The sequence below is a fragment of the Microcoleus sp. FACHB-831 genome (assembly GCF_014695585.1).
Taxonomy (GTDB): Bacteria; Cyanobacteriota; Cyanobacteriia; order Cyanobacteriales; family FACHB-T130; genus FACHB-831.
In genome coordinates this window covers 115343-173013 of sequence record NZ_JACJON010000073.1, presented here as the reverse complement: position 1 = coordinate 173013, position 57671 = coordinate 115343, and the positions used below count along the sequence as shown (strand labels likewise).

General features: G+C 46.3%; 52 protein-coding genes and 1 tRNA gene (2 of these 53 running past the window's edge). 20 read left to right on the top strand and 33 right to left on the bottom strand.

The window, feature by feature from the left end:
- Positions 1 to 419, top strand: partial view of a sensor histidine kinase gene (locus tag H6F77_RS23045; protein WP_190491239.1) — the 3' end only. The gene continues 2551 nt to the left of window position 1, outside the view; only the last 419 of its 2970 coding nucleotides appear in the window; its start codon lies off the left edge, out of view; it ends in the stop codon at positions 417 to 419.
- A 204-nt stretch (positions 420 to 623) separates the two neighbouring features.
- Here the strand turns inward: H6F77_RS23045 and secA are convergent, their stop codons facing one another.
- The 6 genes from secA to H6F77_RS23020 form a co-directional block, all read right to left on the bottom strand.
- The gene (gene secA / locus H6F77_RS23040) at positions 624 to 3407 is read right to left on the bottom strand and encodes a preprotein translocase subunit SecA (protein ID WP_190491238.1); all 2784 of its coding nucleotides are present in this window, start codon (positions 3405 to 3407) and stop codon (positions 624 to 626) included.
- A gap of 310 nt (positions 3408 to 3717) precedes the next feature.
- Positions 3718 to 3846: a hypothetical protein gene (locus H6F77_RS28575; RefSeq protein WP_255515848.1), complete on the bottom strand. Its 129-nt coding sequence runs from the start codon at positions 3844 to 3846 to the stop codon at positions 3718 to 3720.
- Between the two features lie 37 nt (positions 3847 to 3883).
- On the bottom strand, positions 3884 to 4405 hold the full coding sequence (locus tag H6F77_RS23035; protein ID WP_190491283.1) for a diheme cytochrome C: 522 nt from the start codon (positions 4403 to 4405) through the stop codon (positions 3884 to 3886).
- Positions 4406 to 4586: 181 nt separating this feature from the next.
- Entirely contained in the window at positions 4587 to 5492 is a 906-nt protein-coding gene (locus H6F77_RS23030) for an AAA family ATPase (RefSeq protein ID WP_190491237.1), read from the bottom strand.
- 56 nt (positions 5493 to 5548) lie between these two features.
- Positions 5549 to 6688: a bifunctional riboflavin kinase/FAD synthetase gene (locus H6F77_RS23025; RefSeq protein ID WP_190491236.1), complete on the bottom strand. Its 1140-nt coding sequence runs from the start codon at positions 6686 to 6688 to the stop codon at positions 5549 to 5551.
- A 109-nt stretch (positions 6689 to 6797) separates the two neighbouring features.
- Complete coding sequence (locus tag H6F77_RS23020; protein WP_190491282.1) at positions 6798 to 7700, bottom strand: MBL fold metallo-hydrolase; 903 nt, start codon at positions 7698 to 7700, stop codon at positions 6798 to 6800.
- Positions 7701 to 8609: 909 nt separating this feature from the next.
- On the opposite strand from H6F77_RS23020, the gene grxC reads away from it, so the two are divergent.
- The 4 genes from grxC (at position 8610) to H6F77_RS28765 (ending at position 12677) form a co-directional block, all read left to right on the top strand.
- Positions 8610 to 8873 carry a glutaredoxin 3 gene (gene grxC / locus H6F77_RS23015; RefSeq protein WP_190491235.1) on the top strand — a complete coding sequence of 88 codons (264 nt, stop codon included), beginning with the start codon at positions 8610 to 8612 and terminating at the stop codon, positions 8871 to 8873.
- A gap of 196 nt (positions 8874 to 9069) precedes the next feature.
- On the top strand, positions 9070 to 10035 hold the full coding sequence (gene gshB / locus H6F77_RS23010; RefSeq protein ID WP_190491234.1) for a glutathione synthase: 966 nt from the start codon (positions 9070 to 9072) through the stop codon (positions 10033 to 10035).
- Between the two features lie 126 nt (positions 10036 to 10161).
- On the top strand, positions 10162 to 11292 hold the full coding sequence (locus H6F77_RS23005) for a Gfo/Idh/MocA family protein (RefSeq protein WP_190491233.1): 1131 nt from the start codon (positions 10162 to 10164) through the stop codon (positions 11290 to 11292).
- Between the two features lie 77 nt (positions 11293 to 11369).
- The gene (locus tag H6F77_RS28765) at positions 11370 to 12677 is read left to right on the top strand and encodes a tetratricopeptide repeat protein (protein WP_190491232.1); all 1308 of its coding nucleotides are present in this window, start codon (positions 11370 to 11372) and stop codon (positions 12675 to 12677) included.
- Positions 12678 to 12746: 69 nt separating this feature from the next.
- Here H6F77_RS28765 and H6F77_RS22995 read toward each other — a convergent pair whose 3' ends face one another.
- The 6 genes from H6F77_RS22995 to H6F77_RS22970 form a co-directional block, all read right to left on the bottom strand.
- Positions 12747 to 13550, bottom strand: a complete 804-nt coding sequence (locus H6F77_RS22995; RefSeq protein ID WP_190491231.1) for a hypothetical protein — start codon at positions 13548 to 13550, stop codon at positions 12747 to 12749.
- A gap of 263 nt (positions 13551 to 13813) precedes the next feature.
- The gene (gene dprA / locus H6F77_RS22990; protein WP_190491281.1) at positions 13814 to 14929 is read right to left on the bottom strand and encodes a DNA-processing protein DprA; all 1116 of its coding nucleotides are present in this window, start codon (positions 14927 to 14929) and stop codon (positions 13814 to 13816) included.
- A gap of 25 nt (positions 14930 to 14954) precedes the next feature.
- Complete coding sequence (locus tag H6F77_RS22985; RefSeq protein ID WP_190491230.1) at positions 14955 to 15623, bottom strand: ElyC/SanA/YdcF family protein; 669 nt, start codon at positions 15621 to 15623, stop codon at positions 14955 to 14957.
- Between the two features lie 61 nt (positions 15624 to 15684).
- The gene (locus H6F77_RS22980; RefSeq protein WP_199321494.1) at positions 15685 to 16296 is read right to left on the bottom strand and encodes a hypothetical protein; all 612 of its coding nucleotides are present in this window, start codon (positions 16294 to 16296) and stop codon (positions 15685 to 15687) included.
- A gap of 14 nt (positions 16297 to 16310) precedes the next feature.
- Entirely contained in the window at positions 16311 to 16970 is a 660-nt protein-coding gene (locus H6F77_RS22975) for a DUF2301 domain-containing membrane protein (RefSeq protein ID WP_190491229.1), read from the bottom strand.
- Positions 16971 to 17170: 200 nt separating this feature from the next.
- Positions 17171 to 17962 (bottom strand): SAM hydrolase/SAM-dependent halogenase family protein, encoded by a 792-nt coding sequence (locus H6F77_RS22970; protein WP_190491228.1) that lies wholly within the window; start codon positions 17960 to 17962, stop codon positions 17171 to 17173.
- Between the two features lie 357 nt (positions 17963 to 18319).
- Between H6F77_RS22970 and pirA the strand changes: the two genes are divergently transcribed.
- The 3 genes from pirA (at position 18320) to H6F77_RS27500 (ending at position 20427) form a co-directional block, all read left to right on the top strand.
- Positions 18320 to 18475 carry an arginine synthesis PII-interacting regulator PirA gene (gene pirA / locus H6F77_RS22965; RefSeq protein ID WP_190491227.1) on the top strand — a complete coding sequence of 52 codons (156 nt, stop codon included), beginning with the start codon at positions 18320 to 18322 and terminating at the stop codon, positions 18473 to 18475.
- 677 nt (positions 18476 to 19152) lie between these two features.
- Positions 19153 to 20004 carry a DUF1361 domain-containing protein gene (locus H6F77_RS22960; RefSeq protein WP_190491226.1) on the top strand — a complete coding sequence of 284 codons (852 nt, stop codon included), beginning with the start codon at positions 19153 to 19155 and terminating at the stop codon, positions 20002 to 20004.
- A gap of 273 nt (positions 20005 to 20277) precedes the next feature.
- Entirely contained in the window at positions 20278 to 20427 is a 150-nt protein-coding gene (locus H6F77_RS27500; RefSeq protein ID WP_199321493.1) for a hypothetical protein, read from the top strand.
- A gap of 301 nt (positions 20428 to 20728) precedes the next feature.
- Here H6F77_RS27500 and H6F77_RS28070 read toward each other — a convergent pair whose 3' ends face one another.
- Entirely contained in the window at positions 20729 to 20866 is a 138-nt protein-coding gene (locus H6F77_RS28070) for a hypothetical protein (RefSeq protein WP_242022481.1), read from the bottom strand.
- Between H6F77_RS28070 and H6F77_RS22950 the strand changes: the two genes are divergently transcribed.
- Positions 20866 to 21765, top strand: a complete 900-nt coding sequence (locus tag H6F77_RS22950) for a baeRF3 domain-containing protein (RefSeq protein WP_242022478.1) — start codon at positions 20866 to 20868, stop codon at positions 21763 to 21765. The genes H6F77_RS28070 and H6F77_RS22950 overlap by 1 nt on opposite strands.
- Before the next feature lie 122 nt (positions 21766 to 21887).
- Here H6F77_RS22950 and H6F77_RS27630 read toward each other — a convergent pair whose 3' ends face one another.
- Positions 21888 to 22028 carry a hypothetical protein gene (locus H6F77_RS27630; RefSeq protein ID WP_206753492.1) on the bottom strand — a complete coding sequence of 47 codons (141 nt, stop codon included), beginning with the start codon at positions 22026 to 22028 and terminating at the stop codon, positions 21888 to 21890.
- The gene (locus H6F77_RS27495) at positions 22029 to 22253 is read right to left on the bottom strand and encodes a hypothetical protein (protein WP_199321492.1); all 225 of its coding nucleotides are present in this window, start codon (positions 22251 to 22253) and stop codon (positions 22029 to 22031) included.
- Between the two features lie 220 nt (positions 22254 to 22473).
- Between H6F77_RS27495 and H6F77_RS22940 the strand changes: the two genes are divergently transcribed.
- The gene (locus H6F77_RS22940; RefSeq protein ID WP_190491279.1) at positions 22474 to 23001 is read left to right on the top strand and encodes a baeRF3 domain-containing protein; all 528 of its coding nucleotides are present in this window, start codon (positions 22474 to 22476) and stop codon (positions 22999 to 23001) included.
- 136 nt (positions 23002 to 23137) lie between these two features.
- On the opposite strand, the gene H6F77_RS28760 is transcribed toward H6F77_RS22940, so the two are convergent.
- The 3 genes from H6F77_RS28760 to H6F77_RS22925 form a co-directional block, all read right to left on the bottom strand.
- Positions 23138 to 25777 (bottom strand): putative PEP-binding protein, encoded by a 2640-nt coding sequence (locus H6F77_RS28760; RefSeq protein ID WP_190491224.1) that lies wholly within the window; start codon positions 25775 to 25777, stop codon positions 23138 to 23140.
- Positions 25778 to 26284: 507 nt separating this feature from the next.
- A complete protein-coding gene (locus H6F77_RS22930) occupies positions 26285 to 28261 on the bottom strand; it encodes a sensor histidine kinase (RefSeq protein ID WP_190491223.1) in 1977 nt (658 codons plus the stop codon).
- Between the two features lie 241 nt (positions 28262 to 28502).
- A complete protein-coding gene (locus H6F77_RS22925) occupies positions 28503 to 32642 on the bottom strand; it encodes a PAS domain S-box protein (protein ID WP_190491222.1) in 4140 nt (1379 codons plus the stop codon).
- Positions 32643 to 32794: 152 nt separating this feature from the next.
- Between H6F77_RS22925 and H6F77_RS22920 the strand changes: the two genes are divergently transcribed.
- Complete coding sequence (locus H6F77_RS22920) at positions 32795 to 33460, top strand: ComF family protein (protein ID WP_242022474.1); 666 nt, start codon at positions 32795 to 32797, stop codon at positions 33458 to 33460.
- Between the two features lie 92 nt (positions 33461 to 33552).
- Here H6F77_RS22920 and H6F77_RS22915 read toward each other — a convergent pair whose 3' ends face one another.
- The 5 genes from H6F77_RS22915 to H6F77_RS22895 form a co-directional block, all read right to left on the bottom strand.
- Positions 33553 to 34296 (bottom strand): Stp1/IreP family PP2C-type Ser/Thr phosphatase, encoded by a 744-nt coding sequence (locus tag H6F77_RS22915; RefSeq protein WP_190491220.1) that lies wholly within the window; start codon positions 34294 to 34296, stop codon positions 33553 to 33555.
- A 34-nt stretch (positions 34297 to 34330) separates the two neighbouring features.
- Entirely contained in the window at positions 34331 to 36046 is a 1716-nt protein-coding gene (locus H6F77_RS22910; RefSeq protein ID WP_199321504.1) for an ABC1 kinase family protein, read from the bottom strand.
- A gap of 180 nt (positions 36047 to 36226) precedes the next feature.
- Entirely contained in the window at positions 36227 to 36553 is a 327-nt protein-coding gene (locus tag H6F77_RS22905; protein WP_190491218.1) for a DUF6825 family protein, read from the bottom strand.
- A 180-nt stretch (positions 36554 to 36733) separates the two neighbouring features.
- Positions 36734 to 38536, bottom strand: a complete 1803-nt coding sequence (locus H6F77_RS22900; protein WP_190491217.1) for a serine/threonine protein kinase — start codon at positions 38534 to 38536, stop codon at positions 36734 to 36736.
- Between the two features lie 139 nt (positions 38537 to 38675).
- The gene (locus tag H6F77_RS22895; RefSeq protein WP_190491216.1) at positions 38676 to 41456 is read right to left on the bottom strand and encodes a CBS domain-containing protein; all 2781 of its coding nucleotides are present in this window, start codon (positions 41454 to 41456) and stop codon (positions 38676 to 38678) included.
- Positions 41457 to 41644: 188 nt separating this feature from the next.
- Here H6F77_RS22895 and psbZ point away from each other — a divergent pair, with 188 nt between their 5' ends.
- The 5 genes from psbZ to H6F77_RS22870 all read left to right on the top strand — a co-directional run bounded on the left by psbZ (position 41645) and on the right by H6F77_RS22870 (position 44825).
- A complete protein-coding gene (gene psbZ / locus H6F77_RS22890) occupies positions 41645 to 41833 on the top strand; it encodes a photosystem II reaction center protein PsbZ (protein ID WP_190491215.1) in 189 nt (62 codons plus the stop codon).
- 195 nt (positions 41834 to 42028) lie between these two features.
- A complete protein-coding gene (gene ribH, locus H6F77_RS22885; RefSeq protein WP_190491214.1) occupies positions 42029 to 42619 on the top strand; it encodes a 6,7-dimethyl-8-ribityllumazine synthase in 591 nt (196 codons plus the stop codon).
- A gap of 90 nt (positions 42620 to 42709) precedes the next feature.
- Positions 42710 to 42781, top strand: a tRNA-Gly gene (locus H6F77_RS22880).
- 363 nt (positions 42782 to 43144) lie between these two features.
- Positions 43145 to 43552: a hypothetical protein gene (locus H6F77_RS22875; protein WP_190491213.1), complete on the top strand. Its 408-nt coding sequence runs from the start codon at positions 43145 to 43147 to the stop codon at positions 43550 to 43552.
- A 4-nt stretch (positions 43553 to 43556) separates the two neighbouring features.
- A complete protein-coding gene (locus tag H6F77_RS22870) occupies positions 43557 to 44825 on the top strand; it encodes a glutamate-5-semialdehyde dehydrogenase (protein WP_190491212.1) in 1269 nt (422 codons plus the stop codon).
- Between the two features lie 55 nt (positions 44826 to 44880).
- Here the strand turns inward: H6F77_RS22870 and H6F77_RS22865 are convergent, their stop codons facing one another.
- The gene (locus tag H6F77_RS22865; protein WP_190491211.1) at positions 44881 to 45711 is read right to left on the bottom strand and encodes an acyl-CoA desaturase; all 831 of its coding nucleotides are present in this window, start codon (positions 45709 to 45711) and stop codon (positions 44881 to 44883) included.
- 80 nt (positions 45712 to 45791) lie between these two features.
- On the opposite strand from H6F77_RS22865, the gene H6F77_RS22860 reads away from it, so the two are divergent.
- Positions 45792 to 47021, top strand: coding sequence for a methionine gamma-lyase family protein (locus H6F77_RS22860; protein ID WP_190491210.1), 1230 nt, complete (start codon positions 45792 to 45794; stop codon positions 47019 to 47021).
- A 572-nt stretch (positions 47022 to 47593) separates the two neighbouring features.
- Here the strand turns inward: H6F77_RS22860 and H6F77_RS22855 are convergent.
- A complete protein-coding gene (locus tag H6F77_RS22855) occupies positions 47594 to 47743 on the bottom strand; it encodes a hypothetical protein (RefSeq protein ID WP_190491209.1) in 150 nt (49 codons plus the stop codon).
- 210 nt (positions 47744 to 47953) lie between these two features.
- On the opposite strand from H6F77_RS22855, the gene H6F77_RS28065 reads away from it, so the two are divergent.
- Entirely contained in the window at positions 47954 to 48892 is a 939-nt protein-coding gene (locus tag H6F77_RS28065; RefSeq protein WP_190491208.1) for an ATP-grasp domain-containing protein, read from the top strand.
- Here the strand turns inward: H6F77_RS28065 and H6F77_RS22845 are convergent.
- The 6 genes from H6F77_RS22845 to H6F77_RS22820 all read right to left on the bottom strand — a co-directional run bounded on the left by H6F77_RS22845 (position 48889) and on the right by H6F77_RS22820 (position 53715).
- On the bottom strand, positions 48889 to 49620 hold the full coding sequence (locus tag H6F77_RS22845) for a hypothetical protein (protein ID WP_190491207.1): 732 nt from the start codon (positions 49618 to 49620) through the stop codon (positions 48889 to 48891). The genes H6F77_RS28065 and H6F77_RS22845 overlap by 4 nt on opposite strands.
- A gap of 84 nt (positions 49621 to 49704) precedes the next feature.
- On the bottom strand, positions 49705 to 50673 hold the full coding sequence (locus tag H6F77_RS22840; RefSeq protein WP_190491206.1) for an ATP-grasp domain-containing protein: 969 nt from the start codon (positions 50671 to 50673) through the stop codon (positions 49705 to 49707).
- A 116-nt stretch (positions 50674 to 50789) separates the two neighbouring features.
- On the bottom strand, positions 50790 to 50942 hold the full coding sequence (locus H6F77_RS22835) for a hypothetical protein (RefSeq protein WP_190491205.1): 153 nt from the start codon (positions 50940 to 50942) through the stop codon (positions 50790 to 50792).
- Positions 50943 to 51038: 96 nt separating this feature from the next.
- Complete coding sequence (gene rimK, locus H6F77_RS22830; protein ID WP_190491204.1) at positions 51039 to 51944, bottom strand: 30S ribosomal protein S6--L-glutamate ligase; 906 nt, start codon at positions 51942 to 51944, stop codon at positions 51039 to 51041.
- Positions 51941 to 52423, bottom strand: coding sequence for an ATP-dependent zinc protease family protein (locus H6F77_RS22825; RefSeq protein WP_190491203.1), 483 nt, complete (start codon positions 52421 to 52423; stop codon positions 51941 to 51943). The genes rimK and H6F77_RS22825 overlap by 4 nt, the downstream gene beginning before the upstream one ends.
- 95 nt (positions 52424 to 52518) lie before the next feature.
- Positions 52519 to 53715 carry a Coenzyme F420 hydrogenase/dehydrogenase, beta subunit C-terminal domain gene (locus H6F77_RS22820; RefSeq protein WP_190491202.1) on the bottom strand — a complete coding sequence of 399 codons (1197 nt, stop codon included), beginning with the start codon at positions 53713 to 53715 and terminating at the stop codon, positions 52519 to 52521.
- A 158-nt stretch (positions 53716 to 53873) separates the two neighbouring features.
- On the opposite strand from H6F77_RS22820, the gene H6F77_RS22815 reads away from it, so the two are divergent.
- Positions 53874 to 54092: a hypothetical protein gene (locus tag H6F77_RS22815; protein ID WP_190491201.1), complete on the top strand. Its 219-nt coding sequence runs from the start codon at positions 53874 to 53876 to the stop codon at positions 54090 to 54092.
- Between the two features lie 394 nt (positions 54093 to 54486).
- Here H6F77_RS22815 and H6F77_RS22810 read toward each other — a convergent pair whose 3' ends face one another.
- Positions 54487 to 55170, bottom strand: coding sequence for a GerMN domain-containing protein (locus H6F77_RS22810; RefSeq protein WP_190491200.1), 684 nt, complete (start codon positions 55168 to 55170; stop codon positions 54487 to 54489).
- Positions 55171 to 55243: 73 nt separating this feature from the next.
- Entirely contained in the window at positions 55244 to 56407 is a 1164-nt protein-coding gene (locus H6F77_RS28060; protein WP_242022472.1) for a hypothetical protein, read from the bottom strand.
- A gap of 316 nt (positions 56408 to 56723) precedes the next feature.
- On the opposite strand from H6F77_RS28060, the gene H6F77_RS22800 reads away from it, so the two are divergent.
- Positions 56724 to 57671 carry the 5' portion of a 16S rRNA (cytosine(967)-C(5))-methyltransferase gene (locus H6F77_RS22800; RefSeq protein WP_190491199.1) on the top strand. It continues 453 nt past the right edge of the window, so the window shows 948 of its 1401 coding nt (coding positions 1–948); its start codon is at positions 56724 to 56726; the stop codon falls past the right edge of the window.

Here is a 57671-nt window from a genome sequence, read left to right as displayed (position 1 = left end):
AACTAGCTAGAATTCATAATCCAGGCAATTTTAGCGTTTATGGCGATCGCCTTAAACTCGAATGTGTCTTCTTTGAACTGCTGTTATTTTCTTGCACAAATACTAAGCCCGGAGGTCGGATTGATATATGGTGTCTGGAGAACCGAACTCCCGAGGCTGCAAGTCAGCAAGTCGGTAAGTCACGATTAGAACTGTTAATTACTGACAACGGACTTATTGACCTTAACCTCCTCACTGCTCTCCAACGGGGAGACATCCGCGAGGCTCTACCTTCTTCACCCCTTCTCGAGCCGCCAAGTCTGCACCTGAAGATCTGCCAACGAGTGTTGCGGTCTTGGGGAGGCGAAGTTCAGTTCTACCATTTAGAAAATGGCCACCTTATCACTCGCTTGTTGCTACTTACCACGAAAAGCGAATAGAAGCGTTACAGTTTAGTCCACTTAAGGCTTAATGCTTCTGCGACACCGGGAATTTCTCAGCGTCAACAAAATTAAATCGATTTTTGAGTTTTAAGTTGTTTGTTGTTAGCTCGATTCGCGCTAATGCCAACCTACAACTCGAAGATTGTTGAATAGTGAGTGTTGGGCAATTTAACACAACACTCACCATTATTCCGAAGCGGTTTAGACAGTTTGCGGTTGCATCTGTGGCTGGAACTGGAACAGCGAGTACACCACATTGCGGCGGATGTCTGTCATCATATCCAGAAACATCTCATAACCTTCCTGCTTATACTCGATCAGCGGGTCTTTTTGCCCGTAGCCGCGCAGCCCGACGGACTCGCGCAGGCCATCCATCCCTTGCAAATGTTCGCGCCAAAGCGTGTCAATTTGCTGCAAAATAAAGAACCGCTCTGCTTGTCGCATCAAACCTGGCTTGATCTGATCGACCAAATTTTCCTTGATGTCGTAGGCTTTACGCACCTCTTCGTGCAAAAAGGTTTTGATTTCCCCTACTGTCATATCCTCTAAGTGGGCTGGCTCCAAATCTGCCAATAACACGACAAATTCCTTCACCTTCTCCACCACCTTGTCCAATCCCCACTCTTCGGGTGGCAAGTCTGGGTTGACGTAGGCATCTACGATGTCATCCATCGTCTTTTCCGCGTAGGCAATTACCTGCTCCTTCAAGTCCTGACCTTCGAGGACCCGCCGCCGTTCGGCGTAAATTGCGCGACGCTGGTTGTTCATCACCTCGTCATATTCAAACACCTGTTTGCGGATGTCGTAGTAGTAGGTTTCTACCTTTTTCTGTGCGCCTTCGAGGGAGCGGGTGAGCATGCCGGATTCAATGGGCATATCTTCTTCGACTTTGAACATCTCCATCAAACCCTTGACGCGATCGCCCCCAAATATCCGCAACAAGTTATCTTCTAAACTCAAGAAAAACTTGGTTGAACCTGGGTCTCCCTGCCGTCCCGCACGCCCCCGGAGTTGGTTGTCAATACGTCGCGACTCGTGACGCTCTGTACCGATGACGTGCAGCCCGCCAAGACTTACTACTTCTTCATGTTCTTTGTCTGTAAATTCTTCGTATTTACTCTTTACTGCCCGGAGTACCTGCCGCAGGTTTTGAATCGTTTCGTCATCCGTCGGGGCATTTTCGGCAGCGATCGCTAATATCTCCTCTGCCTCCAATTCTGGCAAGCTCTGCAAACCCCAACGCTGCACGGATAAATCTACCACCGCCTTCAGTTGTTGTTCCAACTCGCGAGGTAACTCCGTCGGAAAAATTCCCGGCGTCACCCTCCAGCTTTTCCCTTTCTTGCCTGGAACAAATCCCTGCGCTGGTGCCCGGTCTGGAACCTTCACGCTGACCAGGCTTTCTTGCTCCTCTGGCTGAACGATCTTGGGCATAAAAAACTCGCGCACTTTCAGCCGCGCCATGTAGTCTCCATTTCCGCCCAAAATAATATCCGTACCGCGACCAGCCATGTTTGTCGCGATCGTCACCGCACCTTTGCGACCAGCCTGAGCGACAATTTCTGACTCGCGCTCTACATTTTCCGGACGAGCATTAAGCAAATTGTGGGGAATGTTGCGATCGCTCAACAGCCTCGACAACAATTCCGACTTTTCCACACTCGTAGTCCCCACCAAGACTGGTCTCCCAACACCGTGCATCTCGGCACACTCTTCCGCCACCGCCTGCCACTTTGCAGCCTCGGTCTTGTAAACCACATCCGGCAAATCTACCCGCGCCCTGCGCTTATTCGTCGGCGCGACCGTCACCTCAACCTTATATATCTTTTCGAGTTCCACCTCTTCCGTCTTTGCCGTCCCGGTCATTCCTCCCAACTTCGGATACAGCAAAAAGAAATTTTGGTAAGTAATAGTTGCTAGCGTCTGCGTCTCGTTTTGGATTTCGACGTGTTCTTTTGCTTCAATCGCCTGATGCAGACCATCACTCCAGCGACGACCGGGTAGCACCCGACCTGTAAACTCATCCACAATTACCACTTCATCATTGCGGACGATATACGTTACATCTTTAACAAACAATTCTTTAGCCTTAATCGCATTAAAAATATAATGCGCCCAAGGATCTTCTGGGTTATATAAATCTCGCACCCCAAGCAACTCTTCTGCATAAGCAAACCCCTCATCTGTCATCAGAACATTTCGAGCCTTTTCATCCACCTCGTAATGTTCCTCAGCTTTCAGAGAAAGCGCTATCTCTGCCGCCTGCATATACTTCTCTGTTGGGCGCTCCAACTGTCCAGAGATAATTAGAGGCGTCCGCGCTTCATCAATCAATACCGAGTCTACCTCGTCAATGATGCAGTAATTAAAAGGCCGTTGCACCACTTCGTCCATCGAAGTGGCCATGTTGTCGCGCAGATAGTCAAACCCTAACTCGCTATTCGTACAGTAGGTTATATCGCAGTCATAATTTTTCTTGCGCTCGTTTGGCCCCATTCCTTGCTGTAGCAGTCCGACGCTCAAGCCTAAGAAGCGATGCACTTGACCCATCCATTCGGCATCGCGTCTTGCTAGGTAATCGTTAACCGTAACAACATGCACTCCCCTGCCTTTGAGAGCATTTAGATATGACGGTAGAGTTGCCACAAGGGTTTTTCCTTCACCCGTTTTCATCTCGGCAATTTGTCCTTTGTGCAGGATTATTCCACCCAACAACTGGACATCAAAGTGGCGCATTCCCAAAACTCGCCGTCCCGCTTCCCGCACTGTGGCGAAGGCTTCTGGAAGGATATCATCCAAAATCTCCGCTATTTCTCTATCGTTGGTGGCTTTGTCCAGCCGCTGTTTAAATTCTGCTGTCTTGCCCTTGAGCTGCTCGTCAGACAGCGCCCGGATCTCATCCTCCAGGACGTTAATATCTGCAACATAAGGCTGGAATTTTTTTAGCTTGCGCGCGTTGGGGTCGCCCAGTAAATTTTTCAACATAACAGTTATGGACTAGGGACTAGGTGGTGTCAAATGCATTCCCAGACATAGGGGCGATGCCCCTGTGCGTCTGAGGAACGAGAGCAAAAAGCAAAATGTAAAAAAAAGAATTTTTTAGCTTTTTCTCTTTCTTTTTACTTTTTACTTTTTACTTTATTACTTCTTGTAGGGTCTATAGGGCTGCTGAGACTAGAAAATTGTAAAAACTGGAATGTAACCAGAAGAAAAATTGTTTTAAGGGTGAAGCATTACGTTAAAAAAATTTGCAGTTTTTAGGCAGAAATATTAGCCCGCAATGCTTCTCCCCTAACTAGCTTCTAGCATAGTTGCCTTTTGACTTGTTAATTATCGTATCATTTCCACTCAGACCGAGCGGTACGGGCATCACGCCAATTAGTTTGTAGTTGGCGTGATGCCCTTGTTCTATCTTTGTTCTCAATAACCAATTGCCAGTTGCTAATTACCAAACGCATTAGTTAGGGAGCATTCTCCCATTCCGAGGCGAGGCGCCGGAAATTATACGCTGCTGCACCAGGGTGACAGGTAACGCAGGAGGCAATATTGGCAGGTTGGGACAGTTTGACTTTAGGATGCAGCGCTTTGAAATTGCGAGAACTGCTAACGCGATAAGGGATTGGTTCTTTTTCAGCTTGCGGACGGGAGAAAGTCCGCAGGTAATCCCACATGATTAGTAAAGACGGACCCGTGATTAGCGGTAACTGCTTGCCATAATGCTCCTGATCTTGCAGTAGATTCCGCCAAGTTTCAGTAGGAAAAACAGCTGGGGGTATAGCAAAGTGGCAGCTGCTACAGTTTTCCAAATAAAGTTGTTCCCCCAGTTGGTACCGACTGGCAACTGGATCGACCGTCCCAGAAGTTGGGGATTGAGCATTAGCGATTAGCGATTGGGTATTGGCACTTGGTTGGTTCGTTGCCCCCGTCCCTAATCCCAAGTTCGTTTTAGCCGAGAGTTCCCCGGTTGTCAAGGCCAGGGCCATGCCCCATCCCAGGACAATACTCCAGACTAAAAGTAACAAAGACAAAACTAGCAGTTTGCGCCCTCGTTTAGTGAACTTTAGATTTGATAAAAGCAATTTTAGATTCAAGGCTGACTGGCTAACTCCCTTCGATTCTCAACTCTGACAAACAAATCCCGATTCTTCAAGCTAAAACCTAAAACTATACGGGAATCGAGCGAAGCAGCCGCTCAACAATAGTTTTAGAGCGACGCCCACCCGATGGAATAAGACGATGAGAAAGCACAGATGGTGCCAGGAACTTCACATCGTCCGGAATCGCATAATCCCGCCCTTCCAGAAAAGCTAACGCCTGGGTAGCTTTTTGCAAAGCGACGGCACCGCGAGGGCTGACCCCAAGCGAGATTTCTTCATCTTCCCGCGTTGCCCGCACCAAGTTCAGTATGTACTGTTGCAGAGATGTCTCAACTTTGACCTTGCCACAAAACTGGCGGAGTTCCTGCACCTGTGAGGTAGAAATACAAGGCTTTAGATCGTCCACTGTCGCCCCATCTTGAAGCCGTTGGAGCATCTGGAGTTCTTCCGCTTCGGTAGGATAGCCCAGGCTCAAGGATATGGTAAAACGATCCATTTGTGCCTCTGGCAAAGGAAACGTGCCCTGATACTCAATTGGGTTCTGAGTGGCGATGACGAAAAAAGGATTGGGAACGTTGCGAGAAACCCCATCAACTGTGACTTGCCGTTCTTCCATCACTTCAAGTAAAGCAGACTGGGCGCGGGGGGTGGCGCGGTTAATTTCATCAGCTAGCAGGACGTTAGCAAAAACGGGGCCTGGGAGAAATTCAAATTCGCGTTTGCCCTGATGCCAAAAATTCACACCTGTAAAATCTGTTGGCAACAGGTCGGGCGTGCATTGTATGCGTCTAAACTCACCGTCAATAGAGCGTGCTAAGGATTTAGCAAGTAAGGTTTTGCCGACACCCGGTACATCTTCGAGCAGGGCGTGACCGCCAGAAAGGAGAGCTACTAGCACTAGCCGGATTGCCTCGGCTTTACCAACAATAGTACGACTCAGATTTTGTGTCAGTTGATCTATAGTTTCTCTCATAATATGCCTCCCTAATGCTTAGCCGTACTACCCTTGAGATCGCCTGTAACGCCGCCTCAAACCTGCCGCAAGTTCTGTAAAAAGGCTCTGGCTGCGGTGCAGTCTGCCTGAATTTGCGCGATTAGGGCGTCTAGAGAAGAAAATTTTTGTTCGGGTCGCAAAAATTCTTCTAGGGTGACTGTTATGGTTTTTCCATATAAATCCCCAGACCAATCTAACAGGTGAACCTCTACTGTGGAAGTGGTACCGTCTACTGTTGGGCGATAGCCAATGTTCATAACGCCCGATATGGGACAAAGGCGCGGAGATTTCACTTCTAGGGGGGATATGTTGATGGCTGGGTCAATTTCTGCATTCACGAAAGAATCTTCGCTTTGGCAGTCATTTTTCTCCAGACTATCTTCTATGAAAGCTCGAACGCAGTAGACCCCCTGCCTGGGCAAAAATTTTTCTTTTGGCAGCTGGAGGTTGGCGGTGGGAAAGCCTAACTTTGTGCCTAGTTGTTGACCCTTAACGACCATTCCAGTTAGGGAGTAGGGTCGTCCTAGCAGGCGGTTGGCTTTTTGTATGTCTCCGTGTAAGAGGTGCTGACGGATGGAAGAGCTGCTGATGCGTTCGTCTTCACACAGTAGCGGGGGTATGATGAGTACTTCGACGCCATAAGAGGCAGCGATCGCTTGCAGATCTGCTGAAGAGCCAGCTCGTCCCTTCCCGAAGCGAAAATCGTCTCCCACGCTGATAAGAGTGCATCGTAGCTGCTGTACCAGAATCTTTTCCACAAACTCATTAGGACTCAGGCAAGCCAGTTCTCGGGTAAACGGCAGTAGCACCAACTGCTCTACCCCTAGCGATCGCAATTGCACCACCTTTTCCTCTAGCGGTGTCAATAGCGTCCGACGCATACCTGTAAAAAATTCGCGTGGATGCGGATCAAACGTCACCACCGTAGCATAGGCGTTTCCTTTTCCGACACCCGACCTTAGTGCCAATCCTTCCCCTTTCGAGGGCAATACTTCACCCTCAATATTCCCACCCCACGAATAAACATCAGGCGGCAATAAGAGCGGCTTTTGGTTTGCCAATACATTTAATACGGGTTGTACAACCCGTTGATGCCCGCGATGTACGCCATCAAAGTTCCCCAGAGCAACAGCAGTTGGCGTTAGAGCAGTTTCAAGAGACGATGTTACCCGCACGCTTTACAATTTGACACATTTAGCTAATCATAATTCAGCTTTCTGTCCTTTGTGCTCCATTTGCCGGGGCAGCTTTTTTACTATTGAGCTTGAAAAGACAATTATCGCTTCACAGGGCAGACACACCAGCTTCTGGCAATACTTCGGGAATTGGTGTAAGGGGTGGTACTAGCTGAATGGATAGCCCTTCCCTCGCCATAATTGTATCGGGGAATTTTTTAACTGCATCTGTGCCGACGCGATCGAGAAAATCATCATTGTGCAGGGGGTCGTGGTGGAAAATCACCAGTTTTTTCACATTCGCTGCCTTGGCGACTTTTACAGCTTCCTCCCAGGTCGAATGTCCCCAGCCCACCTTGCTAGACCGCGCTGAATGGTATTCTTCATCGGTGTAGGCGGAATCTATAATCAGAACGTCAGCATTGCGAGCGAGCCACAGAACATTTTCATCCAACTTATCGGGGTAGTGTTCTGTATCCGTGACATAAGCAGCCGAACAGCCGCGCCAGTTGATGCGGTAGCCTACGGCTTCACCAGGATGGTTCAGCAAAGCGTTTTCGATTATAACCTCTCCAATTTGCACTTTTTCCCCAACTTGCAGGTCACAGAAGTTTAGATCTGCTCCCATAACCTGTAAAGGAACTGGAAAATTTGGATGGAGCATCTGGTCGCGCAGGCGTTCCTCGATCGTCGCGCCGTTGGGAGAAACGACTCCGTAGATATTAAAGCGATTTCCTTTGATAAAAGCAGGGACAAAGAAGGGGAACCCCTGAATGTGGTCCCAATGCGAGTGGGTAAAGAACATATTAGCTTCCACGGGCATTTGCGACAGCAAGGATTGCCCCAAGACCCGCAGGCCGGTGCCGCCATCGAAAATCAGGCGTTCACCACCCACACGCATCTCAACACAAGGTGTATTGCCACCATACCGGACTGTTTCCGGTCCTGGAGAGGCGATACTTCCTCTGACGCCCCAGAAGTGAATCGTAAATAGGTTTTGCATGCTATACATGGGTGTTGCCTGTAGGATTCCGGGCTGCGGTTGTTCGGTTAGTTTTGATTGGTTCTTGATAGATTTTGTGCCATTCAAGGCTTGACGGTCGCTTTGAGTAGCGAAGCCTCTGGCGACCCGTTTTCGGCATGGACGGGTATCGGGGCGATCGCTCTCCAGCCACACGACGTATCCTGAATCTGGCAAGATAGCGTATGTTGCTTTCTTGCCTTATTGTTGCGATCCACTGTATACGAAAGTTGAGCTTGTTGACCAACGCGGAAAGATGTCTTAAGCAACAACCCCCCTTATGTGACACTTGAGCATTCCTCGCTAGGGATCGCAACGCCTGGTTGTAGATGCCTCACAGGTTGGGAAGCGTTCGCGTATGGAAGTTTTCAACCCTGGTTCCTGTCTCTTACAAGACACGTATCCGCGCCTAGAAGGACCGTCAATATTTCTATTAATTTAAAAAGGTTAGCAGTTTCATCTCACAATCGTCTGGCATCTGGAACAACGTTGACCTGTGATTTGGCTCACTTTCAGCACCTAATACAGACGTAGCAGTAATAAACTGCGTTGTCTTTTAAGGTGAATAACCGCTAAATTGCTTCCGAGTGCGCCGCGAAACGCAACACAGCCAGCAAGAAGAATTGCCTGATAATTTAATATAGGCGTTCTTTATACTCTTCACTGCAATAGAAGGCGTTCTTCAGGGAATATGCATGAAAATCGTAACTTAAGGCTAACGCACAAAAGCCGCAAACCTTATTCATCATCAGGAATTTAATTAATCACACCTAGAGCGATCGCATTGCTTCGGCACTCTCTTACAGACTACTGCGATCGCCTCGCCACTCCGCTACCCGTTTTTTCCCACCTAGAGCATTCTAGAATTTAAGAAAGATTACTTAATATTAAGAGTGCCCTATGTCCGCAAAAGTTGAAATTTACACCTGGAGAACTTGCCCCTTCTGCATCAGAGCCAAGGATTTACTAGACAGCAAGGGAGTTGACTACACCGAATACAGCATTGATGGTGATGAGGCGGCGAGGGCAAAAATGGCTCAACGCTCCAACGGACGCCGCTCTGTGCCACAAATTTTCATTGACGATAGCCACGTCGGCGGCTGCGATGACATCCATGCTCTGGACGCTAAAGGGCAGCTAGATTTACTCCTGCAAGGCAGCTAGAAGCTCGGTGGGAGCAGGGGAGTACGGGAGTAGAGGAGAGTGGGACAATTACCACCAATTCCAGATTACTTATTCCCAATGACCAATGCTCAATGCTCAATTACCTATTAGCTAATACTCAGCTGGCGCGCGTGTTGAGAGAATGGGTAAGGAAACGCGCATAGGCGATCGCCGCAAGATATAGAGGAAAATACCCGTGAAACTGGCGTTTATCATTGACCCCATCGAACAGCTGGACCCCACTCACGATAGCAGCGTAGCTATGATGGAAGCCGCGCAAAATATGGGTTGCGAGGTTTGGATAACTCAAGCTAACAAGTTGAGTGTAGTGAACGGTCAAGCTTGGGCTATTTTGGAGCCTGTTCGCTTGACACCTGTGGAACTGGATAACGGGCGGTGGATGGCAGCAGCTCAGTGGTATCAAGTGGGCGATCGCGTCTTGCAACCGCTTGAGTACATGGATGCTGTATTCATGCGGACAGATCCCCCCGTAACGGTTCCATACCTTTACGCAACCTACATCCTAGACTATATTAATCCTGCAAAAACGCTGGTCGTTAACGCGCCTAAAGGACTGCGGGCAGCCAATGAAAAAATGTATGCGCTCCAGTTTAAGGAAGCGATTCCAGAAACAATTGTCAGCGCAGATAAATTGGTAATCAGGCAGTTTTTGGAGGAAAAAGGGGCGGCAGTTCTGAAGCCGTTGGGCGGCAAAGCTGGGGAAGGAATTTTATTTCTAGATCCGAGCGATCGCAACTTTAATTCTCTAATAGAAATCAGTACGTTTCAAGGTAAGTTTCCCGTCATGGTTCAAACTTATTTACCAGCCGCAAAAGAAGGAGATAAACGCATTATCTTGCTTAATGGCGAACCGATTGGCGCTGTGAATCGCATCCCCACAGGCAAAGAATTTCGGGGCAATATGGCCGTCGGTGGCAGAGTCGCTCAAACTGAAATTACCCAACGAGAGCGCGAGATTTGCGCTCAATTAGCCCCGACATTGCAACAGGATGGCTTAATATTTGTAGGCATTGATGTTATCGGCGGCTACCTTACCGAAGTTAACGTTACCAGTCCTACTGGAATTCGTGAAATTGATAGGCTAGAAGGCACAAAGTTGGGCGAACAAGTAGTTGAATTGGTGGCACGGTTGAAACACTGAGGTACAAAGTCCGGAGTCCGGAGTCCGGAGTCCGGAGTCTGGACTGAATCCCTGCGGTGACAACCGCTTAAGAATTTTAAGTTAATGCTATTAGCGATTTTTCAGGGCGATTTTTGAGTTAAATCTATGCCTTCTTCATCACAGATAAATCAGCCGAAAATTGGGATCGCAGTTGTAGGTACTGGATTTGGTCAAAAAGTCCATATTCCAGGTTTTGAATATTACCCACGCACTCAGGTAGTTGCTGTTTATAATCAAGATTTAGATAAAGCTAAATCTATCGCTGAAGACCATAAGATTCCGAATGCTTGCGATAGTATAAAAGCAATATTATCCTTGCCGGAGGTACAGGCGGTTAGCATATCTACACCGCCGTTTTTGCACTATGACATGGCAAAGGCAGTGGTGCAAGCTGGGAAACATTTGTTATTAGAAAAACCAACGGCTCTCTCGGCATCAGAAGCGCGATTGCTGTACCAGCTAGCACAAGATAAAGGCATCGTGGCGGCGATGGATTTTGAATTTCGCTTTGTCCCCGCATGGCAGCTATTTGCAGAATATTTGGCAGAAGGATATGTAGGACAAAAGCGCCTAATTAAAATTGATTGGTTAGTGCCGTCTCGTGCAGATGCATCGCGCCCTTGGAACTGGTATTCTCGAAAAGATCAAGGAGGCGGGGCGCTAGGTGCAGTGGCTTCTCATACTTTTGATTATATTAGCTGGTTGTTTGGCGACGTGCGGCGATTGTGCGCGAGGTTGACGACAGCAATTCCCACTCGTCCAGATCCAAAAACAGGTGAAATGAAGCCTGTCGATGCTGATGATACTTGTATGTTGATGCTACAGTTGGCAGATGGAACGCCTTGTCAGATTTGCATCAGTTCGGTTGTGCATGGGGGCGGCCATTTTGTAGAAGTATATGGCGATCGCGGCACTTTAGTTTTGGGTAGCGACAATCAAAAAGATTACGTTCATGGTTTTCGTCTAAGCGCAGCACCCGCAGGTAAACCCCTAGCTGAAATAGAAATCCCCAATCGTCTAATTTTTCCTCAAAGTTACGCTGACGGTCGCATTGCTCCGTTTATTAGATTAGTAGACAAGTGGGTACAAAGTATCGATAGTGGTGTTGCAATGACACCATCGCTGCGCGAGGGAGTTTACTCACAGCTATTGATGGATTTAGCGCATCAATCGCATGAAACAGACAGTTGGGTAGATGTGCCAGAATTGAATAAGTATTTGGCTAGTGGTTCGTAAAATCGAGGCTGAGCCTGGAAACAAGTGCTTGAACATTTGGTGGGCAGTGCCCACCCTACTGAAACTGGAGTAAAGCAGTGTTAACTGTTGCATTCGTATGTGTTGGCTGGATTCTATCAGTTTGCCTGCACGAGTTTGGTCATGCAGTTGTTGCTTATTGGGGGGGCGATACTTCAGTTAAAGATAAGGGGTATTTAACTTTAAATCCGTTAAAGTATATAGACCCAATGGGGAGTATTGTTCTGCCCGTTATCTTTCTCGCTATCGGTGGAATTGCGCTACCTGGGGCAGCAGTTTATATTGATAAGAGAAGATTGCGCGATCGCTGGTGGAACAGTGCAGTCTCAGCAGCAGGCCCGATTGCTAGTATTCTTGTTACTTTATTGCTGGCAATACCCTTTTTGTTTGGTTTTGCCCCCCAGGATAGCGATGGCTGGATATGGCCTGCTTTAGCATTTCTGATTTTGCTAGAAATCGCTGCTATAATTTTGAATTTGCTGCCAATTCCACCCCTAGATGGTTATGGCATTATCGAGCCTTGGTTGCCCGAAAAAACTCAACTTCAATTAAGAAAGTTTGGTCAATATGGAATATTTTTCCTGTTCGGGCTGCTGTGGTTTGTAGAGGATTTGAATCGCATTTTCTGGCTGGGAGCTTATAGGAGCATTGCCAATCTAGATATTCCACTGGATATGGTAGCTAAGGGAGCCGAGTCGTTCACCGCATCGTCTAAATTTTTGCTACTAGGAGTTATTGTTGTTAGTTTGCTGGCGCGTAGGGTGGTTAATCCCCATCTGGGTTGGTACGATAAAGCGCAGAAGTTAGCAAGTTCGCAAAAATACGAAGAAGCGATCGCGGCTTACGATAAAGCGATTCACCTCAAGCCAGACTATTATGAAGCTTGGCACGCTCGCGGGTGGGCGTTATATAGTTTGGGACGCGGGGAAGATGCGATCGCTTCTTATAAAAGAGCTATTGAAATTAAGCCAGACTTTTCTCTAAGCTGGCATAATATTGGTTGGGTTTTAACTCAATCAAAACGTTACGAAGAAGCGATCGCCGCTTACGATAAAGCAATTGAAATCGAGCCTAATGACGCTAGCATTTGGACTAATCGGAGCTTGGCGCTAGGCAATTTGAAGCGATATGCAGATGCGATCGCCTCTTGTGACAAAGCCATTGAAATTAATTCTGAATACGCTTACGCTTGGTATACCAAAGCTGGTTGCTATGCCGAACAAGGCAAGGTTGATTTAGCAATCGAAAGCCTACAGCGGGCACTCGCTCTCGAAAGGAAAACATTTAGAGAATATGCAAAAACTGACTTAAGTTTTGATGCAATTCGAGACGATGAGCGTTTTCAGAAGTTAATTATAGATAGGTAATTTAAAGAAATTTCAATACTAGCCAGTCTGTTTTTACGAACAGACTGGCTCCGCCTTTATTGCCTATTTTTACCCTTGTGGTGAGGCTGAAGGTGAAGGTGATGGCGATGGACTAGGTGAAGGTGAAGGTGAGGGTGATGGACTAGGTGAAGGTGAAGGTGATGGACTAGGTGAAGGTGAAGGTGATGGACTATCTGAAGGCGATGGACTGGGTGAAGGTGATGGCGATGGACTAGGTGATGGTGATGGCGATGGAGTGGTTGACCGACTAGGCTGCTGGGGCGAAGTCCTCGGCTGAGTCGAGCCATTGGATTGCGCCTGCTGATAGAAATTGAAAACTCTTTGAGTATAAGAAGCAGTCCCGCCGTTGTTGTAACGCCCCGCGTCGCCAGTAAACCACCACGAGGCGACGCGACGCACTGCTAGGGGTTCATTGTTGCCACTAGCGCCATACTGCTTCTGCAACTCGCGCCGTGCGATGCAGGTAACAGTTTGTCGCGCTGCTGCGGCGTTGGCTTCAAATTCCTGCGGTGTCAGCGATCGCCCCACACATTGTTTAGACCAACTGGGAATAATTTGCGGCGTCACTTGCCATTCGCTATATAGCCCATCGTTGGCTTTGCCCGTCTTGGGTGCTGCCCGCCGCAGTGCTTCTACGAGTGCGGCAACCTGTGCGTCAGAGACTCGGGCGCTGGATGATGTGGAACGCGGGCGTTGGGTAGATGCTGGACGCCCAGTTGATGGATTTGAGCGCTGCTGCTTGGATAAGTTGAGATCTTTGAGCGCCTGGATGTGGAGATTATGAACCTCACCTTGAGCTGGCAGTACACACAGCGTAATACTGGCAATTATTCCGCCAAGTAGCGATCGCATGGTTTACTTCCTCCTGGACTGATTTCGTTCTTAAGACCAAATTGCAATCTCACAACTACAATTGTTGAGATTGAATAAGATCTGTGTCAGAGTTTTGCAGGTAGTCTTCAGTAGGAAACCTATCTTAGGATTAGTTTTTTCTCTCATCAAATGATTAATTATCATACAGTTACTTAACTTTTATCTGCCCAAAGTATGATCTGCTGCTTTAATCCGCATTGCCAGAATCGTCGAAGGCAAAAGAGAATGAATTGCGATCGCTCTCAACATTTCTGGTATCGCATTCCCGGCAATTGAGATACTAGCCCCATTAATTCTAATTGCAACAACGCGCTCGATACCGAACTAGCTGCTAACTCAGATTGCTGCACAATTAAATCAAACGGTGTCGGTTCTGAGGAAATAGCTTGTAACACCCGTTTTAATTCTGGTTCCAGATCCGGCGCGGGAGATGAGGGAAATAACGACAACTGCTGTACTGAATCGAGTTGAGGAATTTCTCCTAGCATTTCTAACAGATGATCTTCACCCATAATCACCTGCGCTCCTTTACTCAATAATCCCAAACAACCAAGCGAATTCTGATTATCCAAAGATCCAGGCAAAACGTAGACATCCCGACAGAATTCATTGGCATAATAAGCTGTAATCAACGCTCCAGATTTAGCAGGAGCTTCCATCACTAATATGGCACGACTCAAGCCAGCAATAATGCGGTTGCGTGGGGGAAAATGTTCTTTTGTTGGTTGGCTACCTGCTGGATACTCGCTGACAGCTAAACCCTTATCGATAATATGTTTGTAAAGTTCCCGATTCTGATAAGGATAAATAACATCTACCCCAGTTCCAAAGACGGCAATTGTCCTTCCACCAGCTTCAAGACAGCCGCGATGAGCTTCCGTGTCGATTCCTTTTGCCATTCCAGAAACAATTGTGAAGCCTTTCTTTGCCAGCGTCGCACTAATTTTGCGAGTCCATCTTTTGCCGTATTCTGTTGGGTAGCGAGTACCTACAATACCTATAGCTGGTGTAATGCCTTGATTCTCTTCCGGTTGAACTTTGCCTCGGTAGTATAAGACTGGTGGGGGTGTAGGAATTTCTAACAGCAAGCGGGGATATTCGGCGTCTGCGGGAGTCCAGAAATGAGGATTTTTGGAGATATGTTGCTGGAGTATTTTTTCAGGGTTAAGACGCGATCGCTCTTGCAGCACTAAATTAACTGTCTGATAGCCAAACCCTTCTACTTCCCCCAAATCAATTGCATTTGCCTCCCACGCCGCCGACAGAGAACCAAAGTGCTGCTGCATTCGCTTTAGCAAAACCGGGCCAAGTCTAGGAATTTGCGACCAAGCCACCCAAAAGGCGCGTTCTTCTACCAAGTTATTCACCTCAGATGCACCGAATTTAGATTTGCCAATTGACTAAACGTGCGTAAATATAAGCGATAGTTTCATCAATAACTGACCGAACACCAGCGCTATAATTCCACCACTTTTTAGGATCGTAATCTATTGGTTTGGCGGCAATAACACCGACTTCGATAGGAGCTAGCACTTGTTTGAAAATAAGCCAACTCCTGCGTGCATGGACGCCCAGCGTATAAATATTAATCGATTTTCCTTTTAAATCTGATTTTTCTAGCCACTGACGAAGTGCGGCTGCACCTGCATAGGTACGATACTTGATAACGTCAGTTGCGGGAACCGCTACTAGGTTCTGTTGGTCAAACCCCAGTGCTATCAAAGTTGCTGCTGCCAGTTCTGCAAAGTTGTTGTATTCAGCCAGATAAGAACCCTTGAGTAAGGGCAATCCCGTAGTAATTAGCTTTTTATAAGAATGGCTGTTAAATTCAGCGATCGCACCTTTTAGCGCCTCATCCGGCAACCATCCTTCAACAGCCAATATATCAGCTTGTACAGGGGAACTTACTGATAAAAATGAGTGTAAATTAGTAACTATACCAAGACTTAACGCCGCTATACAAAGCAGGGTAACAATCCACCCTTGAAATGTAAGCGTCCACATTTCTTTACGATGTATTAGGCGAATATTTTTTATTTTATTTACATTCATTTTATTTTTTAGATAAAATTTCCCCTAACAACTGAAGCACTGATTTTGCCTTTTAATTTTTTCAGTGTAAATCTGACTGCCAGATACCTATATAGATGCGATCGCGCTTATCGCGCTCAATCACACCCTTGAGAGAATTCATTCTAAACGAGTATCGGCGCGACTGTCGCTGTCGTACCTTTTCTAACCCCTGCTCAATTTTGTTATTGAGTTTGCAACCTAACATTCCATTCAACGTCACTAAAATAACCTTCAAATCTACCCTTGAAGTAAAAGATGCCTCTGTTTGGCGAATTTGTTCAGAGCTTATATCAAATAAAAAGCCCAAACTAACCTCATCTGGTATTAAGTCATAAGACACAGCATTCGTGTTAGGCCAATACCCTGACGAACTTTCACTGGGTACCCCCAGCATATTGAGAACATCATTTTTATTTAGCCCCGGTTGAAAGCCTGGAATACCTAAGCCGCTGGGGACGTTACTACAGCTATTTTCGATAATTTCCCCAAACGGCGGCGGTATAATTTCCCACAAGTTTGTAGGGCTAGCCGTAGGCTTGGCGGAGATAACATAATTTCCTTCTACAACTATCTGGTTTGATAACGGCGGGTGAGGTACAGATAGTTGAGGAAATCCACTGAGCAAGAAACTGATAATGATTGCGGCTGCCATCGAAAGCTGTAATATTAAGCCCTAGCTGAACGCTGTTCTTTAAGATAGGAAAAAACGGATTTATCACCAATGTCAGGTGGAATTGGTTGCACCACTTTGCGGAGTGCAAACACCACAAACAGAACCGCCCACATTCCTAGCAAAACCTTTTCCCCATCGACTGGCAAAACGCCTGCAAGGTTCCCCAGCAGCAGTGAGGGCACTAGGGGCGTAAGAATTTTGGTCTCAAGTCGGTTAAAGCAGAAGGCTTCTTTGAAATAAATCCCCGTCAAAGCCGCAAAAGTAAAACCTATCCCCAGAAGGCTAGCTGGGTGGTTGTAAACGAATAAGGCAAGAGGCTCGCTGCTTTGTATGGTCAGTACGGCTGCGGTGACAACGCCGATTGCCCAAAAAAGTTGTAGCAGTCGGTGCAGCGGTGCTAGATAGATATGAATTGTAACCAGACTAACGCCCAGCGCAGCGCAGAAACACGCATAGATGGGAGTGAGTGCAGCTATAGCAGCTGGGTTGTTGCTAGAGAATAGAACCAGTCCGCTCCCCAGCGCAAAGGTAAGCGCTGCGATCGCCAAGCCAGTTCGGTAAATCCTGACACCAGCGCGATCGCTCTGTGTTATCGTAAACTCGCCAAACTGACCTTGATAAACTTCCGGTTCCTGCTGCTTCACAGTTGTCATGCTTTCTTAACCTTCATTGCTGAAATGATGTTGACTCTCTAAATAAAACGCTAAAGTATCCTGCTCTTTTATGCCAGTTAGATTATATTCAAATATAATATTTCAATAAAATAGCGAAGTAGTTGGTGTAATCTTTGCGCGGGTAAAGGAAACTATAACCCCACAATTTTTCTGAATTCCGTCTTGCAAAGTTGTGGCTTTTAATTAACCATAACCTGCACTGCATCTCCCCAATTTAGTTGCAACTTGGTGTGAGCATTACCGCTGTTAATGGCAATTTCTACCCAACCCCCGCTGCTAACTAAAGCTAGGGGAACACCAACTTGGCTATTACTATAGCTAGTATCGCTGGGTATGCTTATCCCAGCAGCCGCAACAGTCCAAGTTTTTTCCTTAACTAAAATACCGGGGATATTGGTAATTAAGTTGCCGAACTTGTCAATGTATTGGATGCAACCTATAATACCAGCCTCGGTTTGGGTGCATTCAGGTATGGGAAGCTGCACTAAAGTTGAGGGGTCGATTGTTCGCCCAAGTTTTTCTAGGGGAACGCCGCCTGCTAGATGCGCTCCTACTGGCGCAAATATATCTCGACCGTGAAAGGTTGTGCTGGGTTGGGTTGTGCGCCAGTAGTCGGTGTTTGTCAATTCTACAGCGGCAATAATGGCTTGAGCGTGACTGAGGACACCGCTGAACAAGCCGTTATCTGGGCCAACTAAGAAACAGTTGGATAATTGAACTGCGATCGCTCGTCTGTGACTTCCCACACCCGGATCGACAACAGCAACATGCACCGTTCCGTCAGGGAAATACGGGTAAGCATTCATCAGACAAAACCGACCAGCAGCAATATTCTGAGGCGGGATCTCATGGGTAATATCCACTATAGTCAGTGTCGGGTTAATTCTGGCGATGACGCCCTTCATCACCCCTACATACACATCACTCAGACCGAAATCGCTTAAAAGAGTCAGCAGTCTATTTTGAGCCATCTTTATAGATTAATTGGGCGGTGCGATCGCGATCGCAGCCAATCCTCACACCCGAAGACTATTTTTTTTTAAGTGGACGGTTATCCGCCTCAGCCCCCGCATCAGTTTACAACGAGTATTTTTATAGCTGCTCTAGTCCATGTTCCTCATACCTTTCGGCTCCAGACGCGATTTATTGCGTCTCTACAATATGCTCCCCTGTGGGGGCATTACGATAACCACGCTTTTCTTTACATAAACTTTTTATAAAATTCTGTATCTTTAAGCACAGTTTTTTCGCATATAGCCAACGCCCGTGTTATCTTAAAAATAAGAACAAAAGATGATAACTCAAAGCAATCGGAAGGGATGTCCATAATGAACACTATACGCCAAGAAACCTTGAAACAAGTGGCTGCCGCTCATCGGGCCAATCTGCAAAAGAACTTGCAACATCGCCTAGAAGTAGCTAGATCTAAAGGCGATGAAAAGCTGATTCGTATGCTGGAAGCAGAAGCCAGCTATCTTTCCTAAAAGGCAGACGCTACAGCCTTACAGTTAAATCAAAATAATTAACTAGAAATTACGGGGATGCTACCCAACGCAGCATCCCCGTTGGCGTGTCAGAAACCCGTTTTCAAGGAAGAAAACGGGTTTCTTATTAATAAAATTTCGACGAGGGCGCGGCTACAGCTTGTAGCGTTTGTACGTTGGAGCGATTGCATTCGATACATAGCCCCAACGCACATCTAAGAGAGTGTTCCTAAACAACATATTAAAGTCGGCTGCGTGACGGCATCAGGACTAGGGCAGTCCTAATTATTATCAATTTTTGCCGTTACTGGCTTACAAGGTATTACTAGATTTGCATTTATTGGAATAGCATCAGGAATTTTATGTAAAATTTCCTAAAAAATGACATTTACTCTAGTAGTAGGGTAATGGTGGAAGCTTTACCAGTAGTTAGCTTCATAACTTAAACCCCGCAATCCTAAACTTAAATTATGTGAGTCGAGTTAATCTTATTAGAGCGATTCTTCCGGATGGGAGATTACAATTTTAGCGACTAGGGAATGCGAAAGCATTTCGGGGGCGATCGCTTGCGAAGTAGGGCATAGAGGATGCGATCGCCGCTCTCCAACAAAATTGAGAGTTAGTAATGTAGTAGTAGTTACGATCGTTTTAATCCTCTTTACTCTGTGAGGCAGCCTATGAAAACTGAACTGATTGACTTTAGTGCTGAGATGTTGCGTGCTTGGTCAAGCAATAATTCTTGGATGGCTTGGAATCTATTTTTGGCTTTAGTACCTTTGGCTCTAAGTGTTTGGCTGTTTCGCAGCAGGCGAGCGTACATTCACTTTTGGTGGATTGGACTGCTGCTTGTTGCCACATTTTTGCCCAAAGCACCGTTTGTTGCGAGCTATGCTATTCGTTTCCTCAGAGATAATCGCACGAACTATGTTGTCTGGGCGATAACTTTAGTTCTGATCGCCTTGGATGTTTGGATAGTGCGCCAGGGCAGATCGCGATCGCTCTTTTGGTGGCTCGGATTCCTCGTTTTTATCGCCTTCTTGCCCAACGCTCCCTATGTTTTGACCGATGTCATTCACCTGGTCGAAGATATTCGTAGCAACTACTCAATATGGGCAATTTCTCTCTTTGTCATCCCTCTGTATTTGTTGTTTATTTTGACTGGGTTTGAAGCTTACGTGCTGTCTCTAATTAACCTGGGCGAATACATGAAACGCCAAGGCTGGGGCAAATTCATCCTTTGGGTAGAGTTATGCATTCATGCTCTTAGCGCAGTTGGTATCTATCTAGGGCGATTTCTACGCTTTAATAGCTGGGACTTTGTTACTAACCTACACACCTTGGCTGACAGCATCTTGGATGATTTGGCTGGCAAACGCCCCGCGTTGGTGATGTTTGTAACCTTAGTCGTAATTGCTGGTTTGTACTGGCTGATGAAGCAGGTAAGTTTGGGGATTATTTGGCGTATAGAATCGGCTCAAGCTCCCCACAAAAAACTATCCCATACAGGCTCGCCAACAGCTCAGTCTTAAGTGATGCTCTATACACTCCTCACCCGCCTTATTCTCCATCTAAAGAAGGGGTATAAGGCAAAGAATTTCTAATCAAAAGAAAGATGAAAGTGAACCAGTCTCGACATCAAATGAATTTAGATTAGGTCAGCTTTTGATAACATTGATTAGGAGTTAAACAATATGTCCCTATTGTCTGTCGATGAACTAAAAATTTTAATAGAAACCCCCTCTACTCCGTGCGTCTCAATTTATATGCCCATACAAAAGGGGGCAGATCTTTGACCTAAAAATATGGATGAAGCCCTCGACTATGACGAGATTGCCAAAGAGGGTCAGCACCGTATCGCCACATCAAAAGGGGGAACTAACAATTCTTTCCAAGAGCTTGGTAGTTTTCACGGGCAGGGAAGTGCAGACCAGGATGATATAGAACCCATTTGACATCCTTACAATTTTGGACAGTTCTGGATTAACGTCCTTACCCCTTTTGAATCTAGTTTTCCTGGCGTATTGCAGCGACCTCTGAGCTTCTTTTCTACCATTCGGCAGGGGCTTCGTTTTGGAAAAGTTTTTATAGTATGAGGATTCTCTTGCACATCTCTTTAATCCTGTCTTAATAATATGAGCTTCCTTTCGATCGAAGAACTGAAAGAACTCGTCGAACAGCCGCAAGGACTGTGTGTATCAATTTATATGCCGACCGTGCAGCTTAGTTCAGAAACTCAGCAAAACTCTGTCCGCTTTAAAAATCTACTTCGGCAGGCGAAAGTGGAGTTAGAAAAATATGAATTGCACCCGACTGATCCGAGCCAATTTCTTCAGCCTGCGAGTGAACTGGATGAAGATGAATTCTGGCAGCAACAGAACGCAGGTTTAGCATTGTTCATCTCAGAAGGGTTCTTCCGTTTCTATCGTGTACCGATCAACCTGATTGAACTGGTAGTCGTAAGCGATCGCTTTCATCTCAAGCCACTAATTCCGCTGTTGAGTGGAGATGACCGCTTCTATATTCTCACGCTCGGTCAACGTGATGTGCGCCTTGTGGAATGCAACCGCTACGGCATCACCCGTGAAGTCGAAATCGAAGGCTTGCCGAAGAGCATGGATGACGCCTTGCAGTATGACGAAACGGCGAAAGATGAACAGCGACGTCAGGGCGCGGGCGCAGGTCGTTCAGCTTTGCAAGCAGGTGGTTCCTATCACGGACAGGGCGGCGAACGCGAAAATGTTAAGGAAGATTTGCTGCAATATTTCCTGTTAGTTGATAAAAGCTTGCACGACTTCTTCCGCAATCGTCGATCGCCGCTTGTGCTAGCTGGGGTTAACTATTTGCTGCCGATTTACCAAGAGGCGAATACCTACAATTTCATTGTGGAAGAAGGAATTCAACACAACACAAAGGAGCGAACAGCGGAAGAGCTTCATGCAGAAGCGTGGGCGATCGTAGAGCCACAGTTTAAGGCAGACCAGGAAAAAGCGATCGATTATTATCATGAGTCAATTGCGGCTGGCAAAGGCTCAAATGATTTGAATGAAGTCATTCAAGGGGCATTTTATGGTCGTGTAGAACAGCTTTTTGTTCCGGTTGGCGTACAAAGATGGGGACATTTTGACCCAGACTCAATGGAGCTTGAGATACACAATGAGGCTCAGCTTGGTGATGAAGATTTGCTCAATGCAGCAGCGATTCAAACGATCTTTCACGGAGGAACGGTATATGCTGTTGAACCGGAAAAAGTACCGGACAATACCCCTGTTGCGGCAGTATTTCGCTACTAATTGGTAAGGAAAGCGAGGATGTGGAAGAATCTATTTAGGGGTAAAGGTAGCGAAGCTGCAACGAAGTAGACACGCCATGTCTAGAAGTTCTGCTACTAGCTCATCCTAGAAAAATTCTGTCTTTAAACAGCATCCAATTTTAGCCGCTGATGTATGTCTAACTGAAGCGTGCCATAGGGATTGGCACGCTTCCATATCAACAGAGTCAACGCCCGTAAGTCCTCTTGAAAGAGCCGCTTCATCGCATTGGAACGTTCAATCACCTATCGTGCGATGGCTGGGACAAATCCAGATTTTCCTTGCACCTCCTTCTCGTGTTTCGAGGGTTTCGTCGAACGCTCAAACGTGATTTTTGTCATGATCTGAGGATAAACCTGCTCTAACTTCTCAATCAAATAATCAAGGTGATAACCGTGGTCTAGCAGAATAGCGATCTTGGGAATATTGACCGGTTTCGATTTGAAATAGTCGATGTTGAGCGTCAACATTTCAACCAACCCGGCATCATCGGTGAAATTCGCTGGGGTGCAATAAGTGAAGAATGGGAATCCAAGCGTATCAACGGCTAGATTCCTTTTAATCCCATTGGTTGATTTGTAGAAACAAAAGCATGAACGAGTTCACACCCGCATTGCAGGTATTTTTCACCGCTTGCGAGTCAATGATGATCAATGTTGTCCACTTCAGTTTTTTTAACTGTAATTCTATCTGATTGATGGTGCCTTGCACGACTTCCTGCGGAATAAGAAATCGCCTTTAGTGTTGGCGGGAGTTGAGTATCTTTTCCCGGTTTACAAAGAAGCGAATACTTATCAACATTTAGTGGAAGAAGGTATTACTGGAAATCCGGAAATTCTCAAGCCAGAAGAATTGCAGCAACAAGCTTGGCCAATTGTTGAGCCTATCTTTCAGCAGAGCATTGAGCGGGCAGTAGAGCAGTATAAGGAACTAGCTGGCTCTGATACTGGCAAAGCTTCTCACGATCTAAAAGAAGTCATCCAATCTGCTTATTATCAACGGGTTGATGCTTTATTTGTGGCGTTAGGTCAGCATCAATGGGGGCGCTTTGACCCAGATTCGATGACTGTAGATTTACACCCGGAACCACAGCCGGACGATGAGGATATGTTGGATTTTGCTGCTATTCATACGTTGTTGAATGGTGGCACTGTCTATGCTGTCGATCCTGAGAAAGTACCGGATGAAGCTCCTGTAGCGGCTATTTACCGCTATTAATTAGCGCTTGTAACTTTCTTGTTTTAAGGGGGGAAATGGGTAATCTTCTGTTATTGAAGTGATATTTTGTTCCCCCCTTGCCCCCACATTCCCAGACAGAGCATGGGAACGTGGGGAGCTAAGAAAAAGGAAATGGCTAATTCTCTAACTGACGACGGGCTGCTTCTAAAATTAGGCGTTGTTCAGCTCTGGCGATCGCGCTGTATGTTCGCTCAACCGCATCCACTTCGACCGAAATTGAGGTAATGCCCCAGCGCACTAAGGCATCAATCACTTCTGGATACCTCGCTGGTGCTACCCCGCAAATCGAGCAGGGTATGCCTGCTTGTTTGGCTCCCCCAATTAGTTGAGCGATCGCGCTCATCACTGCTGGATGACGCTCATTAAACGCCGCTACCATATGCGCTTGATCGCGAGAGACTCCCAACAATAACTGTGTTAGATCGTTCGTCCCTATCGCTATCCCCTGCACCCCAGCTTTTACATACTCTGGTAGTAAAAACAGCACAGAAGGCACCTCAGCCATAATCCAAAGCTGGAACTGGGAATGCCCAGTCAGCCCAGCTAGCTCAACTTTTTGCCGACAAAAGGAAAACTCCTCAACAGTGCGAACAAAAGGCAAAATTAAATTGACATTTGTATACCTTTCCCATACCTGAGCTAAAGCAGCCAGTTCAATCTCGAATAAAGTTGGGTCTGCTATATAACTTAATGTCCCCCTCATACCCAGCATCGGATCGACTTCGGTAGATCCGAACGATGCCGAAGATGGAAATTTCTCATTTAGCGCAGCGACTGCTAACGAGTCTCGCATATCCAAAGAGCGGTAAAATACGGGACGCGGTTCAAAGGCACGGGCAAACTGCCATATTTTCTCCGTCAGCTTTTGCACCAACTCGCGCTTGCGCCCTTGTTCGAGCCACCACAAGGGGGTGCGCTCCTCCAGCACTTCCAGAACTATCAGTTCCGAGCGCAATAACCCCACCCCATCCACTGGTAAATTAGCAGCACGCTGAATCGAGTTTGGCTGATTCAGGTTGACGAGTAGTTGAGTAGCAATCGGAATTGGGTAATCGCGATTGCTGATTGAGGATTGGGCGTCCGGAGCCGGAAGTTGCCATTCTCCATTGCCCCCAATCCCTATAGCAGTCTCCGGGTTCCCCATTGCCTCTAATTCCCAAAGGGGGTCGTCAGTTCCCCAGTCACCTATATGAACTTCTCCCTTATCTCCATCCACCCTCAGATCCTCGCCACTTTGAATTAGTCGGGTGGCATCCGCAGCACCAACTACGGCTGGGATGCCCAATTCTCTAGCAATAATTGCAGCATGGCAAGTCATTCCTCCCTGTTCGGCAACAACACCCGCAGCGTGTCTTAGCAGCACCAGCCAGTCCGGGTGAACGTTTTTAGCAACTATGATCGTCCCTGGTGGAATACTTGACCAATTATGGCTTACGCCACGAATCACTTGTGCTTTGGCAACTACCCGTCCTGACGCCGCCGCCACTCCTGTTATCAAATTCGTGGCTTCTAGAGACTGAGCTGAAAATACTTCATGCTTAACAGAATTCAGTGTTGCGAAAGCATCCACTAATGGACTGGCTGCTTTTTCGGTTGTTAACTTTTCACTAAGAGCAACTTCTAAGTGATGGTGCTGTGGTGGAAACATACCCGCCGACGCTTGTGCAACAGACGCAGGTTCGTGACTGACAAAGCTGGGAGCTGCTCTGGGGAGTAGGGGCAATGGGTGCTGGGGAAGAATTCTGCCAATCCCCAATCTGCCATCCTTAATCCCCTCGTCCCCCGTACTAATACTGGTGATATACAGTTGCGCTGCGGAACTATCTTCTAGTTTGCAGAGCGTCCACTCTAAGTAAAAAGGTTTGTTCAGGTTCGCGTTGAGCCGCATTGCCAACTCGATTAGCTGGCATCGGTAGGTTTCTTCTAGGGCGTATTGTTTTTGTTGCTCGTCGTCGAGTAGATAAGCTTGCAGAACACTCTTGCTTTTCACTGCTTGCGCGTGTTCGAGAGATAAACGATAAGCCTTTGTTTTTGTACCTATTTCCCTCGATAGCACCTCCCCGGTTTCTGGGTGTATCAGGTAAAAGTCTGGAATCACTTCACCCTTGACAAGGGCAATATTAGCTCCCCATGTTGCCTGGATAGCAAAACCCGTGGGTATGAGTTCTAGAGTCCCGCTGGCGATCGCTCTAGCTGCTGGTTGCACTAAAACAGCTAAGGAAAGCTGAAGAATCTCGATACCTCTACGCTGCCAGTAAAATAGACTGCGCGAACGAAAGACCTCTGCCCATGTTTGCTTGAGGCTAATAGCCAGTGCTTCCGGTTCTCGCAAACAGATGTGCGATTCATATAGTCCAGAAGTTTCTGGGGGTAATAGTCCGTTATGCAGCGCCAAAGAGGGGGCGCATTCTAAAGATGGGGCTGATGCTACGCAATTCCACCCTACCTCCAATGTTGATACGCACGACTGGGGTAGAGCAGCATTCTTAATTTCGCAGCGAATCTGTCTGGCTACCCGCTGCAACTGCTGGGGATTATCGACATCCAGATGCAGTGAAGAATGCGGCAGATCGAAGCCCAACGGCTCTGTCCAATTAATACTTTCTAGAAATTCCCGAAAGTTTGGCGCCGGAACCACAAAACCAGGTTGGACGGGAAAGCCTGCCTGCAACAACCCAGCTAGAGTAAAAGCTTTCTCACCTACTAGGGGACGGTCAGCCGATTGTATCTGGTCGAGCCAGTAAAGGTTGTCCACAATAACTATAAATTTTTAGGTTGATTTAGAAATTATTAATTTATTTTAAATTTGTATTTAGGAATTTTGCTTTTTTATTTTTATACCAATTTAGTTAAACTCTGCTATAAATATTATCAAAGTGGTAATGAGTGCGTTATAGCACATTACAAATTATCAATCAGTAATTAAAATAAATATCTTTAGCTAAAGAGTCTAATTTATTTTCTCAAAATTAGAAAATTATAATTTAAATTATTTTGGCGATCGCGCGATCGCTGTTAGGTAAAATCACTTATTAATTAAAGTTTCTGTGGCATTAAAACAAAGATAATATTATTTCTACACCCACATAATAGCAAGCATTTGCCAATCTAAAAGTAGCTAATTATACCTACAATTATAAAGTTATTGATTTGAATTAATTGTTAGGTTTGAGTGAGGACTCGTAGAGAGATTCATCAATTATGATTTATAAGTTAAAAATTCAAAATTAAAATCTTTCTTTTACTCAGCCTGAAGTCAACGTTACTTAGTCTTTTTCAGGAGTGGCAGCAAGACGGTGAAAGTGGCTCCTAGCCCAACGCCGAGGCTGTCAGCAGCTACCATACCGCCGTGTAGTTCTACCAGTTGGCGCACGATCGCCAGTCCCAGCCCGAGTCCACCATGCGATCGCGTAGTACTGCTATTTTCCTGGCGGAAGCGCTCGAAAACAAATGGCAGAAAGCTGGGGCTGATGCCATTACCAGTATCGCTCACCCGAATCTGAGCATAGGAAATGGGGGATTGTTCGATTTTGGAGTTTGGATTTTGGAATGGGGAATGGGGAATCTCTTCCTCTTCCCCATTCCCCATAACTACAGATAATTCGATCTCAACGCGCCCGCCCGACGGAGTAAACTTGATGGCATTGCCGAGAAGGTTCCACACCACCTGCTGCAAGCGGTTCTGGTCGCCCGCAACCATCGCCCCTTCATTTTTAATAGAGGACAAAAGTTGAATCGACTTTGCCTGCGCCGATGGCACTAGGCCGTGAATAGAGTCTTGAATCACCTGTGCTAGTGGAACTGGCTGAATATTCAAACGCATTTGACCCTGCATCATGCGCGAGACATCCAAGATGTCTTCAATCAGTTGTTTCTGCAACTTAGCATTGCGCTCAATAGTTTCTATAGCGCGTGCTGTAGTGGCTTCATCAAACTTGCGACTACGCAACAAACTAGCCCAGCCCAACATTGAATTGAGGGGTGTCCGCAGTTCGTGGGAAACAATAGCCAGGAACTCGTCCTTCATGCGGTTGGACGCCTCCGCCGCCTCGCGTGCCCGCTGTTCAGCTTCGTATAAATAGGCGCGTTCCATAGCTTGGGCACACTGCTGGGCGAGTGACACCATGAAAGCACAATCATCCGCACCAAAGTGCTTGGAGTCATCGAAACTTAGCCCCATCGCCCCTACTGCCTGCCCATCCACCATCAGCGGGATAGCAGCGAAAGCGCGGTTGCCTGTAATGGTGGCGGCTGAGGCTAGGTGTGGATAGCGTTGATCCCAGACTTGCTTGGTTGGTATGAAAATGGCTTCGCCAGTTTGCACGGATTCGGCTAGGGGAACTGGCGTGTTTATATGGAAACTGCTCCAGGCTTCGGCTAGCTCAATAGGATAGCCAATCGCATGCACAATTTCTAGAGTATGTTCGGTTTCATTGAGCAAGGCAATTAAGCCACAAGATGCACTCAAAGAAGCGATCGCTTGTTCAACCACAACTTCAGCCACCCGTGCTACTGTGATAGCCGATCCGAGGGCGACCGTCACTGCTTGCAAGCGGGCAGTGCGATAGGCAGCAAGTTCTGCTTCGCGATATAGTCGGGCATTATCTACAGCTAGGGCGGCGCGGCTGGCTAGGTCTTCTGCCAAAGCCAGATCGTCTGCTGCATAATGACGATCTGATTCTGAGGTGATAAAGGCGATCGCGCCCAGCGTTTGCCCGCGTGCCTTCATCGGCACCAGCATCACGGATTTGATCTGCACTTTCTTAAGAATTTCCAAGTGTTCGCGATCGCGGGCTACTTCCTCTAACTGTGCTTCTGATACTTCGGCGTAAATCTCTGACTTGCCATTACGCAATACTCCTGCTACGCCACGCGGTGCGTTAGGATCGGGCGGGTAGCGGCCATGCAGTTTTTGCGCCTGTTTCACCTTGTCTTTATCTATATGAGCTACTGCCACTTGGCTGATAGACTTATCTTCCCCAACCACATAAACAAAGCACCAGTCAGCTAGATGGGGCACTACCAAATCAGCCACATTAGCAAGGGTTGTCTCATAGTCGAGGGATGCGGCTAGCAGCGTACTTGCTTCGGCCAAAAAGGCAAACCGCCATTGGGTCGCCTCCGCTAGAGTCCGAGCCGCTTGTTCGCGAATCAAGGCTGCGCGTTCTTGGTGTCCTTGTGCCTCTGGAAGACTCTCCACCAGAGGGGGATATGTATTAGCCTGCTTTGTTTCTGTCATCTTGGAAATAGCGGCCAGCCCCCCGATAAGTTCACTGTATTCGCTTGTTTTATGCTAAACAAGTCAAAAGCATTCCCAAACTCTGCCTGGAAACGAGCGCTGTCATGCAAAACAAATAAAAGCTATGTGCTTCAAGATTTTTAGTTAGTGCCTTTAGTTAAATTAAATGTGAAACAGATTATTAACCTAAAAACATCTTTTACCACCTGCTTTTGGGGAAAAGAGTACAGCCTGTTTTTAGCTATAACATTTTTACACTCAAGGGTGGGAAGTCTTGTTGCAAGAGTGGTAGCTTTACGATAAAAGTGGTTCCCTGCCCAACACCAGCGCTGTGGATGGTGATGTCACCACCGTGCAGTTCTACCAGGTGACGCACAATGGCTAATCCCAGCCCAAGTCCACCATGCGATCGCCTGATACCGCCATTTTCCTGGCGAAACAAATCGAAGACATAGGGCATAAAGCTGGCGCTTATACCTTTGCCGCTATCGCTTACCCGCATCTTGACATACGGGATTGGCGATTGTTCGATTTTGGATTGGAGAATCTCTGCCTCTTCCCCATCGCCCATTCCCAATTCACCATTGCCCGTTACTACTGACAATTCGATTTCAACACGCCCGCCATCCTGGGTGAACTTGATAGCGTTGGAGAGTAAATTGCTCGCTACCTGCTGCAAGCGTTTGCTATCACCGCTGACAATAACGGCTCTTGGTTCAATAAAAGATATTAGTTGAATTGCCTTAGCTTCAGCTTGAGGTGCAATTGCATTAATTGCCGCTTGGATCGGAGGCACGAGGTTAACGGGTCCAAGCTTTAGCTGGAGGTCATTGCGACTCATGCGCGAGATATCCAAGATATCTTCAATCAACTGAGTCTGCGATCGCGCATTGCGTTCTATGGTTTCGAGGGCCATATCTGCCTTGGCTTCATTAAACTTCCGGGTACGCAACAAAGTAGCCCACCCAAGGACGCAATTAATCGGCGTTCGCAGTTCGTGGGAGACAATTGCCAAAAATTCATCCTTCAGGCGACTTGCTCGCTCTAATTCCTCTGTCTGTTGTTTTAGCGCTTCTTGCAACTTTTTGCGCTCGGTGATATCCAAATTAATCCCCACCCAACAGGCGATTTCGCCCGCCGCATCCCGCACGGGTACTCCACGACTCAAGATGGCATAGTGACGACCATCCGTACCTAAAATTTTGTACTCGTAGTCCCAAAAATTGCTATTTTCAATAGAGTTTTTCCACGCAGCGATCGCGGGTTCTACATCATCTTGCGGCAGCCAATTTGTCCACCCTTTCGCCTGACACTCCTCTAAACTCACGCCAATTAACTGAAGAAAAGAGTCGCTGACGTAGATAATCCCCCCATGTTTATCGCACATCCACACACCATACGGAATCGACTCGCCAATCGCCCGGTAACGCGCCTCAGACTGGGCTAAAGCCAGCCCTGTCATTTCAGCTTGTTTGCGTGCCTTCTGCTCCAGCAGCAGCAGTTCATCCTTACTTTTGTTGGCAGCTTCCAGTTGTGCTGTACGTTCGATGACTCGCTGTTCAAGTTCTGCGTTCAAAGTGCGAATCTCTTCCTCAGCCTGCTTGCGCGAGGTAATGTCCTCAACCACATAACAAAATCTCTGACTATCCTCAGAACTTGTAACAATTGGGCAAACTGTGGCTGCCAGCCAACTACTACCCTCGCCATTTTCGTGAGTATATTCAAAGCGTATAGGAGCCTTAGCCTCACCAGCAGAACGATAGCGCTCAATCCACATTTGCAGGTAGTTTGGCGGTAATCCGATTTCGCTGGCAAGCCGATTTTGCATCGCCTCTGGCGTTAGCCCAAACAACTTCGCGCTCGTTGCGTTATCAGAAATATGCAGGATATCATCATCAACCAGCTCAACTACTCCCATCATCAGCGGAGCGCTGTTGTAAAAACTGCGAAGAATAGATTCACGCTCTAGCAGCAGCCCTATAGCTTGCTTGCGAATGGTGATGTCCTCAATCAGAGCCACCACGTAATCGACCGAGCCATCAGCGCGACGCACGCAGCCAGCTGAAATGCTAGCGTGAATAGTCTGCCCGTTTTTGCGGATAAAACGTTTATCAAGGCAATAGCCTTGAATTTCACCCACCAATAGTCGGTTAAACTGCTCCACATCACTTGCCAAATCGTCGGGATGAGTTAACTCTGCCCAGTTCATCGACATGAGCTGCTGTCTGGAATACCCCAATATGTCGCACAATTTGTCGTTAACTTCGAGCCACCCTTTTTCTGGTGAAGTAATGGCGATACCCACTAGAGGCAGAGCGAAGTAGCTCCGGAAACGTTCTCTTTCCTTGTATAGTTCGCTTGCTGTCCGCTGGCGTTCAGCTATTTCTTCTTGCAACAGTTTATTAGCTGCTTGTAACTCGGCAGTGCGTTCCTGCACGCGGATTTCTAACTCAGATGCCAGTTTTTGCAGTTCGCGTTTGGCTGATGTCACCTCGTTGGCTAATACCGCTAAGTCCTGGTTTTTGCTAACTACTTCCTGTTGGAGTACCTCGCGGACGCGCTTTATGGCGATGAGGTTGTTAACCCGTGCGAGTAATTCTTCAGCCCAAAATGGTTTCATCAGGTAGTCTTGGGCGCCCTCTCGCAACATCTGAACGCGCAGGGCATCGTCGGCTTTAGCTGTTAGCAAGATAATGGGGATGCTTTCTAGTTCGGGGCGTAGGCGTATTTCGCGCACCAGTTGTTCGCCGTTTAGATGAGCCATCATCATGTCGGTGAGAATTAAATCGGGGTTGAGCTGGATTGCTTTTTCTAAGCCTTCGCGTCCATCGAAAGCGCTAGCGACTATGAACTCACCCGCTAATGTATCGGCGATCAACCTGTTCAGGTCCAGATTGTCTTCTACCACCAACACTAGGGGGGAATTAGGATTTGGAATTTTGGATTTTTTGGATTTTGGATTGGATTGTAGAGATGTTGCACTGTTAGCCTCTACAATCTGCCACTCTTCTAGTTTCCTACTTTCCAAGACGCGATAAATTGGCATCTCTACAAGGTTGGCGCTCTCCCCAAGGGGCGCAACGAGGGGTAGCTTGACTGTAAAACTCGCTCCACCTTCAGGGGCTTCACCGACTGCGATCGCGCCTTTGTGCAATTCGACGAATTCTTTGACTATAGCTAAACCAAGACCGCTGCCTCCAATGCTGTGGCTGGAATTGACTTCCCCTTGTTGATAGCGCTCGAAAATTATGTTTCTAAGATTTGGCGCTACGCCTTCACCGCTGTCTTGAACAATAAGTTCACAATGCGAACTTTTGATTTTTGAGCTTGCACTTTGGATGTGCCGATCGGGTTCAATTGTTTCTGATTTTTTATAAACGCTATTATTTATCCCATCTTGCTCAACTCCCACTTCCTTAAAAATGCAACTTATGCTGCCTCCTTCTGGGGTAAATTTGAACGCATTGGAGAGGAGATTAAAACAGATGCCTTGAAATTTTTCAGGATCTATTTGTGCAAATAATGATGGGGGCGTTTCTACAGAAAATGATATTTTTCTTAGCGCTGCCAACGTATCGAAGTGGGCGCAAGTTATGCGTACCAGTTCCGCTACGTCAACAAGGGCATAGTCCAAGGTCATTTTTCCTGCTTCCAGTTTGGAGATGTCAAGCAAATCGTTGACGCGCTTGAGCAGGAGACGGGCGTTGCGGTTTATTATTTCTAAGTAGTGGTGTTGTTCGTTGGTAAGTTCAGCTTTAATTAGCTTTTCGCTTGGCTCTAAAATTAGGGTGAGAGGCGTGCGTAACTCGTGGCTAACATTGGCAAAAAATTCTGTTTTAACCTGGTCGAGTCGTTTGAGTTTTTCATATAGCGCCTCTAGTTCTTTGTTGGCAGTTTCTAGTTTTAATCTGCGCTCTTCTGATGTTTTGGCGGCTGCAACGAGTGCTAAAATTTGAGGTATTAAGGGCGGCAGCGCGATCGCTGTAGTTATGCTAGCGCTCGCGGTAATTAATTTAATACTTCCCGATAGCCAATAAGTAGGATGCCACAGCGTCCACACTTCCATAAAGTGGGTAGCGCCACAGGCGATTATGAATAATCCGAATGCTAAAAACATCCAGTGGTAGGGAATATCGCGCCTAGCTCTGTGGACTAAATACGCTAGCGTCAATGAAATTGAGACGTAGGCTAGTCCGATGAGAGAATCTGAGACTATGTGCAGCCATACCAGATCTGGTTTCCACAGGTAGCAATGCCCGTGAGGTATAAAATTGCTACCTGCTAAAAGATTTGGCAATAAACTCGGCCATAGTAGAAGCACTAGGAGAGTAGTACCCAATAGAGCCATTCCGTATCCATAGTCATCCCAATTTTTTTGCATATATTGCTTGCAATCGCCTTTCTTTATTTTCAACTATTGCAAATAAATTCGTCAGGTTTACTAGCGGCTTGCGTCTGAGCAAGGTACTATTTTTAAAAGCGTGAAAGGCGAAGCTTAAGATGGGTTTTTGGGGTAAAAAGCTTTCTGGCTTAATGAGTGTTTTTCTCCAGGCTAGTTGCCCGCTTTGTCAGCGTGCAACTTCGAGTGAATTCTGTCAATACTGCGATCGCCAACTACAATCCTGCCAATTGCCAAATCCCAGCCAATTTTGGCAATGTGAATTGCCTGTATTTGCTTGGGGTGTTTATGGCGGTGCCATTAAACGCGCCATCGCCGCCCTAAAATACGACAACCAGCCACAACTAGCGCGTCCGCTAAGTCAATGGCTGGCTGAAGCTTGGTTAAAATCATCACTCTCAATTCCCCATCTAACTGTTGTGCCCATCCCTATGTACGCCAAAAAGCAACAACAGCGCGGTTATAACCAAGCCGATTTGCTGGCTCAGTATTTTTGCGATTATACCAAGTTACCTTTGCAACAGCTAGGTTTAGAACGAGTGCGCGAAACTGAAGCTTTGTTTGGCCTATCTGCCAGTGGGAGAGAACAAACCCTTATGGATTGTTTTGCTTTGGGCAAAGGATTTAAGCGTCGTCGCCCAACTGGATCTGTACTGTTACTAGATGATATTTACACTACTGGGGCAACAGCAAGAGCAGCTGCCGAGACGCTGAAGCAGCAAGGCATTAAGGTGTATGGATTAGTAGCGATCGCTACTCCCCCCCGCACCAGGCAGGCGGAAAGTAAAAATAAGAACTAAAAAGGCCAAAGGAAGAATTTTTGCTTTTTACTTTTGACCTTGTTCTTAGGCTGAACTTGCGGAGGCTTTTTAACCCAACGCCCTATTTTCAGTCAAGATTGGTTCTGACTCGATTCATCACTAGCAACAATAACTACAGTGATATTATCTCTACCGCCCTTTTCTTTAGCAGCATTAACCAAAGCCTCAGCTGCTTTATCGCAGGCTGCGTTCGACTGGAGGTATCCAGATATCAAAGAATCGGAGAGTTCTTCAGTAAGACCATCACTGCAAAGCAAGAAGCGATCGCCCGGTTGGGCATCAACGGCATGAATCTCAACCATCCGCAGATCCTTCCGCCCCAAACATTGGGATAATACGTGACGCCAAGGGTGAACCCTAGCCTGATCGGGACTCATATCACCAGCTTTCATCGCCCGTGCTACCCACGTATGGTCTTCAGTAATCTGCTCTAACTGTGAACCCCGCATTCGATATAGACGAGAGTCACCTACATGGGCGCACCAAGCCTGATCTCTCCGGAACAGCAATAGCACTGCTGTAGTGCCCATATCCGCACGCTCTGGATTATCGAATTGGTCTTGTAAAATGCCCTGGTTCGCTTCATAAAAAGCTTTTTCCATTAACAGTTGGGAATTTTCACGAGAATCCCAATTCTTATCCAGATACTTCTGAATTGCCTGTGTGGCGATCTGGCTCGCCTCCTGGCCTCCTGCGTGCCCTCCCATACCATCAGCAACGATAAAATATCGTCCGTCAGTGTCTATGTGATAGTCATCCTGGTTTACGCTCCGCACGAGTCCCGGATCGGTGAGGCCGATGAAGCGACGTTTCATAAATCGCCTGCTGGTGTCAAACACTTTACGCTAATTAAAACATACGATCGAATCGGTCTAGGCGCATAATCAAGCGGATCAATACCACTCCTAATGCACCCGCGATCAGCACCATTACCAACGCCAGCCCTCCATGATTACTAACGTAGAGGATGGTGGCTGACAAGATGAAAGCACTGATTAGTAAAGTATAGTTGGTTAACAGCTGAATGCTACTCATTCGCCGTAAAACCCGGTCTGATTCTATAGACCTTACCCTAATTCGCAGGTCTCCCCGCTCTAATTTCTCTATGGTATCTTCTATCCGCCGGGGCAGACTCAAAGCTGTACTGCTGACTTGAGCCGCTTGGCGTCCCAATTCATTAAGAAAGCTGTTGCCCTCCGAACCGTTGCCGTCAGCCATAATCTGCATGGCAAATGGTCTTGCCACCTCCATAAAGTTAAATTCCGGGTCTAATCCTTTGCCTACGCCTTCCAAAGTTGAGAAGGCACGCATCACAAACGTGAAAGTAGCCGGGAAGCGAAAGGGTTGGTCGTAGGCAATCTCATAGAGATCTTCACTAATTTGGCTAACCGATTGGTTTTCAAACGGCTTATCCATAAAGTGATCCAACATATACTGAATCGAGCGCCTTACAGGACCCATATCATCAGTTGGCGCTAGTGCCCCCAGTTCCACCAGAGAGGCTACAACCCTGTCAGCATCTTTTTGAGCAATGCCAAATAGGGTTTCTAGCAGCTGTTCCCGAATGCCAGACTTGATCTTGCCCATCATGCCGAAATCGTAGAAAATCAGGGCACCGTCGGGGCTAACTGCAATATTGCCTGGATGGGGATCGGCATGGAAAAAGCCGTTGTTGAGCAGTTGGATCAGGTAGGCACGAGCGCCGAGTTGAGCGATCGCCTTGCGGTCTATCCCAGCTGCTTCCAACCCTTCGTAATGGCTGACTTTAATTCCCGGAACATACTCCAGAGTCAGCGTCCTGGGCGACGTATACCTCCAGTAGACGCGGGGCACGCGCACCCAATCGTAGGCTCTAAAATGGCGGCGAAATGTATCCGCATTACGGCCTTCATTCAAATAATCAATTTCTTCCCAGAGTATGCGGCAGCACTCTTCGTAGATCCCCACCCAGTCGCGACCCCGACCCCAGTCAGGATGGCTTTGAAAAAACCGCGCAATTCCCTTAAGAATCTGTAAGTCAATTGTAAAAAGCTTCCGCAGGCCAGGTCGCTGAACTTTAACGACAACTTCTTCACCACTGTGGAGAGTTGCTTTATGTACTTGACCCAGACTAGCGGCGGCGAGGGGAATCCGTTCAAAACTGTGGTAAAGTTCGGAAACTTTCTTGCCTAGCTCCTGCTCGATCAGAGATTCAGCCTGTTGATAGCTAAAGGCAGGTACTTTATCTTGCAGTTTAGAAAGTTCTTCTACATATTCGCTGGGAAATAAATCCGCCCGCGTTGAGAATAACTGACCCACCTTAATGAAAGTTGGCCCCAAATCCAAGAAGGTCTCTCGAATCCAGATAGCCTGCGCTCTGCGTCTGGCCGCTTGTTTTGCTTCAGTGACTCCACCTGGATAGCTCCAGGCTTTGTTGTAACGCCAGATTTTAAACAATAAGCTTAGAACAAAACTCCAAATATCCAGGAAGCGCCGTTGACGTGAGTAACGTTCGCTATTCCAGCGATAAGCCTTATCTGGATAGTTGTTTCCTTCAGCTTTTTGTCCGGTTCTTCCTGAAGGCAAAGCAACATCAGAGGAAGGCGACGGCTTTGACCGACGTTCCTTGTAGCGCTTGGTTGTGACATCATCATCAGGAATGACAGACACTTTTTGTTAGTTCTTAGTTGTTGGTTATTGATTATTGGTTGTTAATTGCTAGATGAAGGCGATCGCCGATCCTCACAACCACGAACAAGCGATTCTTTATAACGAGCGACTGCGATAGGCTTGCAACTCTGCACGTAAACGAGCTATTTCTGCCCGGAGTTCATCTATTGTCGCTTGCAGATCGACTGGCTGGGAACCAGTCGGCACGATGCTTGTCGTAGTTCTGCCCAGTTGATTTGCTTGGGCTTCGCGCTCCGCTCGTTCCATAACTTGCTGCGTGAATTCCCGCAGGCGCTCTCGCTGTTCGGCATCAAATTTGCCAAGTTCGCTCAGAGCATTGGTCAGGGCATTTTCTGCCTGCTCGTTTATCGCTTGTGCTACCGCTCTGCCGATAAAAAAGGCATGAACTACAGGGTTACTCATCTCAAAATTTCTCTGCGCGTCCGTAACAAATTATAGCGTTGAGTTGCTGCCAGAGTTGTGTACCGCTGGTTGAGGATCGGAGCAAATAGGCAGCTCTAACCTTGAAAATTTAGCCTGAAAGCCGGGGAAAAAAATTAAGCACGACCATCCAGATACACTTGATATTTTCAGCATCCAAGATCACTCACTTTGAGGCCTTTGTTTATATCTGCGGCTTCTAACTCTGGGCTGGCGATTGCTTACTGATGAATCTTGGCTAATTTCTTGCGATTGCCTTGAGGAACGACGCCGGACTCTTGTGGAAGAACGCCCAACTGATGACTCTTCTGACTGCTGAAAATTGACTCTTCTGCGGCGTCTGACGGGTCTTTCCTGATTTTGGGCTGCTGACTCTTGAACGACAGCTCTTCTGCGGCGTCTGACGGGTCTTTCTTGATTTTGGGCTGCTGACTCTTGAACAACAGCTCTTCTGCGGCGTCTGACGGGTCTTTCCTGATTTTGGGCTGCTGATTCTTGAACAACAGCTCTTCTGCGGCGTCTGACGGGTCTTTCCTGATTTTGGGCTGCTGACTCTTGAACGGCAACTCTTCTACGGCGTCTGACGGGTTCTTCTTGCCTGGGAGCAACTGATTTTTGAGAGGTTACAACAGGTTTGGCAGGGCTAACGGGTTTAGTTTGACTTTGGACGACGGCATTTTGAGATTTGATAACAGACGTTTGAGTATCTGTAACGGGCCAGTCGCTACGCGGTGGAAAAGATTGTTCGGCGTGTAAGAAAGTAGAACCTGGGTCGGTAGGGCTGTTAATGCGAAGTGCCAGACCAAAACCCGCACCAAGCGTAGCTGCAACTGCGGCTGTCATCATCAGCGATCGCACTTGTGGGGAATTCTTGGCTTGCAACATGGGCTTTAAAAATAAGCCCAGCTTCACACTCGCCGAGCTTTTAGAGCCGCCCGCTAGTTGGGGCTTATCAGCTTCGTTTTCTAAGTTTGGCAATTCCTCTTGCATGCCCATTACGGAGTTTTCAACTGCTGGTTCTGCGGGGCCATTGGTGGGTAAAGTCTCTGCCGACCAAGCCAGGACTGGGAGGGTGACTATAGGACGAGCCAAAGTACCTGCCCCTTTTTGGTTAGTGCTGGGGGGTAGGAGAGCCAGCCAACCTTCAACATTTTGGGGACGTTGGTCAGCTTCGATGTTTAGGCCAACACAAACAGCATGCTCGACATCTGGGCTGAGGTTGGGTTGGAATTTTCGCAAGTCTTCTGCAAGAGGAACGCGATCGCGAAGCGATGCTGATGCACCATTCCCATTAGCAGACCAACCTGCAACTCCCTCCGCCAATGGCGGGGTTTGCCCCCTCAGCAGCCAATAAAACGTGGTTGCCAAGGCGTATATATCCCGCTCAAGACTGGTATTTTCCTGGGTTATATACTTCTCGGACGGGCTTGGTACAAACTTTAACAACCCCGCATCAGCAAATACGTCCCTGAGTTCGCCCATCATGTCAAAGTCGCTAAGTACCACCTCATGGGTTCTTACACGCCTAATCATATTTTGGGGCTTGATATCTCCGTGCCTCAAACCTGCTTTGTGGACAATGCTTAAAGCGCTGCCTATTTGCTGAATGTAGTGAACAGCTTCGGCTTCCGACAACGGCGAAGATTGAATCAGCGAAGCAAGGGTCTGACCTGGAACGTAATCCATCACCATGTAGGGCAGATTTGCTTCTTCAAAAACATCTCGTACCCTGACAAGATTGGGATGTTTTATTTCGGCAAAACGACGGGATAAACTTAAAAATTGCTGCTTGAACTCTTGAAAATGTGGATTGTGGCGCAGACTGGGCGTGATGGTTTTTATGGCGACCGTTTGACCCGACTCAGGATCGTTTGCGCGGTAAGTTATACCAAAGACGCCCCCGCCTAGCTTTGCACCGAGGACGTATTTGCCGTTCTTAAGGATGCGATCGCTTACTACATTCATAAGTATTTACTACCAGTTGTCCCCATTCATACTACAGCCTTGTTACAAATTTTTGAGTTTTGAGTGCAGAAGTAGGCAATTTTACGGATGGAGATGTATTCGTTTTTGTTTTTTTTACTAAAAAATGGCTGGCGACCAATTAGCGGGGATAGCGTTTTGCCAAGAAATTCTCAGCATCAGCGCGATCGCTCACCTCACCGTCCAGTGTTGCCGCTAATAAATCATCCAACATTTGCTTAAATTGACGCCCTGGCTGATAACCCAATGCCTTCAGATCGTTGCCGTTCAAAAGAGGCTGAATGTTAGCCCATTTAGTCAAATATTGCCAAATTTTTCGTCTAATCGGACGCGGATTTTGCACGGCAATTAAGATTAAAGTTGGCAACTCGTACCGCTTCAACAACTGGACAACTTGACTTGGACGCTGGCAACTCGGCATTGACTCTACCACATTAGCCCGGTCTTGCTCTAGATTCTGTAGTCTTTTGATACTGTCATCTGGCAGCTGAAGATTTGCAGCCACCTTGGCGCGATATTCCGAAACTAGATAAGCAATTAAAACTTCCAGCCGCATCTGCCAATGGATAAGAGTTTCCTGACGATCGAACCGCCGCAGCCACAAGGAAACCAAACGCACCTGCCGCCACAACCGTTGGTCTAGCTCCAAGCTTGGATGCAGACATTTTAGCGCTCCCAAATTGGCTAGTAACAACAAAGCGGGTTTCCAGTAAGGCGCTTGGAGGATGTATTTCAGTTCGGTTTTTAGCCTGGTTGTCAGCGCTGGTGCTGATGCTTTTTCTAGCAGCGTAGTGTCATAGATCCCGCTAGCGATCGCATATCTGATATAAATTTCTGTTTGTGCCTCGATCTCAAATCCCAAACGAGTGGCAAACCTCACGGCGCGATATATACGGGTGGGATCTTCTATAAAGCTATTCGCGTGCAAAACTCTGATTTTCTTGTCTTTGAGGTCGATCAACCCGCCAAAAAAATCCAGCATTACTCCTGCACCAGGCTTTGTTAGTCGCACGGCTAGAGCGTTGATGGTAAAATCGCGCCTGTAAAGGTCTTGGCGAATAGAACTGGCTTCGACTTCTGGATTTGCCGCTGGATAAGGATAAAATTCTGTTCTGGCGGTGGCAATATCTACCCATAGCGAACCGAAGCTTGGGTCTTTGTGCCACAGTAGCGCTGCTGTTTGAAATTGACCGTGAACTTCCAGACGAGCAGCCGGGTAAATTTTCTGTAGTGCCTTAGCTAGTTCTACGCCAGCACCAACATCAGCCGAGTGGTGAAAGCCATCTACTACTAGGTCAATATCGGAAATCATCATAACTTTAGCTGAGTCAGCTAGCAGCACATCCCTGACACCTCCCCCCACTAGATAAAGATGCCAACCGCGTTGTTCGGCTTGCTCTGATGCACTTGTGAGAAATTCCCAGAATTGGGGAGCTAAAGAATTTTGGATTTTGGATTTTGGATTTTGGATTGATAATTGATTGGTTTTGCCGCGATCGCATAAAGCTTGTTGTTCTCTCTCGCTGGCTTTTTCTTGATGTCGCTGTCGCAGGACATCGGTACGGGTGACAATACCCACTAACTGACCGTTTTTCAGTACGGGTAAGCGACCGATGTCGTAAGTTACCATTAGGGACTCAATTTCCGGGAGCGTCGTTTCTGGGGCGATCGCTTTTAAATTAAGGGACATATAGCCTTTGACTGGCGCGTGACTGAAGCTGTGATGGAATGCTAAGTCAATATCCCGGCGGGAAATAATTCCCACTAAAGGAATTTTCGATTGTGGATTGTGGATTGTAGATTCGTTATTCTCCTGTTCTTTATTTCCTGGCTGCTCTTGAGCTTCTACGACGCAGAGGCCAGAATGTCCGTAGCGCAGGAGGATGCGTTGAGCTTCTGCAATTGTTGTCTCAGGTCGAATTGTTCGCACTGGCGAGGACATCAATTCGCGTGCTGTGGGCGGCAGGGGAATTTGTGCTAGAAATTGTTCGAGCAGATTCTGTAATGTTTCTTGGGGATTGGTAGCTCGGATGGTTAATGCCGCAGCTTTATGGTGTCCGCCACCGCCTTGTGGTTGGAACAGTTGATTGAGATTAGTACCTTCAATGCGCGATCGCCCTATGACTGTCAACCGCTTTTGTTCGCCATCGCCGATTGGATAAACATCTGCCAGCAGCAAAGCATCGCTTTCTGTTATTTCCAGCAATTGAGAGGCAAGACTAGATAATCCCGGCACATAGCCAGCGGTTTCAAGTAGGACGGAGGATATTGTGTAGCCTTGGTGAATTTGGGTTTGTTGCTTGTCGAGAGCAATAGTTAATAGTTGTTGCAATTGGGGTGATAAGCCAGGATCGATATAGTCGGCGATCGCCCGCAATGAAGCTCCCTGTTCCATCAACCACGCTAAAGCCACAGCATCTCTTGGAGTTGACCCATCAAACGTCAGCGATCCAGTATCGACGTGGATGCCCAAGGCCATGACGGTTGCTTCTGCGGGGGAAAGCTGGATTTGTTCTCGCTTGAGCTTTTCGGCAATTAAAGTGGTGGTAGCGCCAACTAATTCAATTTGAATGCGACTAGCTGGGATGTCCATGTCGGCGTCTGGGTGATGGTCGCAGACAGCAACTTCCACCAGATGAGGTAAATCCAACCATTCTGCGGCTTTACCCAAGCGCCATCGCTTTTGCGTATCAACTATCGTCAGAGAACGAATCTGTTCAGTCGGTACAGCTCGACGTTCTATCAGGGCATACTCGTCGCGGTGCAAGGCCAAAAAATCCTTTACACCAGGGTGGCAACCCCCAGCCAACACCACCCGGCTTCCCGGAGAAAGGCGCGTCAGCCCCACTGCCGCTCCTAGTGCGTCGAAATCTGCCGTTGTATGACACAAAATCAGATCCATAATCTGCTATCCGTTGTTGTGGCGCAGGCGTCTCGCCTGTGTGTGTTGTCGGTTGCTAACTAACAAATACTTTGTGACTTGTTAACCAATGACAAATGACCATCGATTTTTGATACTGTACTACTGTATATAATGGCGGCTGAACTGTTTATAGCTGCCCGTTGCTGTCTTGGGAGTAACCAGAGGAAATGTCGATTTTATTTCAAGTGGTACTAGCTGCTTTAGTTCTTTTGTCATTCATCATGGTCATTGGCGTCCCGGTTGCCTATGCGACGCCTCAGAACTGGGATCAGTCTAAACGGCTCATCTTATTGGGTTCTGGGGTTTGGATCGCTTTGGTTTTTCTGGTCGGGGCTTTGAGCTACTTTGTAGTTTAAGTAGTGTGGTTAGTAGATAAACATGGGTTGCCTGCCATTTGATACTAATGGTGGGCTGCCCACATAGTAACTACTACCTAGAGTAATTGGCTTGCCTGTGCCTAAATGCATTTCATGTTGAGTCTAAACTTTAGCTCTACTAGCGATTTAAAACATAGGTTTTAACAAGTAACAACTAACAAATAACAACCGATTATGGCAGTTTTCGAGGGAACATTTACTCATACTGAAAATCTAAAGTTTGCCATCGTCATCGGTCGGTTTAACGACTTAGTGACGACAAAATTATTGGAGGGATGTCAGGATTGCCTGAAACGTCACGGCATTGATGTTAATCCTCATGGCACTCAAGTGGATTATGCCTGGGTTCCTGGTAGTTTTGAAGTGCCTCTAGTGGCTAGGCAAATGGCGCTCACTCATCGCTATGATGCGGTGATTTGCCTTGGTGCTATTATTCGGGGTCAAACTCCACATTTTGATTACGTCGCCGCCGAAGTGTCTAAGGGAATCGCTGCTGCTGGTTTCCAGACTGGCGTGCCTGTGATTTTTGGCATAGTGACGACGGATACTATGCAGCAAGCGTTAGAACGGGCTGGGATTAAGAGTAATTTGGGGTGGAATTATGCTATGAGTGCGTTGGAAATGGCTTCTCTGATGCGAGGGATAAAAGGCAGCATGGGGGCTGATATCTACGGTGACAACGGTGGTGCCGGGGAAACTCCAGCGCTGCCTATTTCTCATCAGACGGTTGTAATAGAACCGAGTTCGTCTGGCGATCGCCAGTAGGTTCCTCTTCGGTCGTGTCTGTCAGCAATTTTGGAAAGAACAGTTGACAGACTAAAAATATTGTGTAAACATAGTGATTGTTAAAGAAATGCGGGTATAGCTCAGTGGTAGAGCGTCACCTTGCCAAGGTGAATGTCGCGCGTTCGAATCGCGTTACCCGCTTAGATAATAATAAAATTAACTACTAGCTGTGGTACATAGTCACAGCGTATAGCAATCTTTTATCGTTAACCATAAAAGAAGATGCAGCAAGTTGGAGTTAGAATGCTGCCTGACTTAATCTGAGTTAGCACAAGATATCTATGCTGGCTAGACCGGAGTTATGCCTTAAGATAAGGCTGGGAAAGCTCAAATGTAAGCTATTATGATGATATTGGCGCTTCCTACCCATCGCTAAAACCAGGATCTTCCAGGCTGGAACGCTAGGTCGTTGGTTGCCATTAAGAAACCATAATTAACAAGCGTTATTGCCCAAATATTGTAAATAATTTTGGGTTACACATTTTTATTCTTTGAAGACAGCTTGTGCCATCTCAGAAAGCTCAGAAGATTGATTTAAATACTGAGTACCCATGCCCTTGCCCCAGACGCCGGGGGCGGTTGGTACCAATTACGCTGACCGAAGCAATGGGGTGCGATCGCTGTCAGCAAATCTTCGTGGTGGAAGAGAATGGGTATGTACTAGAACAACTTTCGACAAGCTATCCATACAAGAAAGCTTGGCGCTGGTCAGGTCATCGCTGGAGTACAGCCCATCCCAGTTTGAGTGACAACTACCTACCCGTAGGGCTGGGAGTTATCCTGGTTTTGCTGCTGGTATGGTTGCCTTTAGCTCTGCTGTCACCATTTGGGTCGAGTATAATTTGGGCAATACTGCCAGTTACGCTGATGGTATTGCCAGCACTCATGCTATTGCTAGCATATCGGCGTTAGCCCAATGGCAATGCACAGTTTTAATCCTGCACCCGATCCGATAACTGCCGTTCGCAGCGCTTACCAGGCTTCACTGGAATTGGCTCCTACTAAGGGAGTAGATCGCAGCCGTGCGGTTCAAGCGATGGCAAAGGCGCTTGCATCTAGGACAGACGATATTTTAGAAGCAAACACCCTAGACTTGGAAGCCAGTCGAGAGATGGCAGTGCCAGAGTTGATTCTAGAGTGGCTGAAGCTGACACCAGAGCGGATACAGACGACAGTGCAGCTTTTGCAACGCTTAGGGGAGTTGTCCGATCCGATCCGGCGGGTGATGAATGCTGCTTATCAACTGGATCATTCTCAGACTTACTGCCAGTTAATGCCTTTGGGAGTGATTGCGTTGATTTACGAGGCGTTCCCGGAGTTGGGAGCGATCGCCGCAGGTCTTTGTATCAAAACAGGCAATAGTCTGATTCTTAAAGGGTGTTCCTACGCAGAACACTCAAATTTAGCGATCGCCAGCGCCTTACAAGAAGCCCTCGACCGCTCCGAGATGCCAACGGGATGTCTAGAATTACTCCCAGGTGACTTGGGCGCTTCCATCGGCGATTTAGTGACGCAAGACCGATATCTAAATCTGGTCATTCCCTACGGTCGTCCCAGCCTGGTGCAGCAAGTGATGCAGCAGTCAACCGCGCCTGTATTAAAGTCAGCGATGGGAAACTGTTACCTCTATTGGTCGCCTACAGGAAGCTTAGATTTGGCTCGCTTGGTGATTATAGACAGTCATATGAGCGAACCAGATCCAGTTAATGCAATTGAAAAGGTTTTGATCCATCCAAATCAAAAGCCCTCATCTCTGATAACGCTGTGGAACAGCTTAAAGGACAAGGGGTTTAAAGTTAGAGGAGATGCCCAGCTAGTAGCAGATTTCCCCGATCAGTTGAGTCGAGCGGCAGAATCGGAATGGAGCCAAGCCTATCTCGATAAAGTTGTGGCTTTTAAAGTTATAGATAGCATCGATTCAGCGATCGCCTGGATTAACCGATTCAGCAGCGGTCACGCCGATTGTCTCGTTACAGAATCCTATCAAGAAAGCCGCCAGTTCGCTTTAGGAATTGATAGCGCCTCTGTATACATCAATTCTTCTCCCCGATTTTCACGCATTCCCAAACCGGGAGACTCAATATTTCTGGGAATGTCTAATCAAAAAGGGCATCGTCGAGGACTAATCAGCATGGAAACATTGACAACTGTCAAGCATATAGTTCAAGGAAACCTGTTTTCCTAAAAAAAAATAAGAGATATGAGTTATTAATTCAAAACTCATATCTCGTATCTCATAACTATTCTTTTTCAGCGACTTTTACTTCAGCGAGTTTTACTTTTTCAGCTAAACCAAGCGCTTGTAAAAGTTGAATGGTCATCCAAGTCATGTCAATTTCCCACCACTGCAAGCCGTGACGAGCCGAATATTGAAAAGCATGGTGGTTGTTGTGCCAGCCTTCGCCATAGGTGAGTAAAGCGACCCACCAACAATTAGTAGAGCGATCGCTAGATTCATAGCTGCGATAGCCAAACTTATGGGTTGCACTGTTTACAAACCAAGTGCAGTGAAATACTACAACCACGCGAACAAAAATTCCCCAGACCACAAAAGGCCAGCCACCCAAAAGGTAGAGCAAGAAACCTAAGCCAAGTTGGATGAAAACAAGAGAATTTTGTAAAAACTTATAAACAGGGTCGTCCGCAATATCCTTGACATAGCGGGCCATATCTTCCTTACCTGGGATGTCGCAGAGCATCCAACCCACATGGCTCCACCAAAAACCCTCATTAGAGTCGTGGGGATCGCCCGCAGAGTCAGAGTGCATATGATGCAAGCGGTGCAGACCTACCCAGTCAATTACGCCACCTTGGCAAGCTAAAGTGCCGCAGAACATCAGGAAATATTCCAGCCACTTTGGTGTCTGAAAGCTGCGGTGGGTGACTAGGCGATGAAATCCCAAGGTGATGCCCAAACCACCAGTAACCCAGTGGAGGAAAACAGCAATGCCTACAGCAGTCCAATTAAAGTTACTGGGAAGCAGGGCAAAAAGCGCTCCTACGTGAAGTCCCCCCAGAAACAGGATGTTAACCCAATCGGGGCGGAGTTTAGTTGTGGTGGCAACAGTCATGGATTAACCTTGATACGAATTGTGCGGCCTAATCTGCGAAAATTTAAAATCCGCATATCTATATTGTGAAAAAGGAATTGATGAACAGCCCATCAAAGCTGCTAGCGGCAGAAGCGGCGCTCTTACCGATTTTTTCTAAAATTGACGCTCAGGTCAAGCAAAATCTCAAAAAAGTCTTGGAAGCATTTCGTTCCCATAGAGTGGGAGCGCACCATTTTGCAGGTGTTAGCGGCTACGGCCATGACGATATGGGGCGCGATACTCTAGATCGAGTATTTGCCGAAGTCATGGATGCAGAAGCAGCTGCGGTGCGGGTGCAGTTTGTTTCCGGGACTCATGCGATCGCTTGTGCCCTTTTTGGTGTCCTCCGTCCAGGAGATGAAATGCTAGCAGTAGTTGGTTCCCCCTACGATACGCTCGAAGAAGTTATTGGGTTGCGAGGCCAAGGCCAAGGCTCCCTTAAAGAGTTTGGCGTTAGCTACCGAGAATTGGATCTAACTACGGAGGGAAATATTGATTGGCAAGCATTGGGTAAAGCTGTCAAAGATAATACCCGCTTAGTGTTAATCCAGCGTTCTTGTGGCTATTCTTGGCGTCCTAGTCTTTCAATAGCTGACATTGAAAAAATAGTTCATTTAGTCAAACAACAAAACCCCAATACTATCTGCTTTGTCGATAATTGTTACGGCGAATTTATCGAAGATAGGGAACCACCAGCAGTAGGCGCTGACTTAATTGCTGGGTCTTTAATTAAAAATCCCGGCGGTACTATCGTTACAGGTGGTGGCTACGTTGCTGGTAGAGCAGACTTAGTAGAAGCAGCGGCGTGTCGCCTTACGGCGCCGGGGATTGGCAGTGCTGGGGGGGCGACATTTGACCAAAATCGTTTGTTATTTCAAGGGCTATTTTTAGCTCCGCAAATGGTAGGAGAAGCGGTAAAAGGGACTCACTTAACTGCTTACGTTTTTGACAAGCTGGGTTATGCGGTGAATCCCTTGCCATTGGCTCCTCGGCGCGATGTGATTCAAGCGATTAAACTGGGTTCGCCTAAGAAGTTGATTGCTTTTTGTCGAGCAATTCAAGAACATTCGCCAATTGGTTCTTATCTAGAACCAGTACCAGATGAAATGCCTGGTTATGAGAGTAAGGTGGTTATGGCTGGAGGGACATTTATTGAGGGAAGTACATCGGAGTTTTCAGCAGATGGGCCGTTGAGGGAGCCTTATATTGTATTTTGCCAGGGTGGAACGCATTGGACTCATGTAGCGATCGCTCTTGAATCTGCTATTGAAGCAGTGGGTTCAGCATAAAATATGACAAAACCCATTTTCTTGCAGAAAACGGGTTTTGTCATACTTAGTTTACATAGCCCAATTTTTCCCAGGAAGCTTGCTTTTGCGGTGTATATTTGTCATTTACTCGCGTTTATCCTTAATAGATTTGAGTGCATGACGAACCACCCAATTAGAGATACCAGGGTAGGTTTCTAGTTTAGAGATTAAGCTATGTAGCTCGTTAATAATCAAGTGGAGATTGCTGTCTTCTTGCAGAGCTTTTAACCTCTTGTATAGCCAACTGGGAATTTGAGGTGGTAGAGGGAGCAGTAGAAGATAGATCAGGCTGGTCTCATAAGTAGTTCTAGCTCTAAAACTTCATGTTGTAGCCATGAGCTTTCATCCAGCTGCACTATGTTGTTAAATGGTTCGTTGATTTCTTTGCAATCGTCCGTCTCATTTGATTTATCAGATAAGAAGATAAGAGCAGCTAGCTGATAGATAATTCTGGTTGTAAGTTTCATGTACGTTTGTTTGAGTTCGATGTTTTTAAAGTATCAGTATTGGCTTGATAAAAAATGGGAAACTTGTGTCAATATCTTAGGCGACTAGAAAACCGCATTGTATGCTTTTAGGCTAGCCGTGTATAATTTATGGGCGTCAAAGCTTGCACTGCAAGGGTTATAGCCAGTAAGAAAACGGCGATCGCGCCTTGAAGCGGTTAGGCGATCGCCCCTCTTGAGTGGACGATCTGCCAAAGCGGTACACGGGGTATAAAGCGATCGCGTGTTAGGGATAACAATTTGTTAAATCTATAAAACTTGATGGTAGAATTTAGTCAAAGTGTTTGTTAATAGAGTTAATTATTCTATTAATCTGTAAGAACAAACTTACTTCCAATGGTTATATGAACTAAGTGCAGATAAAACACGGCAGTTTTTATATACAGTTTCTAAAGGAGAATTAGAGTGAAAACTTTAGGGATTTCCACTTCACGTAGTAAAGAAATTAACTTAAAAGCTGCTAACTCTGTTAACTATGAAACACTAAGCCTCTATCAAGAAGCAAAAAAAGTATATGATGATGTTTTAGTATTTCACCCTTCTCAGGTTAGTTATCAGTTTGTCCGCGAACTAGAAAAGCCAAAAATTATTCTGAATAAGCAGGATATAACAAGTTTAACCACTCTGATTGTACGAAATATCAGAGGAGGCGAACAATCAACAGCTATTTTGGTTAAGTCGCTAGCAGCTTGTAATTGCGATGTTATAGATCCGCTAGAAAGATTTACAGGTGCAGGTCCTTCTAAATTATTAGCAACTCTTAAATACCACCAAAAAAAAGTAGGAATCAATTCTTATATTGCTTTTAATATAGAAAGCGCAACTCACTTGATTAACGAATTAGCTGAATCACATCAACTTCCTTTAATAGTTAAGCCTTTCAATGGCAGAGGAGGTAAAGGTATTGAGCTTTTGAGCGATCTAAATACAGCGCTAGAATATGCTAAAAATTTCTTTATTCAAAATGAAGGGAATAACGTACCAATACTGCTCCAGGAATTTGTACGGTTTAAAGCCGAATACCGCGCGATGGTAATTGATGGTAAATGTTTGGGAGTAGCCGAGAAAAAAGCCAAACCAGGAAGTTTAGCTGCTAATGCTGCACAAGGCGCTACTTTTGTAGCAGCAAACGTTCCAAACATAGTAGATTTTACTGTTAAGAATGTAAATCAAAAAGGTATTTATGGTGTAGATGTTGGTGAAGATTGCGATGGCAAATTTTATATCATCGAGGCTAACCCTACCCCCAAATGGAGCGCTTTTGAACAAGCTACAGGAATCAACGTTGCGAAAGAGATTATTAATTGTGCCATCGAGCGAGTGAATAATAGATCTGATGGTTAAAAACTAAGACTACAAACTGTTTGATAAATAGGCGCTAATTGTCTAACCACCTCAAATTCTTGCTCGTTAGTAGGGTGTAAATCTTGCTGCGGTTGTGTTCTTATCACCGTTTCAGCTTTTTTTAAACTATCAAATACCCGCCTTTTATGAATAGCAATCTTTGTAAATTTTGAAAACTCAATCAAGCAAGTATCGCTACCAAAAGGTCTTTCCCACCACAACATATTTTCTCGATAGGGAATCTCCCATTTAGAGCAGAGTTCCCTCAGAACTTGTTCTGGGTAATCCAAAAATAAGTCTTGGGTGATGCAAGTAACGCGCTGCGGTGCTATTTCCAAACTTTCTTTTAATAAATGGAAAGTATGTTTGTAGGAAATTAGAAAAAAGTCTAAATTTTTATAGTTGTATTTCAGCCACGAACGCCATGTTTCCAGCGGCTCCCTAAAAATAAAAACTTGATCGGTGTTTGATACCAGTTCTTTTGAAGGAAATACAATTAGCCGAGACGTTCGCAGCTTGCGGGACCCGATAGTTTCTTTAAAAATAATCGCTCTAGCGCCTAAAGGCTTTTTAAAAAAAATACGGTAGTCTTCAATTCCCCACCGTAAAAGCCCAGATTTAATAGGTTGGTGAATTACTCGGAGTTCTGGCTCTTGTCCGAAACAGTTTTCTAAAGCAGTCGAGGCGCTTCTACAAGGACTAATAATTGCCTTATGGGTAATTTGCATAAGCTTTTTTAACCAGATAATATTTGTTTAAAAAGTCAGTTGCGTCTCGCGATACTAAATATTTATGCGTATAAAAAATGTTGGCTATGGTGTAACTTCTGTCGCTCCTAAAAGCGGAGAATTGACTTTTTTATGCAGCCTGTCGATTGCACAATTAATAATCTCTTTCGCGACATTGATTCCTGTAGCTTGTTCAAAAGCACTCCACATCGGTGTAGGGTTAGCTTCGATGATATAAAGTTTGCCATCGCAATCTTCACCAACATCTATACCATAAATACCTTTTTGGCTTACATTCTTAACAGTAAAATCTACTATATTTGGCACATTAGCTACTACAAAACTGCCGCCTTGTGCAGCATTAGCCGCTAAACTTCCTGGTTTGGCTTTTTTCTCAACTGCTCCCAAACATTTACCGTCAATTACCATCACGCGGTATTCGGATTTAAACCGTACAAATTCCTGGAGCAGTATTGGTACGTTATTCCCGGCATTTTGAATAAAGAAATTTTTGGCATACTCTAGCGCTGTATATCGATCGTTTAAAAGCTCAACGCCTATACCTCCCCTACCATTGAAAGGCTTAACTATTAAAGGGAATTTGTCTGATTCAGCTAGCTCGTTAATTAACTGCGTTGCGTTTTCTATATTAAAAGCAGGGTAAGAATTTATCCCTATTTTTTTTTTATGATGTCTAAGAGCTGGTAATAGTTTAGAATTTACTTTACCTGTAAATCTTGCTAGTGGGTCTATCACATCGCAATTACAAGCTGCTAGTGAATTAACTAAAATAGCTGTTGATTGTTCGCTGCCTACAATACGTCGTACAATTAGGGTTGTTAAACTTGTTATATCCTTATTATCAAGAATAATTTTTGGTTTTTCTAGTTCTCGGACAAATTTATAGCTAATCTGGGAAGGGTTAAATACTAAAACATCGTCATATACTTTTTTGGCTTCTTTATAGAGGCTGATTGTTTCATAATTAACAGAGTTAGGTGATTCTAAGTAAATTTGGTCACTATCTGAGCTACAAATTCCCAAGGTTTTCACTTGAAGCCTCCTGAATATAAATAGCGTTAAAACTACTCCTATTGCTAGAAAAAAACATTGTGTAGCTAACGAAGTACTGTTGCTTGTGCGATGTCAGAGAGTTGCCAGTCATAATATCATGCACTGGGCGATCGCTCCCCCTCATTAGCCAAAGGTAAGTTTACGGCGATCGCGCTTTGCGGAATACCTAGTTTAAATAAATATCGATGTAGGCGTTGTATCTTAAAATCCATAACAGAGGGCATCTCTTGCTGCCAACTTAAAAACATTTTTTTACTTTTTAATCGCCAAACTTAATAATCTTTCCCCCACATTACTTAAATTGACACGAATGGGGATGACGGCTCGCGAAGTTACTGGCAAATTTAATATTCGACGCGATCGCTGTTTTTCCCTAAAGTCCCTTCTTTCTCCAAAAATTCGATTATTTTCCCCGCCACATCTTTCCCGGTCGCCTTCTCAATACCTCCCAGACCAGGCGAAGAATTCAACTCCATCACCACTGACCCGTGATTTGACCGCAGTATATCCACACCCGCAATGTTAAGCCCCATCGTTTTAGCAGCCCGTACCGCTATACTGCGCTCCTCTGGTGTCAACTTAATTTGTTCGGCACTCCCCCCCCTGTGCAAGTTAGATCTAAACTCCCCAGGCGCACCTTGCCGCTTCATAGATGCAACAACCTTGTCGCCAACCACAAAGCAACGAATATCCATGCCATCCGCTTCCTTGATGAACTCCTGCACCAGAATGTTGGCATCCAAACCCCGAAAAGCTTCGATCACTGACTTAGCCGCCTGCGTAGTTTCCGCCAAAACTACGCCAATGCCTTGAGTACCTTCTAGGAGTTTGATCACCAAAGGAGGGCCACCCACAATATCGATCAAACCTTCAATATCTTTTGGTGAATGAGCGAATCCAGTTACTGGCAACCCAATACCTTTTTTAGCCAACAACTGAAGACATCGTAGCTTGTCGCGCGATCGCGAAATCGCCTGAGAACGGTTAGCCGTGAACACGCCCATCATTTCAAACTGCCTCACCACCGCCGTCCCGTAGAACGTTTTTGACGCCCCAATACGGGGGATAATCGCATCAAATCCTTCCAACGGTTGCCCCTTGTACACGACAATCGGTTTGTGGGCGGTAATGTTCATGTAACAGCGTAGGTAATCGATGACATGCATCTCGTGACCCAGCTTATCGCCAGCGTCCACAAGCCGCTTGGTAGAGTAAAGCGAAGCGTTCAGCGATAAGATACCGATTTTCATAATTCTTGTTTCTCTTGCTTTTGTTTAAATTTCTTAATCCCAGTTGGGCTGAGTAAAAATGACTTGTTTGCATTCACTAAAAATCTTCGGCGTACTGCCTCTCTACCAAGCAGCATCCGGAAAACCATTGTTTCGCGATTAGTCAATGTCAGTTCAATGGGCCATCTTTGTCCCAAAAGTTCGACCTGAGTCAGGATCACTGGTCGCAACTCTGATTGTCCGCCGGAATTGCGAACGTATCTTTCATCTATAAGCTCCGCCTCCGCTGTTACAGTCGTAGTGTTATCCCGTTGGTTGGGATGCACTTTGAATCTAACCATGCGTTTGCCATCGCGGTCAAAAGGCTCGATATCAAAAGCGTGCAATACACTGGAGCGTGCCCCCGTGTCAATTTTCGCTTTAACTGCGGAGATCCCAAGATCGGGCAGTGAGATCCACTCCCGCCATCCGATCGTCAACTGCTTTTGAGAAGATGTCATAATCTTTCCAAAAATGCCAATAAGGCCCTGTTCCTCAGAAAGGCAAAAGGTAAATTTTACCTTTTACCTTTTGCCTTAAACTGCTTAGTTTTAACTTAGGATTCTGGTAGTTGATACCGATCCACAATCCGCTTGGCGTACTCCGGTACGTGCGCCGCTAATTTCTCTGGATGATGCCGTCTGATGTAGAGATAGTTGCGAGTGAAGTGGGAGTCAATCGAGAAGCGGGCATATTCCAGACCTTTGGGGCCGATTTTTTCAATGACCACGCCCATCAGCTTTGCCGCCCACATTGGTAGGGTGACACCTTTATCGTAAGCTGGGATGCTCTGTTGCACGGCTGCATGGCGATCGCCTTTTGACATGACTGGCTGCGTTTCTAGCTGGTCTTGCACTAAGTCCAGCATTTCTTGCCCCCTATTATTCCGCACCACAATCCACTGCCAGCCAAAGGGTGCCCCCATGTAACCTACCACTAAATCGGCTAGGGAATTGACATAATCAAAACAACTCATGCAAGAGGGAGCAAAGACATCTTTGAGCTGATTGGTTTTAAGTCCAAAGAAAGGTACAGTTTCAGTCGAGCCATCTTCGTGTTTGAAGTGAACTCGGAAGTCTTGCATAAATTCGTAATGCACTACTGTTTCTGGGGAACGACTGGTAGTGTCCAGAAATTTTTGCAACCCAGCGCGAGTAACGTTATCTACACAGGGCGTACCTAAAACATAAAGTTTTTCTAAGCCTAGTTGTTTTTCTACAGCTCGTAATGCTTGAATTTGGCAACCAACACCAATTACTAGCAGCCGTTTCATGCCAGATTGCTCGATTTGCTCTAGTACGGAAAGGTTAGGCGATAGGGTTGGCTTATTCACCCGCGCTGCTAAAATTTCCTCTGCGGTACGAGCAATTATTGGCATTGGCCCAAAGCGGTCTTCTTTGGTATTCTGGACGCAGACAACGCCTTCAACTAAGCCGCGATCGAGCATGGCGATCGCAATGCTGCTGACTATTCCAGTCCACTGCGCTCCTTCAATTGGCTGCGTTTTTCGCGCCGCCATCATGTCTTGATTGACGCCAAAATACCAATCATCCTGGTTATCTAAGTTGCGGCTACGTCCGTGAGTCTGTTCTTCTAATTCAGTAATTTGCTGATTTATAAAAGCGCAGGCTTCTTTGACATAATGCACGTAGTATGTATCGCACAGACCGCATTCGCTACAGAGTTCTTTCGCAGGGCGGCGGGATAACGGTTTCAGGGCTTTAGCTTTAAGGTGGGGACGCACCGAAGTCATACTATAAACGGTTTATTAACGAGCGGGACAACTTTTCATCAAGATAACTCAAATACCACATTAAGATAAACTACAGTTCTATCTAATGGCGGTTGGCAATGAAAGTTAAGGTTTAATATGTAGAAAGTTTCTTGTTTATACGCAGAGTATAACTATTTATGGCTTACCCATTAAATTTAGAAAATGCCCTCTTCTCCATTTCCGAACCTGTAACTGGGTTTTCCTTGGAATCTGTTGTAGCAGAGCATGACGAGGAAGACTGCGAAGAGGAAGAAGAGCAGGAAGAAGACGAGGAGGAGGAAGAGGATGAGGAATACGAGGGCGAGGAAGAGGAGGAAGTCGAAGGTGGAGACGGCTCGGAAGGCTGCTCGGGTTAGAAATTGACTACTATGCCTAATAGCGTTTGATATGTGTCCGCTCGTTGCTTGTAAAAAGCTTTATCAGAGTTGCATACCTATCAAGCGATCGCAATAGGTAACTAATATTTCGTAAAAAATACCATACAAATGGGTAAGAGCTGATACATCTAATTCTTACCCATTTTTTAAATTTTATGAATAAAATTGGGTTTCAGGCGAGCAATTTAGAGCGATCGCCGTCTTATTAATTTTTATTAATAAAAGTGAATTTATATTGCAATAGCCCCGACATGGTTTGAGTGGGGCGATCGCATCTCTTCTCTATTACTCTGCGTTCTCTGCGGTTCGACTTCTTAAATCTTTGCACTCAAGACAGATAGAGAAGAGAGCGATCGCGTATTAATCAAACTTACTACTTTCTGCCCCCACGAAGGCAGAAATTTTCCCCACTTTGATCGCCTAAGCAGTCGCCAGTGTTTGTCAGAATCACGACTGATTTAACAGTAGAAAACTGCTTCAGAGTAGACTCTAGAGAACCTTTAGCGCGAGCATCGCTTCCTATCCCCCCAGAAATAACCGTCTTACAGAATTTTAGTCGAGCTACGCTCCCTGATAAGCTGACAGTAAAATCACTGCCACAGTTAGAACTGCCTCTAAGCTGAATCGGCTTAAGAAAACCTTGCTTTATCTCATTACTGGTAGGGCCAGCGATAACTTGTTCAATAGAATACTTGAGTACATCCCCTCTTTGCGTAGTCCGCAAAACTGGCTCAACGTAGCTGGGATTTTGATTGTTCTTAGGGTTCTTAGGTAAAAAGACTTTAACCCTATTTTGGGTCTGTTTAACCCCTGCTGATGGTTTTTGGTTATTTTGTTTTGCTTGCCCAACTTGCGCTAATTTTACTGACTGATTTGACTCTAGCGCTAATGCAAAATTCGAGGTCTTGTTTTCCATAGCGCTACCGCTGATAAGCGTCAGCAACAGGCCAAAAGATAGTAAAGTTGACTGATATTTGATAGACATTTTTCCTCCTGGTTTCTGGAATTTGATAGGGTAGTTTGGGATAGCGATCGCCAAGCCGCGCTTGAGCAACATATACTTAGCGATCGCCTTCTACAAACCCAGCCAGATTGCACTAGCTAGGTCAAAAAGCCTTAAGACAAAACTATTAGTCGGGGCGGACATCAAGACAGCCTTCTATAAATCCGACTTCTGGAAGCTTACCAACTCGGATGCGGCGTACAGTCTGCCCGTCAGTCTCAAACATGAGGCGCAAATTTTTGTCTCTTTCAGTTTTAGGGACAAACGTCAAGTATTTACCTTTTGTTGAATTAGGAAGGCGCGATACCTGAAGTTGTCCGGAATAAAGCGACTTAGTTCGGCTTTCTGTATCGCCAATTTTAGCACCGCTAACAGTAGCGATCGCTTTCGAGTCAATATCTATTCTGGCGATCTTACCTTTCGTCACCATAAATCTAACTCCATTCAACCCCGACGCTGGCTTATATTCCGAACATACAGCACTGGGTTTAGAACCAAGTGAAACCAGTTGCACGCCAGCAGCAGTTGACGCTTCAGCAACAGTCATACCAAGATCGACCGGGCCGATTCCATTAATAGCTAGTTTCGATTGTTCTGTCAGTTTTACAGTATTTTGAGGTTTCTTCAGACAAACGTTTTCTCCACTTTGATCGTTTAAGCAGTTACCTTTTGTATCTAGAACAATTACTGAACTGATATTAGAAAATTGCTTCAACGTAGCATCAATAGCCATTTTGGTACGAGCATCATCTAAGGTGCCGCCCCCAATCACCTTTTTACAAAATTTGAGTTTAGCAACTCCAGCCTTGCTCAAGTCTAAAGAAAAATCGCTGCCACAGTTAGATTTGCCTTCTAGCTTAATAGGGTTAAACAAACCCGAAGTCTTTTCCTGGGTTGTGGGGCCAGCTATCAATTGTTCAATAGCAAACCCTGCTAAAGAGGTTTTGCCCGTAGTCCGCACAACAGGCTCAACATAGGTATAATCTTCCATACTTTTGGGGTTTTTAGGGAAGAAAACCTTCACTTTGTTAAGAGCAGCTTTTGCTGGCATCACTGCCCCTGTAGGAGCTTGCGTAGTAGGGTTGCTTGCTTTAGTCGATGATTTTTTTGCTGGCGCGGCTGCGCCTGGAGGAGCCTGTATAGTAGAATTGTTTGCCTTGGTCGATGATTCTGTAGCTGTTGCGGGTGTCTTTACAGATTGAGCGGCATTCGTAACCCCGCTACCAATACTGATACCCAAAATTGTTAACAGACAAAAAGACAATAAAACTGGTTTGCGGTTAGTCAACATTATTAGTTCCAAGCTCTAGAATTGCTTACCTCTACACTGTAAAAAGCTCTCAAGATAAAACACGGTTAGTTGTGTGTCAATATTTTGATTGACTGCAACAGCGAACACATCTGGAAGACGAGAAAACCTAATGCAAGTTTCTAGGAAAAACCCCAATCCTCGCATTTATCGCGAAGCAACTAAAGCAGCAGAGGTAAACAGACTTTGTTTTTAATCTCCCTGAGTTCTAGCAGTGGATCGGGACAATAATGAAAGTGCCACAAACAAAGATGCCAATGCTGGTTTTGAGTCGCTAGGCTAACCCATACTGGATAATATGCAAAATCCTCGTCAACTAGCATTTCTCGCTCTCCGAGACGTTCATCGGGGGGCTTATGCAGATGTAGCCCTCGATCGCGTGTTGCACTCTTCAGACCTGAGCGCAAGCGATCGCCGTCTGCTGACAGAATTAGTTTATGGGAGTGTCAGGAGGATGCGATCGCTCGATTCTCTCATCGATCAACTAGGCAAAAAGAAAGCCTCACAACAACCTCCAGACCTCCGCACGATTCTACATCTAGGCTTATACCAACTCCGCTATCAAGAGCGCATTCCCCCCTCCGCCGCCGTTAATACCACCGTCCAACTAGCTAAAGAAAACGGATTTTCGGGACTCACAGGTGTCGTTAACGGTCTGTTGCGGCAATATATCCGTCTAACACAAGTCCGGAGTCCGGAGTCTGGAGTCGAGAGTTCTAAATCAGAAACTCCCCTCAGCACTCACTCAGACCCCCTGACGCTGCCGCAAAACCCAGTCCAGCGTTTGGGAATCTTGCACAGCTTTCCCGACTGGATTGTGGAATTGTGGCTAGAACAGATTGGTGAAGCGGAAACAGAACAACTTTGCGAATGGTTTAACCAATCCCCCACCATTGACTTGCGGGTGAATCGACTCCGCGCTGACATAGAAACAGTTGAAGCAGCGCTGCAATCTGCTGGTGTCTTAACAAGCAGAATTTCCCACTTACCAGATGCGTTGAGATTAATTGGCAGCATGGGTGCAATTCAAAAACTGCCTGGGTTCAGCGAGGGTTGGTGGACAGTGCAAGATAGCAGCGCAACTCTGGTGGGATACTTATTAGATGCCCAACCAGGTGAAATGGTAATTGATGCGTGTGCAGCGCCGGGGGGAAAGACAACCCACATTGCAGAAATGATGGGAGATAGCGGTAAAGTGTGGGCATGCGATCGCACTTCTTCCCGCCTCCGCAAAGTCAAGGAAAAC

Excerpts from the sequence above, each read along its gene's own strand:
- H6F77_RS23005 (WP_190491233.1), top strand. The coding sequence starts at position 10,162 with ATGCCTTCTTCATCACAGATAAATCAGCCGAAAATTGGGATCGCAGTT.
- H6F77_RS28060 (WP_242022472.1), bottom strand. The coding sequence starts at position 56,407 with ATGTTGACTAACCGCAAACCAGTTTTATTGTCTTTTTGTCTGTTAACA.
- grxC (WP_190491235.1), top strand. The coding sequence starts at position 8,610 with ATGTCCGCAAAAGTTGAAATTTACACCTGGAGAACTTGCCCCTTCTGC.
- H6F77_RS22835 (WP_190491205.1), bottom strand. The coding sequence starts at position 50,942 with ATGTTTTTAAGTTGGCAGCAAGAGATGCCCTCTGTTATGGATTTTAAG.
- ribH (WP_190491214.1), top strand. The coding sequence starts at position 42,029 with ATGGCAGTTTTCGAGGGAACATTTACTCATACTGAAAATCTAAAGTTT.
- H6F77_RS22920 (WP_242022474.1), top strand. The coding sequence starts at position 32,795 with ATGAGTGTTTTTCTCCAGGCTAGTTGCCCGCTTTGTCAGCGTGCAACT.
- H6F77_RS22930 (WP_190491223.1), bottom strand. The coding sequence starts at position 28,261 with ATGACAGAAACAAAGCAGGCTAATACATATCCCCCTCTGGTGGAGAGT.
- H6F77_RS22925 (WP_190491222.1), bottom strand. The coding sequence starts at position 32,642 with ATGCAAAAAAATTGGGATGACTATGGATACGGAATGGCTCTATTGGGT.
- H6F77_RS22960 (WP_190491226.1), top strand. The coding sequence starts at position 19,153 with ATGAAAACTGAACTGATTGACTTTAGTGCTGAGATGTTGCGTGCTTGG.
- H6F77_RS22915 (WP_190491220.1), bottom strand. The coding sequence starts at position 34,296 with ATGAAACGTCGCTTCATCGGCCTCACCGATCCGGGACTCGTGCGGAGC.
- rimK (WP_190491204.1), bottom strand. The coding sequence starts at position 51,944 with ATGAAAATCGGTATCTTATCGCTGAACGCTTCGCTTTACTCTACCAAG.
- H6F77_RS23020 (WP_190491282.1), bottom strand. The coding sequence starts at position 7,700 with ATGTATAGCATGCAAAACCTATTTACGATTCACTTCTGGGGCGTCAGA.
- H6F77_RS22815 (WP_190491201.1), top strand. The coding sequence starts at position 53,874 with ATGGCTTACCCATTAAATTTAGAAAATGCCCTCTTCTCCATTTCCGAA.
- H6F77_RS22980 (WP_199321494.1), bottom strand. The coding sequence starts at position 16,296 with ATGGCAGCCGCAATCATTATCAGTTTCTTGCTCAGTGGATTTCCTCAA.
- H6F77_RS22975 (WP_190491229.1), bottom strand. The coding sequence starts at position 16,970 with ATGACAACTGTGAAGCAGCAGGAACCGGAAGTTTATCAAGGTCAGTTT.
- H6F77_RS22865 (WP_190491211.1), bottom strand. The coding sequence starts at position 45,711 with ATGACTGTTGCCACCACAACTAAACTCCGCCCCGATTGGGTTAACATC.
- pirA (WP_190491227.1), top strand. The coding sequence starts at position 18,320 with ATGAACACTATACGCCAAGAAACCTTGAAACAAGTGGCTGCCGCTCAT.
- H6F77_RS22845 (WP_190491207.1), bottom strand. The coding sequence starts at position 49,620 with ATGCAAATTACCCATAAGGCAATTATTAGTCCTTGTAGAAGCGCCTCG.
- secA (WP_190491238.1), bottom strand. The coding sequence starts at position 3,407 with ATGTTGAAAAATTTACTGGGCGACCCCAACGCGCGCAAGCTAAAAAAA.
- H6F77_RS22895 (WP_190491216.1), bottom strand. The coding sequence starts at position 41,456 with ATGGATCTGATTTTGTGTCATACAACGGCAGATTTCGACGCACTAGGA.
- H6F77_RS22820 (WP_190491202.1), bottom strand. The coding sequence starts at position 53,715 with ATGACTTCGGTGCGTCCCCACCTTAAAGCTAAAGCCCTGAAACCGTTA.
- H6F77_RS22970 (WP_190491228.1), bottom strand. The coding sequence starts at position 17,962 with ATGGCTCAAAATAGACTGCTGACTCTTTTAAGCGATTTCGGTCTGAGT.
- H6F77_RS27495 (WP_199321492.1), bottom strand. The coding sequence starts at position 22,253 with ATGTTGACGCTCAACATCGACTATTTCAAATCGAAACCGGTCAATATT.
- H6F77_RS23035 (WP_190491283.1), bottom strand. The coding sequence starts at position 4,405 with ATGGCCCTGGCCTTGACAACCGGGGAACTCTCGGCTAAAACGAACTTG.
- H6F77_RS23030 (WP_190491237.1), bottom strand. The coding sequence starts at position 5,492 with ATGAGAGAAACTATAGATCAACTGACACAAAATCTGAGTCGTACTATT.
- H6F77_RS22985 (WP_190491230.1), bottom strand. The coding sequence starts at position 15,623 with ATGAATGTAAATAAAATAAAAAATATTCGCCTAATACATCGTAAAGAA.
- H6F77_RS22900 (WP_190491217.1), bottom strand. The coding sequence starts at position 38,536 with ATGAATGTAGTAAGCGATCGCATCCTTAAGAACGGCAAATACGTCCTC.
- H6F77_RS27500 (WP_199321493.1), top strand. The coding sequence starts at position 20,278 with ATGGATGAAGCCCTCGACTATGACGAGATTGCCAAAGAGGGTCAGCAC.
- H6F77_RS22825 (WP_190491203.1), bottom strand. The coding sequence starts at position 52,423 with ATGACATCTTCTCAAAAGCAGTTGACGATCGGATGGCGGGAGTGGATC.
- H6F77_RS22995 (WP_190491231.1), bottom strand. The coding sequence starts at position 13,550 with ATGCGATCGCTACTTGGCGGAATAATTGCCAGTATTACGCTGTGTGTA.
- H6F77_RS22860 (WP_190491210.1), top strand. The coding sequence starts at position 45,792 with ATGAACAGCCCATCAAAGCTGCTAGCGGCAGAAGCGGCGCTCTTACCG.
- psbZ (WP_190491215.1), top strand. The coding sequence starts at position 41,645 with ATGTCGATTTTATTTCAAGTGGTACTAGCTGCTTTAGTTCTTTTGTCA.
- H6F77_RS22810 (WP_190491200.1), bottom strand. The coding sequence starts at position 55,170 with ATGTTGCTCAAGCGCGGCTTGGCGATCGCTATCCCAAACTACCCTATC.
- H6F77_RS22905 (WP_190491218.1), bottom strand. The coding sequence starts at position 36,553 with ATGAGTAACCCTGTAGTTCATGCCTTTTTTATCGGCAGAGCGGTAGCA.
- H6F77_RS22870 (WP_190491212.1), top strand. The coding sequence starts at position 43,557 with ATGGCAATGCACAGTTTTAATCCTGCACCCGATCCGATAACTGCCGTT.
- H6F77_RS28070 (WP_242022481.1), bottom strand. The coding sequence starts at position 20,866 with ATGCTAAACCTGCGTTCTGTTGCTGCCAGAATTCATCTTCATCCAGTT.